At 64.1% G+C, this 55,043-nt stretch carries 60 protein-coding genes, 3 tRNA genes and 1 pseudogene (2 of these 64 only partly in view); 25 read left to right on the top strand and 39 right to left on the bottom strand.

Annotation, left to right across the window (positions count from 1 at the left end; all coding sequences use genetic code 11):
* Positions 1-25: the 3' end of a 50S ribosomal protein L7/L12 gene (gene rplL / locus G391_RS0109875; RefSeq protein WP_029087375.1), read on the top strand. 365 nt of this gene lie to the left of the window's left edge; only the last 25 of its 390 coding nucleotides appear in the window; its start codon lies beyond the left edge, outside the window; it ends in the stop codon at positions 23-25.
* Between the two features lie 81 nt (positions 26-106).
* On the opposite strand, the gene G391_RS0109880 is transcribed toward rplL, so the two are convergent.
* Complete coding sequence (locus tag G391_RS0109880; RefSeq protein WP_029087603.1) at positions 107-970, bottom strand: sulfite exporter TauE/SafE family protein; 864 nt, start codon at positions 968-970, stop codon at positions 107-109.
* 69 nt (positions 971-1,039) lie between these two features.
* On the opposite strand from G391_RS0109880, the gene G391_RS0109885 reads away from it, so the two are divergent.
* From G391_RS0109885 to queF, 3 genes are read left to right on the top strand one after another with little or no spacing between them, the layout of a single operon-like run.
* The gene (locus tag G391_RS0109885; RefSeq protein WP_035304242.1) at positions 1,040-2,194 is read left to right on the top strand and encodes a M24 family metallopeptidase; all 1,155 of its coding nucleotides are present in this window, start codon (positions 1,040-1,042) and stop codon (positions 2,192-2,194) included.
* A gap of 16 nt (positions 2,195-2,210) precedes the next feature.
* A complete protein-coding gene (tpiA, locus tag G391_RS0109890; protein ID WP_035304244.1) occupies positions 2,211-2,957 on the top strand; it encodes a triose-phosphate isomerase in 747 nt (248 codons plus the stop codon).
* A gap of 22 nt (positions 2,958-2,979) precedes the next feature.
* Positions 2,980-3,420 carry a preQ(1) synthase gene (gene queF / locus G391_RS0109895; RefSeq protein ID WP_211226499.1) on the top strand — a complete coding sequence of 147 codons (441 nt, stop codon included), beginning with the start codon at positions 2,980-2,982 and terminating at the stop codon, positions 3,418-3,420.
* 148 nt (positions 3,421-3,568) lie between these two features.
* On the opposite strand, the gene G391_RS0109900 is transcribed toward queF, so the two are convergent.
* Positions 3,569-4,165, bottom strand: coding sequence for a nitroreductase family protein (locus G391_RS0109900; RefSeq protein WP_051257285.1), 597 nt, complete (start codon positions 4,163-4,165; stop codon positions 3,569-3,571).
* Complete coding sequence (locus tag G391_RS0109905; protein ID WP_029087380.1) at positions 4,162-4,746, bottom strand: hypothetical protein; 585 nt, start codon at positions 4,744-4,746, stop codon at positions 4,162-4,164. Before G391_RS0109905 ends, G391_RS0109900 begins: the two co-directional genes overlap by 4 nt.
* 129 nt (positions 4,747-4,875) lie before the next feature.
* Here G391_RS0109905 and cysE point away from each other — a divergent pair, with 129 nt between their 5' ends.
* Together cysE and G391_RS0109915 are read left to right on the top strand one after the other, a co-directional pair.
* A complete protein-coding gene (gene cysE, locus G391_RS0109910; protein ID WP_029087381.1) occupies positions 4,876-5,700 on the top strand; it encodes a serine O-acetyltransferase in 825 nt (274 codons plus the stop codon).
* A 66-nt stretch (positions 5,701-5,766) separates the two neighbouring features.
* Positions 5,767-5,970: a DUF3126 family protein gene (locus G391_RS0109915; RefSeq protein WP_029087382.1), complete on the top strand. Its 204-nt coding sequence runs from the start codon at positions 5,767-5,769 to the stop codon at positions 5,968-5,970.
* Between the two features lie 67 nt (positions 5,971-6,037).
* On the opposite strand, the gene G391_RS14520 is transcribed toward G391_RS0109915, so the two are convergent.
* A complete protein-coding gene (locus G391_RS14520; protein WP_051257286.1) occupies positions 6,038-6,505 on the bottom strand; it encodes a hypothetical protein in 468 nt (155 codons plus the stop codon).
* An 87-nt stretch (positions 6,506-6,592) separates the two neighbouring features.
* Here G391_RS14520 and G391_RS0109925 point away from each other — a divergent pair, with 87 nt between their 5' ends.
* From G391_RS0109925 to G391_RS14525, 3 genes are all read left to right on the top strand, one after another.
* Positions 6,593-7,462 carry a 50S ribosomal protein L11 methyltransferase gene (locus G391_RS0109925; protein WP_029087383.1) on the top strand — a complete coding sequence of 290 codons (870 nt, stop codon included), beginning with the start codon at positions 6,593-6,595 and terminating at the stop codon, positions 7,460-7,462.
* Positions 7,463-7,549: 87 nt separating this feature from the next.
* On the top strand, positions 7,550-8,404 hold the full coding sequence (locus tag G391_RS0109930; protein WP_245572078.1) for a D-alanyl-D-alanine carboxypeptidase family protein: 855 nt from the start codon (positions 7,550-7,552) through the stop codon (positions 8,402-8,404).
* 20 nt (positions 8,405-8,424) lie between these two features.
* Entirely contained in the window at positions 8,425-8,934 is a 510-nt protein-coding gene (locus G391_RS14525; RefSeq protein ID WP_051257328.1) for a hypothetical protein, read from the top strand.
* Positions 8,935-9,067: 133 nt separating this feature from the next.
* On the opposite strand, the gene G391_RS0109940 is transcribed toward G391_RS14525, so the two are convergent.
* The 5 genes from G391_RS0109940 to G391_RS0109960 are packed head-to-tail and all read right to left on the bottom strand — an operon-like array spanning position 9,068 to position 13,117.
* Positions 9,068-9,862: an MBL fold metallo-hydrolase gene (locus G391_RS0109940; RefSeq protein WP_029087385.1), complete on the bottom strand. Its 795-nt coding sequence runs from the start codon at positions 9,860-9,862 to the stop codon at positions 9,068-9,070.
* Positions 9,859-10,638, bottom strand: coding sequence for a TatD family hydrolase (locus G391_RS0109945; RefSeq protein WP_029087386.1), 780 nt, complete (start codon positions 10,636-10,638; stop codon positions 9,859-9,861). The genes G391_RS0109940 and G391_RS0109945 overlap by 4 nt, the downstream gene beginning before the upstream one ends.
* Complete coding sequence (locus G391_RS0109950; protein WP_029087387.1) at positions 10,638-11,612, bottom strand: DNA polymerase III subunit delta'; 975 nt, start codon at positions 11,610-11,612, stop codon at positions 10,638-10,640. Before G391_RS0109950 ends, G391_RS0109945 begins: the two co-directional genes overlap by 1 nt.
* Positions 11,609-12,244: a dTMP kinase gene (gene tmk / locus G391_RS0109955; protein WP_029087388.1), complete on the bottom strand. Its 636-nt coding sequence runs from the start codon at positions 12,242-12,244 to the stop codon at positions 11,609-11,611. The genes G391_RS0109950 and tmk overlap by 4 nt, the downstream gene beginning before the upstream one ends.
* Positions 12,245-12,295: 51 nt before the next feature.
* Positions 12,296-13,117 (bottom strand): septal ring lytic transglycosylase RlpA family protein, encoded by an 822-nt coding sequence (locus G391_RS0109960; protein ID WP_156893920.1) that lies wholly within the window; start codon positions 13,115-13,117, stop codon positions 12,296-12,298.
* A 93-nt stretch (positions 13,118-13,210) separates the two neighbouring features.
* On the opposite strand from G391_RS0109960, the gene G391_RS0109965 reads away from it, so the two are divergent.
* Positions 13,211-13,300 (top strand) — tRNA-Ser (locus G391_RS0109965).
* A 243-nt stretch (positions 13,301-13,543) separates the two neighbouring features.
* Here G391_RS0109965 and G391_RS15630 read toward each other — a convergent pair.
* Positions 13,544-13,924, bottom strand: a complete 381-nt coding sequence (locus G391_RS15630; protein WP_156893921.1) for a hypothetical protein — start codon at positions 13,922-13,924, stop codon at positions 13,544-13,546.
* 63 nt (positions 13,925-13,987) lie between these two features.
* Positions 13,988-15,217: an NAD(P)/FAD-dependent oxidoreductase gene (locus tag G391_RS0109970; RefSeq protein ID WP_035304252.1), complete on the bottom strand. Its 1,230-nt coding sequence runs from the start codon at positions 15,215-15,217 to the stop codon at positions 13,988-13,990.
* Between the two features lie 60 nt (positions 15,218-15,277).
* On the opposite strand from G391_RS0109970, the gene G391_RS0109975 reads away from it, so the two are divergent.
* Genes G391_RS0109975 through G391_RS0109990 form a run of 4 tightly spaced genes read left to right on the top strand, consistent with a single transcriptional unit; the run spans position 15,278 to position 19,903 of the window.
* Positions 15,278-16,189 carry a dihydrodipicolinate synthase family protein gene (locus G391_RS0109975; RefSeq protein ID WP_029087391.1) on the top strand — a complete coding sequence of 304 codons (912 nt, stop codon included), beginning with the start codon at positions 15,278-15,280 and terminating at the stop codon, positions 16,187-16,189.
* 8 nt (positions 16,190-16,197) lie between these two features.
* Positions 16,198-17,196 carry a 4-hydroxyproline epimerase gene (locus G391_RS0109980; RefSeq protein WP_029087392.1) on the top strand — a complete coding sequence of 333 codons (999 nt, stop codon included), beginning with the start codon at positions 16,198-16,200 and terminating at the stop codon, positions 17,194-17,196.
* The gene (gene ligA / locus G391_RS0109985; RefSeq protein WP_035304254.1) at positions 17,196-19,511 is read left to right on the top strand and encodes an NAD-dependent DNA ligase LigA; all 2,316 of its coding nucleotides are present in this window, start codon (positions 17,196-17,198) and stop codon (positions 19,509-19,511) included. The genes G391_RS0109980 and ligA overlap by 1 nt, the downstream gene beginning before the upstream one ends.
* A 17-nt stretch (positions 19,512-19,528) precedes the next feature.
* Complete coding sequence (locus G391_RS0109990; protein WP_029087394.1) at positions 19,529-19,903, top strand: VOC family protein; 375 nt, start codon at positions 19,529-19,531, stop codon at positions 19,901-19,903.
* On the opposite strand, the gene G391_RS15230 is transcribed toward G391_RS0109990, so the two are convergent.
* Positions 19,892-20,890, bottom strand: a complete 999-nt coding sequence (locus G391_RS15230; protein ID WP_051257288.1) for a DUF2272 domain-containing protein — start codon at positions 20,888-20,890, stop codon at positions 19,892-19,894. The genes G391_RS0109990 and G391_RS15230 overlap by 12 nt on opposite strands.
* Complete coding sequence (locus G391_RS0110000) at positions 20,875-22,686, bottom strand: aminopeptidase P family protein (protein WP_029087395.1); 1,812 nt, start codon at positions 22,684-22,686, stop codon at positions 20,875-20,877. Before G391_RS0110000 ends, G391_RS15230 begins: the two co-directional genes overlap by 16 nt.
* Positions 22,687-22,811: 125 nt before the next feature.
* Between G391_RS0110000 and G391_RS0110005 the strand changes: the two genes are divergently transcribed.
* On the top strand, positions 22,812-22,994 hold the full coding sequence (locus G391_RS0110005) for a hypothetical protein (protein WP_029087396.1): 183 nt from the start codon (positions 22,812-22,814) through the stop codon (positions 22,992-22,994).
* A 17-nt stretch (positions 22,995-23,011) separates the two neighbouring features.
* Here G391_RS0110005 and G391_RS0110010 read toward each other — a convergent pair.
* Positions 23,012-23,085: transfer RNA gene (locus G391_RS0110010), tRNA-Gln, on the bottom strand.
* A gap of 154 nt (positions 23,086-23,239) precedes the next feature.
* Between G391_RS0110010 and G391_RS0110015 the strand changes: the two genes are divergently transcribed.
* From G391_RS0110015 to G391_RS0110025, 3 genes are all read left to right on the top strand, one after another.
* A tRNA-Pro gene (locus tag G391_RS0110015) sits at positions 23,240-23,316 on the top strand.
* Positions 23,317-23,361: 45 nt separating this feature from the next.
* Positions 23,362-23,973 carry a TIGR02466 family protein gene (locus tag G391_RS0110020; RefSeq protein WP_029087397.1) on the top strand — a complete coding sequence of 204 codons (612 nt, stop codon included), beginning with the start codon at positions 23,362-23,364 and terminating at the stop codon, positions 23,971-23,973.
* 70 nt (positions 23,974-24,043) lie between these two features.
* Positions 24,044-25,003: a DUF4349 domain-containing protein gene (locus G391_RS0110025; RefSeq protein WP_169719105.1), complete on the top strand. Its 960-nt coding sequence runs from the start codon at positions 24,044-24,046 to the stop codon at positions 25,001-25,003.
* A gap of 35 nt (positions 25,004-25,038) precedes the next feature.
* Here the strand turns inward: G391_RS0110025 and G391_RS0110030 are convergent, their stop codons facing one another.
* Positions 25,039-25,917, bottom strand: coding sequence for a branched-chain amino acid aminotransferase (locus G391_RS0110030; protein WP_029087399.1), 879 nt, complete (start codon positions 25,915-25,917; stop codon positions 25,039-25,041).
* A gap of 88 nt (positions 25,918-26,005) precedes the next feature.
* Between G391_RS0110030 and G391_RS0110035 the strand changes: the two genes are divergently transcribed.
* Together G391_RS0110035 and G391_RS0110040 are read left to right on the top strand one after the other, a co-directional pair.
* On the top strand, positions 26,006-26,710 hold the full coding sequence (locus G391_RS0110035) for a response regulator (RefSeq protein ID WP_029087400.1): 705 nt from the start codon (positions 26,006-26,008) through the stop codon (positions 26,708-26,710).
* 26 nt (positions 26,711-26,736) lie between these two features.
* A complete protein-coding gene (locus G391_RS0110040; RefSeq protein ID WP_029087401.1) occupies positions 26,737-28,086 on the top strand; it encodes an ATP-binding protein in 1,350 nt (449 codons plus the stop codon).
* Between the two features lie 243 nt (positions 28,087-28,329).
* On the opposite strand, the gene G391_RS0110045 is transcribed toward G391_RS0110040, so the two are convergent.
* From G391_RS0110045 to yajC, 13 genes are all read right to left on the bottom strand, one after another.
* Positions 28,330-29,118, bottom strand: coding sequence for a pyrroline-5-carboxylate reductase family protein (locus G391_RS0110045; RefSeq protein ID WP_029087402.1), 789 nt, complete (start codon positions 29,116-29,118; stop codon positions 28,330-28,332).
* Between the two features lie 4 nt (positions 29,119-29,122).
* Positions 29,123-29,626: a type III secretion system chaperone family protein gene (locus G391_RS0110050; protein ID WP_029087403.1), complete on the bottom strand. Its 504-nt coding sequence runs from the start codon at positions 29,624-29,626 to the stop codon at positions 29,123-29,125.
* Positions 29,627-29,689: 63 nt separating this feature from the next.
* On the bottom strand, positions 29,690-29,959 hold the full coding sequence (locus G391_RS0110055; protein WP_029087404.1) for an accessory factor UbiK family protein: 270 nt from the start codon (positions 29,957-29,959) through the stop codon (positions 29,690-29,692).
* A gap of 99 nt (positions 29,960-30,058) precedes the next feature.
* Positions 30,059-32,638, bottom strand: a complete 2,580-nt coding sequence (topA, locus tag G391_RS0110060) for a type I DNA topoisomerase (RefSeq protein WP_029087405.1) — start codon at positions 32,636-32,638, stop codon at positions 30,059-30,061.
* 333 nt (positions 32,639-32,971) lie between these two features.
* Positions 32,972-34,063, bottom strand: coding sequence for a DNA-processing protein DprA (gene dprA, locus G391_RS0110070; RefSeq protein WP_029087406.1), 1,092 nt, complete (start codon positions 34,061-34,063; stop codon positions 32,972-32,974).
* A complete protein-coding gene (plsY, locus tag G391_RS0110075; protein WP_029087407.1) occupies positions 34,060-34,677 on the bottom strand; it encodes a glycerol-3-phosphate 1-O-acyltransferase PlsY in 618 nt (205 codons plus the stop codon). Before plsY ends, dprA begins: the two co-directional genes overlap by 4 nt.
* A 93-nt stretch (positions 34,678-34,770) precedes the next feature.
* Positions 34,771-36,072 carry a dihydroorotase gene (gene pyrC, locus G391_RS0110080; RefSeq protein ID WP_029087408.1) on the bottom strand — a complete coding sequence of 434 codons (1,302 nt, stop codon included), beginning with the start codon at positions 36,070-36,072 and terminating at the stop codon, positions 34,771-34,773.
* Positions 36,069-37,052 (bottom strand): aspartate carbamoyltransferase catalytic subunit, encoded by a 984-nt coding sequence (locus tag G391_RS0110085; protein WP_029087409.1) that lies wholly within the window; start codon positions 37,050-37,052, stop codon positions 36,069-36,071. The genes pyrC and G391_RS0110085 overlap by 4 nt, the downstream gene beginning before the upstream one ends.
* 42 nt (positions 37,053-37,094) lie before the next feature.
* Positions 37,095-37,469: a hypothetical protein gene (locus G391_RS14535; RefSeq protein ID WP_051257289.1), complete on the bottom strand. Its 375-nt coding sequence runs from the start codon at positions 37,467-37,469 to the stop codon at positions 37,095-37,097.
* 71 nt (positions 37,470-37,540) lie between these two features.
* Positions 37,541-38,161 carry a squalene/phytoene synthase family protein gene (locus G391_RS0110095; protein WP_035304257.1) on the bottom strand — a complete coding sequence of 207 codons (621 nt, stop codon included), beginning with the start codon at positions 38,159-38,161 and terminating at the stop codon, positions 37,541-37,543.
* Between the two features lie 18 nt (positions 38,162-38,179).
* A complete protein-coding gene (secF, locus tag G391_RS0110100) occupies positions 38,180-39,190 on the bottom strand; it encodes a protein translocase subunit SecF (protein WP_029087411.1) in 1,011 nt (336 codons plus the stop codon).
* Positions 39,191-39,197: 7 nt separating this feature from the next.
* Positions 39,198-40,793 carry a protein translocase subunit SecD gene (secD, locus tag G391_RS0110105; RefSeq protein ID WP_029087412.1) on the bottom strand — a complete coding sequence of 532 codons (1,596 nt, stop codon included), beginning with the start codon at positions 40,791-40,793 and terminating at the stop codon, positions 39,198-39,200.
* Between the two features lie 28 nt (positions 40,794-40,821).
* On the bottom strand, positions 40,822-41,157 hold the full coding sequence (gene yajC, locus G391_RS0110110; protein ID WP_051257290.1) for a preprotein translocase subunit YajC: 336 nt from the start codon (positions 41,155-41,157) through the stop codon (positions 40,822-40,824).
* Between the two features lie 178 nt (positions 41,158-41,335).
* On the opposite strand from yajC, the gene G391_RS0110115 reads away from it, so the two are divergent.
* The 3 genes from G391_RS0110115 to G391_RS0110125 all read left to right on the top strand — a co-directional run bounded on the left by G391_RS0110115 (position 41,336) and on the right by G391_RS0110125 (position 43,304).
* Positions 41,336-41,794, top strand: a complete 459-nt coding sequence (locus G391_RS0110115; protein ID WP_029087414.1) for a RidA family protein — start codon at positions 41,336-41,338, stop codon at positions 41,792-41,794.
* On the top strand, positions 41,791-42,933 hold the full coding sequence (locus G391_RS0110120) for a GNAT family N-acetyltransferase (protein WP_029087415.1): 1,143 nt from the start codon (positions 41,791-41,793) through the stop codon (positions 42,931-42,933). Before G391_RS0110115 ends, G391_RS0110120 begins: the two co-directional genes overlap by 4 nt.
* Before the next feature lie 62 nt (positions 42,934-42,995).
* Entirely contained in the window at positions 42,996-43,304 is a 309-nt protein-coding gene (locus tag G391_RS0110125; protein ID WP_029087416.1) for a CsbD family protein, read from the top strand.
* On the opposite strand, the gene G391_RS0110130 is transcribed toward G391_RS0110125, so the two are convergent.
* A complete protein-coding gene (locus G391_RS0110130; RefSeq protein WP_029087417.1) occupies positions 43,301-45,277 on the bottom strand; it encodes an acetyl-CoA carboxylase biotin carboxylase subunit in 1,977 nt (658 codons plus the stop codon). The two genes, G391_RS0110125 and G391_RS0110130, sit on opposite strands and share 4 nt — an antisense overlap.
* A 128-nt stretch (positions 45,278-45,405) precedes the next feature.
* On the opposite strand from G391_RS0110130, the gene G391_RS0110135 reads away from it, so the two are divergent.
* On the top strand, positions 45,406-46,920 hold the full coding sequence (locus G391_RS0110135; RefSeq protein ID WP_029087418.1) for a hypothetical protein: 1,515 nt from the start codon (positions 45,406-45,408) through the stop codon (positions 46,918-46,920).
* A 41-nt stretch (positions 46,921-46,961) separates the two neighbouring features.
* Positions 46,962-47,453 carry a peptide-methionine (R)-S-oxide reductase MsrB gene (gene msrB / locus G391_RS0110140; protein WP_245572079.1) on the top strand — a complete coding sequence of 164 codons (492 nt, stop codon included), beginning with the start codon at positions 46,962-46,964 and terminating at the stop codon, positions 47,451-47,453.
* Positions 47,454-47,522: 69 nt separating this feature from the next.
* On the opposite strand, the gene G391_RS0110145 is transcribed toward msrB, so the two are convergent.
* The 10 genes and pseudogenes from G391_RS0110145 to glyA form a co-directional block, all read right to left on the bottom strand.
* Entirely contained in the window at positions 47,523-49,679 is a 2,157-nt protein-coding gene (locus tag G391_RS0110145; protein ID WP_029087420.1) for a sodium-translocating pyrophosphatase, read from the bottom strand.
* A 191-nt stretch (positions 49,680-49,870) separates the two neighbouring features.
* A complete protein-coding gene (locus G391_RS0110150) occupies positions 49,871-50,284 on the bottom strand; it encodes a hypothetical protein (protein ID WP_029087421.1) in 414 nt (137 codons plus the stop codon).
* Positions 50,285-50,319: 35 nt separating this feature from the next.
* Positions 50,320-51,309, bottom strand: a complete 990-nt coding sequence (thiL, locus tag G391_RS0110155) for a thiamine-phosphate kinase (protein ID WP_029087422.1) — start codon at positions 51,307-51,309, stop codon at positions 50,320-50,322.
* Positions 51,310-51,312: 3 nt separating this feature from the next.
* Entirely contained in the window at positions 51,313-51,852 is a 540-nt protein-coding gene (nusB, locus tag G391_RS0110160) for a transcription antitermination factor NusB (protein ID WP_035304259.1), read from the bottom strand.
* On the bottom strand, positions 51,849-52,313 hold the full coding sequence (locus G391_RS0110165; RefSeq protein WP_029087424.1) for a 6,7-dimethyl-8-ribityllumazine synthase: 465 nt from the start codon (positions 52,311-52,313) through the stop codon (positions 51,849-51,851). The genes nusB and G391_RS0110165 overlap by 4 nt, the downstream gene beginning before the upstream one ends.
* Before the next feature lie 8 nt (positions 52,314-52,321).
* A pseudogene (gene ribB, locus G391_RS14540) lies at positions 52,322-52,957 on the bottom strand (3,4-dihydroxy-2-butanone-4-phosphate synthase); the annotation flags it as partial.
* The gene (locus G391_RS0110175) at positions 52,954-53,544 is read right to left on the bottom strand and encodes a riboflavin synthase (protein WP_029087425.1); all 591 of its coding nucleotides are present in this window, start codon (positions 53,542-53,544) and stop codon (positions 52,954-52,956) included. The pseudogene ribB and the gene G391_RS0110175, both read right to left, overlap by 4 nt.
* The gene (locus G391_RS0110180) at positions 53,545-54,180 is read right to left on the bottom strand and encodes a RibD family protein (protein WP_029087426.1); all 636 of its coding nucleotides are present in this window, start codon (positions 54,178-54,180) and stop codon (positions 53,545-53,547) included. It lies immediately after the preceding gene.
* Positions 54,180-54,638 carry a transcriptional regulator NrdR gene (gene nrdR / locus G391_RS0110185; protein ID WP_029087427.1) on the bottom strand — a complete coding sequence of 153 codons (459 nt, stop codon included), beginning with the start codon at positions 54,636-54,638 and terminating at the stop codon, positions 54,180-54,182. The genes G391_RS0110180 and nrdR overlap by 1 nt, the downstream gene beginning before the upstream one ends.
* A gap of 6 nt (positions 54,639-54,644) precedes the next feature.
* On the bottom strand, positions 54,645-55,043 hold the end of the coding sequence (glyA, locus tag G391_RS0110190) for a serine hydroxymethyltransferase (RefSeq protein ID WP_029087428.1). Its footprint extends 897 nt past the window's final position; the window shows 399 of its 1,296 coding nt (coding positions 898-1,296); its start codon lies beyond the right edge, outside the window; the stop codon is at positions 54,645-54,647.

Genomic DNA, 55,043 nt, shown 5'->3' on the forward strand with positions numbered 1-55,043 from the left:
CGGCGCCAAGGTCACCATCAAATAAGATGGACCTGGCCGGCAGGGCCTCTCGCCCTGCGGCATGAAATCGGAAAGGCCCGGCGAGCGATCGCCGGGCCTTTCTCGTTCACGCGTCAGCTTGGGCGCGCGGACGGGCGGCGCTCCACAACAGGACGGCCGCGGCGTAGAGAACGACGACGACCACGCCCCAGCGCAAGGCCTCCATCGGTAGGGACTTCACAACGAGGGCGGCGAGAAGCACCGCCGGAATGCCGCCGAGGGCCAGGCCCAGGACGACGCGCAGGTCGATCCGTTCGGAGCGAATGAAGCTCATGCCGGCGACCGGCATGAGGAAACCACAGGCCCCCATCATGATCGGAAAGGCGGCGATGGGGTTGAGGCCCAGCAAACTCAGCAGGATGAGCGAGGGCGCGTAGAGGCCGATCCCGAACGTCATCAGGGCCCCAAGCACGAGATGGGCAAGGACGGCAATCCAGAACGCCGGTCCCGATAGGCCCAAGCCCTCACCGCCGCCTGGCATCATGCCAAGGTTGGTCATGGCGTAGAGGGTCGCAGCGATCAGCAGCGCGATTCCGACGATGCCCTGGACCGCGCGCACGGGTAGGCGTTGCACCACCGGTGCCCCAAGTACAGCCCCGATGATGGCGGCACCGATGCACCCGACCAGAAGCCAGGCATCGACCTGGACCAGATTGATGAAGATCAGCGCCTGGGTCACGGTCGGTAGACAATGGCCCGCATTGAGGGTCGCGGGGATGAAGCTGTCTGGGACCAGCCCACGCAGTTTGATCCAGGCTGTCGTCGGGGCGAAGGAGCCTATTCCAAGGGTGTCGAAGAAATTTGTGACCGCCCCAAGCGCAACCGCTTCGACACGAGGCCGAAGCTGATGGCGCGCGGCAGCCTGGCGCAACAGCGCCACCGCATAGACGACCGCCAACGCGGACAGCGCGACGAGAATGCCAGCGACCATATTTCCTCCCTCACCTTTGCAGGTGCCCGACGCGAGCCTATTGCAGAAATCCGCCTTTGGGAGCCCCGCATGAATCCGTTGCCGATCACCGTTGAGGAACGCCGCTTCCGTCTGGCCTTGCTGGAAGCCGCGATGGAGGCGCAGGGGATCGCCGCCTGCGTGATCGATGCCACGTCGTCGCTGCGATATTTCACCGGCTTGAGCTGGCATCCGTCGGAGCGTTTGACCGGGGCGGTGGTGAGGCCGGGCGAGCCGCTGGCCTATGTCACGCCACGATTTGAGCTGGACAAGGTGGGGTCCATCGTCGGCGTGCCCGGCGAGATTCTGACCTGGGAGGAGCATGAAAGCCCGTTCAAACTGGTGGCGGATCTGGTCGGGCCGACGGGGCGGGTGGCGGTGGACGCTCAGGCGCGCGTATTCATCTGGCTGGGCTTGGCCGAGGCGCTCGGCGCGGACCGTTTGATTGGGGCTGATCCGTTGATCGTGCCGTTGCGGGCGCGCAAGTCGGAGGCTGAAATCGCCCTGATGACGCGAGCCAAGGCGCTGACCCTGGAGGCGCACCGGCGCGCACATGAAAGCCTGAGAGCCGGCGTGCGGGCGTCAGAGGTTGTGAGCTTCATTGACGAGCAGCATCGGGCGCTGGGCGCGGATGGTGGCAACACCTTCTGCATCGTCTCGTTCGGAACCGACACCAGTCTGCCGCACGGCGGGGAGGGGGACCCACAACTGCACGACGGCGATGTGGTGTTGATCGACACCGGCTGTGCGCTGGACGGCTACAATGCCGATATCACCCGCACCTATGTCTTCGGCGAGCCGACAGATGAAGTGCGTCGCATCTGGGATCTCGAACACGAGGCCCAGGCGCGGGCGTTTAAGGCGGCGCAGCTTGGCGCGCCTTGTGAAGCTGTCGACGCAGGGGCCCGCGGCTTCCTGGCAAGCCAGGGACTGGGCCCGGACTATCAGCTTCCCGGACTGCCCCACCGAACGGGCCATGGCATCGGCCTGGACATCCATGAGGCACCCAATCTGGTGCGGGGCGACATGACGGCGCTGGAAGTCGGGATGTGTTTCTCGAATGAGCCGATGATTGTGGTGCCGGGCCGGTTCGGCATCCGGCTGGAGGACCACTTCCACATGACGGCGGACGGACCAAAGTGGTTCACCTCGCCACAGCCGAGCCTGGATGATCCGTTCGCGGGCGTTGAGCCGTTGCGCGCTTGAGGCTAGGAACGCGGTCATGAGCACGAACAGACTGATCGCCGGAAACTGGAAGATGAATGGCCTGGCCGCCGATTTGGCCGAGGCCAAGGCGCTGGCTGAGGCGCTGGCGGGGGAGGCGGCGACGACGCGCGTGGCCCTGTGTCCGCCCGCAACCCTGATCGCCCAGATGAACTGGCAGTTGAGGGACAGTACCGTCGAGATCGGAGGTCAGGATTGCAGCGACAAGGCGTCGGGTGCCTACACCGGCGACATCTCGGCCGCGATGCTGAAGGATGCCGGGGCCAATCTGGTGATCCTGGGCCACTCGGAGCGTCGCGCCGGCCACGGCGAGACGGACGCCGATGTCGCCGCCAGGGTCGAGGCGGCGCTGGCCGCTGGCCTGGAACCAATCATTTGTGTCGGTGAAACGCTGGCGGAGCGCGAGGCGGGTCGTGCGGTCGAGGTCGTGTCGAGCCAGGTGATGGCGTCGCTGCCGGAGAGCCTGTCGGGTAGGGCCTTTGCGGTCGCCTATGAGCCGGTCTGGGCCATCGGTACCGGCCTGACGCCGACGCTGGAGCAGATCGAGGAGGTCCACGCCGCCGTGCGTGCCGCAATGGTGGCGCGGCTCAGCGAGGGCGGTCGCACGGCACCGATCCTGTACGGCGGCTCGGTCAAGCCGAACAATGCGGCGGAGATCCTGGCCGTTCTCGAAGTCGGCGGCGCCCTGGTCGGCGGCGCCTCGCTGAAGGCGACCGACTTCCTTGGCATCATCCGGGCGGCCTGACGTGAGCACCGACACCACCGGTCTGTCTCAACTGGGACGCCAGACCGAAGCCCCGGCCAGTCCAGAGACGGCCCAGCTCGAACGGGTGCCGAACCCGCACCTGGACACACTCTATGTCGCCCGCTTCACGGCACCGGAGTTCACCAGCCTGTGCCCGGTGACAGGCCAGCCGGACTTTGCGCATCTGGTGATCGACTATGCGCCGGGCGACTGGCTGGTCGAATCCAAGAGTTTGAAATTGTATCTGACCAGCTTCCGCAACCACGGTGCCTTCCACGAGGATTGCACCGTGGCGATCGGCAAGCGGCTTGCCGGGTTGCTGGAACCGAGATGGCTGCGCATCGGCGGCTATTGGTATCCGCGCGGCGGAATCCCCATCGATGTCTTCTGGCAGACCGGCCCGGTGCCTGAAGGCCTGTGGCTACCCGATCAGGGCGTACCGCCGTATCGCGGGCGGGGATGACGATGGGTCGCCCTGGTCGTGCAGTTGAACCGCTGCGGCTGACGGCGCACCCGGCTTGGTGTCAGCCCGGCGTTTTCACGCCCGTCAATTCCTCCGCTACCGCGCAGAGCCGCGCAGCTTCGCCCGGCAGAACCGACTTCGGCAGCCGCTAGAGCTGCCGGCTGACGATCGCGGCCATACTCGGACGCGGCCGCTCCGCGGGGCCTTCGGCTAGGGTGCCGATGTGGATGAAGCCGGCGACCTGCTCGCCGTCCTTCAGGCCAAGCAGGGGGCGCGTGGCGGGATCGTAGGCGTACCAGTCCGTGATCCAGCTGGCGGAGAAGCCCATGGCGTCTGCCGCGTGTTCGAGGTTCATGCAGACGGCACCGGCAGACAACTGCTGTTCCCAGACCGGCACCTTGTGATCCGGCACCGGCGATGAGACGACCATCACGGTCACGGGAGGATTGGCCAGCTTGGCCAGCACCGTGGCCGCCTTGACCGGTTCCGACTGGTCTTCGGCCAGCGGCTTCAAGGCATGAACCAGCGCCGACTTGGCCGGACCTTCGATGATGACAAAGCGCCACGGGAAGAGCTTGCCGTGATCCGGTGTTCGCGCCGCCGTGGCCAACATAACCTCAAGCTGATCGGGGCTCGGCCCCGGAAAGGTCAGGGCCTGGGCCGGGGCGGACCGACGCCGTTGCAGGCGCGCCAGCGCCTCGTCACTGGCGGTCGGCAGGGGCAGGGGGTGTCCAAGGTCACTCACAGGTCGATGAATTCCTGTTCGGGCGTTTCGCCGATCTGGGGCCGGAGCAGAAAACCGCTATCGACCGTACCGAGGCGATAGGTCGATTCGAAATCGTAGAGGCGGACATCATCGGCCGTGACGATCTCGCCCATTGCCTCGGGATCCCCACTGGTGAAGAACTGCTGGCAGATGATGCTGTTTTCGTACTCGGCCATGCTTTGCGCCAGCAATGAGCGGACCATGGCTGTGACCTCTTGCGATGCGACGCCGGCCAGACGGGCCTGAATTGTCAGCTCGCTTGTCGCGCCGGAACTGCAGATCCGGCCCTGCTCGAGCGTGACGATATCCGCGAGGGTGACCTCGATCAGGGGGCGGTCTGTGAGGACGAACATTCCGGCCAGGATCAGGCGCCCGTCGGCTTCACGGCGAAGGGTATAAAGGCTTTCACAGTCGCGCGTCGCCTCGCTCCAGTTCTCGCACCAAATGGCCTGACGATCGGCCAGAGCCAGGACTTCAGCGTCGCCCATGGCGCGCTCCTGGGCGCAGACCGGAAAGGCCAGGCCGAGAGCCGTCAGGAACAGGGCAGCACGCTTGATCATCGTGCCAGCTTAGGGGGGCGGCGAAGACTGCGCCACATGCAATCGACGGACTTGGCTTTGTGTTTTGTGCAAGTGGATTGCCCTGCCGGGACGAAGTCCCCATTCTTGGGGCTAGACGAGGAGATCGCCATGTCCGCCGCGCTCAGGCCTGTTCAGGCCGCTGAATCGATCTGGCAGCGGCTGCGTGCCGAGGCGGCACAGGCCGCCGAAGCCGAGCCGGCGTTGGGCAGCCTGCTTCATGCGGTGATCCTATCCCATGACGATCTGGCCGGGGCACTCAGCTTCCAGCTCGCCCGCAAACTGGGCGACAATGAAGTTGGCCCGATGGCCTGGCGAGAGGTCTGTGAAAGAGCCTATGCGGCGGACCCGTCAATCGTGGCGGCCGCCGAGGCGGATCTCGTGGCGGTACTGGAGCGAGATCCCGCCGCCAAGCAGGCGTTGCAGCCCTTTCTGTTCTTCAAGGGTTTTCAGTCGCTCCAGGCCTATCGCGTCGGGCATTTCCTATGGAAAGGCGGGCGAGACACCCTGGCTTTCCACCTTCAGAGCCGTGTGTCGGAACTGTTCCAGGTCGACGTCCATCCGGCCGCGCGCATCGGCAAGGGGGTGTTCTTCGACCACGGCACCGGGATCGTCGTGGGCGAGACGGCGACCGTCGGGGACGATGTGTCAATGCTGCACGCCGTCACCCTGGGCGGAACAGGGGCGGATCGCGGTGATCGTCATCCCAAGATCGGCAAGGGTGTCCTTCTGGGCGCGGGGGCCAAGGTGCTGGGCAACATCACGGTCGGTGACTACGCCAAGGTGGCATCCGGGTCGGTGGTGCTGAAGCCGGTTCCCGCCGGCTGTACGGCAGCTGGTGTTCCCGCGCGGATCGTCAACTGTCCGTCCTGCGAGGACCCGGCGCGGACGATGGACCACACCCTGGCTGACATCGTCTACGACTTTTCGATCTGACGCCCTTGGCCTGACGCAGACGGACGACTAGGTTCCGCGCCGACATTCATTCTCAAGGAACGCCCCGTGCAGGAACCCGATATCAAGCGCATCGAGATGTATCTGAAGAAGGCCTTCACCAATGGGGCCATCAACGTCAAGGCGCGCAAACAGGCTGACTCCGCCGAGGTCTACATCGGTGATGAGTTCATTGGGGTGGTCTATGAGGACGAGGACGACGACGGATCCTACACCTTCAACATGGCGATCCTCGGCGAAGATCTGCCCTGATCGTCCAGGCATGAAAAAGCCCGCGCCACCGATGAGGTGACGCGGGCTCTTTCAATTTCGGGTGGTCCTAGCGGGTGCCGAAAATGCTGTCGACCAGCTTGGCGAAGAAGCCCTTCTCCTCACGGCTGTAGCTGGGAGCCGCCGATGCGGCCGGCTGAGCGGCCGCCGGAGCGGCTTGCGGCGCGGTCTTGGCGGCTGCCGGTTTGGTCGTCGCCTTGGCGGCGGGCTTGGTGGCGCGGGCCGTGGTCTTGGGGGCCGCAGCCTTGGCCGGTGCCGCCTTGGCAGCAGGCTTGGCGGCGACCTTCGCCGTTGTCTTGGCCGCGGGCTTTGCGGCCGTCTTGGCAACTGTTTTCGCAGCCGGCTTGGCCGCTGACTTTGCGGCCGGTGTGGCAGCCGTCTTAGGGGCGGCAGCCTTGGCGGGTGTGGCCTTTGCCGCGGTCGCCTTGGCAGCGGCAGGCTTGGTGGATTTTGCCGTCGAAGCCTTCGACTTGGCGGCAGGTTTGGATGTTGTGGACTTTGCCGGGCTCTTGGCCATTTGTCGCAGACCTCTGGGAGTTGTAGTTGCGGATCCTGAACCGGCGCACCTGCGCCGATGAATCGCCAGCATAACGGTTCTTTTGAAATGTCCGAGTCCGCCGTACAGATTATCTCGCGTGGCACGCGTAAAAATGCAGAGGCCGCCGCCCAGGCCATTGATGAAACCATCGCGCTAGAGGGCGCGACCTATTCGATCCTTGAAGAGGACGAGGATCGGGGCATTTGGCGAATCGATGCTTATCCGACGACCCGGGAGGAGGCCGACGGAATCGTGGCGGCGCTGGCCAGCTTTGATTTGGAAACGACCGTCGAAGATTTGATGGACGCCGATTGGATCGCCATGAGCCTTTCGGGGCTGCCGCCGGTGCGGGCAGGGCGCTTCTTCGTCTATGGAGCCCATGACAAGGGCAAGGTCCCCGAGGATACGATCAACCTGCGGATCGAGGCCGGGGCCGCATTCGGGACGGGCCACCACGGAACGACCGTGGGGTGTCTGGAAGCCTTTGATGCCCTTCTTTCACAGGAAGGTCCGCCTGAGCGGGTGCTCGACGTCGGCACCGGCACAGGCGTTCTGGCCATTGCTGCAGCGCGGACCGGGTCGCCGACCGTGGTTGGCACAGACATCGATGAACCGTCGGTCCGAATCTCCGCCGAGAACGCGGACATCAATGGGGCACACGCTGCCTTCGTCGAAGATGGCGACCTTAGCCATCACGAGGTGAGGGGGCCCGCGCCCTATGATCTGGTGTTCGCCAATATCCTCGCCCGCCCGCTGATTGAGCTGGCCGGCCCGATCAACGGCCTGTTGCGTCCCGGTGGTACCGCTATCCTGTCGGGGCTATTGCGTACCCAGGAAGAGGAGGTCCTGGCCGCGTGGATGCCCCTCGGGTTCGGCGTCGAGCAGATCATCCACCACGATGCCTGGTGTGCGCTCAGGCTGCGCAAGGCCAGTTAGCGTGTTCGTCAGGAACAGCCTCTTGCTGGATGCCGCATCGCATGGCTTTCTGCGGTCATGCGCCGACTTGGACTAACGCTGTTCGTATTGACCCTTTGGACCGGCTTTGGCTTGTTGCCGGCGCGCGCGCGCGCGCAATCGTTCGATGTCCTCAACGAGGTGGCCCTTTGCTACAACGCCGCCGCCACCTGGTACGAGGCAGCGGCAGGAAACGGGCGGACGCTCCAGTCGCTGGAATGGCAGCCGTTCGGGCGCGAGTACGGCTGGGAAACCTATCTGCCGATGACTCAGCAGGAAATCGGGACGCGCTGTGGTGCCGCAACCCCGGCCTTTGCTGCGGCCCTGGCCGCGTTTCAGGCGCGATACGGACTGCAGGCAGATGGACGCTTCGGGCCGGCGACGTTCGAGGTGCTCAAGGGTATCTGGCAGGAGCGCCGCCCCTTCGTCATGGCCCGGGTGAGGGGGGAATGCCCGGCCTATCCCGAACGGCAGTCCCTGGAAGAGTTCGACTGGCGCGAGGAGACGATCCAGCGACCTGGCCGCATGGGTCAGCCCGTCGCCATCGCTGCCTATCGTCGAATGGTCCGTGATGCCCGCGCCGAGGTGCCGGAGCTGGCGGCTAATCCGAATCTGCTGACCGTCTATTCGACCTACCGGCACCCCGACATCGATGGCGTCAGGTGTGAGGACGAGGCGAACTGCGATGGGCTGCGTCGGGCCAGTTGTTCGGCGCACCGAACGGGGTGGGCCTTCGACATCAATGTGGGGGAGGCCCCTGGCTACGGCATAGCTTCGACGAATGCCTACAATCGTCTGGTCCAGTCCCGGGGTCCGGCTTATCGCTGGCTGGTGCGCAATGCAGCCCGGTACGGCTTTGTGAACTACATCTATGAGCCGTGGCACTGGGAATACGTGGGCCCTGAGGCGAGTTACGCCCCGTGAGCCGAGAGCGCGATATCTCCGTGGCCAAACCCGGAAACGTCAGAGGTTGGCGCAAGCGTCGACTTACGGATGCCGAAAAGTCTTTAGCAGTCAAAGTATTTGGAAATCATCTTGAGCTAGACTCTGTACGCTTTGTCGGCTCGCCAAAGCCGTTTGATCGCGCCTTCGTGGCCGGTCGCTGGTTTGGGCGCGACTGGATCGTCTGGCCGAATTCAACACTCGCAGACGACTATACGACCCAGAAGTTGTCGCGGCGGGCAACGTTCATCCATGAGCTTGTCCATGTCTGGCAGGCTCAGCAGGGCGTGAATCTCGCTGTCGCAAAGATCCGTGCCGGGGATGGCGAGCGCGCGTACGCCTATCAGGCAGACGAGACGTGTGTTTGGGCCGGTTTGAATATCGAACAGCAGGCCATGGTGGTCGAGCACGCCTATAAACTCAGCCAGGGTGGGACTGCGCCGGCCGCGAAGGCGTTCTATCGGTTGATCGCGCCGTTTCCGTGCGGCCTGGATGAGGGGCCAGCCGCTTGAAGATCGTCGCCCATTTTGGCGGATCCAAAATACGCCTAAGATATATTATGCGAAATAAATGGACGATGCGACTATTGGGATTGGCCCCGCAGGACGGTGCGACCATTGGGATTGGCCCCGCAGTCTGCCCGGCCTACGGCCTGAACGTTGTCCAGCCGTCGTAGGCCACATCGACGTTGGCCGGCATCAAGCTGCTGAGTGTCTGGTAGTCGAGATCAATGTGCAGATTGGTCAGAAGCGCCCTCTGAACACCGCTGGCAGCAATCCAGGCCAAGGCCTGATCGACATGGGCATGGGTTGGATGGCGGGTCCAGCGTAGCGCATCGACGATCCAGAGCCCGGCCCCCTGGATGGCCTCAAGTGCCGCGTCATCAAGCGCCGAAACATCGCTGGAATAGACGATCGGCCCGAACCTGTACCCCAAGGACGAAATGGGGCCGTGCGCCTGGTTGAAGGTCGATACATCGATGGGCCCGCCGGCTCCCTCGACGGTCACAGCCTGGCCGGCCCGGATGACCTGGGCATCACAGATGGGCGGATAACCGTGCTCACCCCTGAAGATATATCCGAAACGGCGATCCAGCGTGGTGTGTGTCTCGGCATCGAGCCACACAGGAACCCTGCGGCGTCCCATATAGGCAAAGGTCCGCAGATCATCGATGCCATGCGTCTGATCTGCATGATCGTGTGTCAATAGAACGCCGTCTATATGACGGATATTATTCGCTAATGTCTGGGTTCGCAAATCGGGAGAGGTGTCGACAACGACGGTGGTGATTCCGTCAGCTCCCCGGCGCTGGACGGCCAGCGAGCACCGGCTGCGTCGATTGAGAGGGTCGGTCTGATCGCACCGGCCCCAGTCGCCATTTGCGCGGGGCACGCCACCGGATGAGCCGCAACCCAACACCGTGACCGACAGTCCCGTCATGGCCGCTCAATCCTGTGGAACAGATTGAAGAATGCCTCACTCGTCAAAGTTTTTGCAGTATCTTTGTCCCATCCGCGGATCGCCGCGAGCTTGTCCAGAACGAGTCCGACATAGGCCGGCTCATTTCTACGACCGCGATACGGAACGGGGGCCAGGTAAGGGCAATCCGTTTCGACGATGATCCGGTCAGGCGGCATGTCCCGGACAACCGCCCTCACCCCTTCAGCCGCCTTGAAGGTGGCGATGCCCGATACCGAGAACCAGGCTCCGAGCTCGGCAGCTGTGCGAGCAAGCGCCGCCCCGGACGTGTAGCAATGCATAAGCAATTTGAACGGGCTGGCGGCGTACTCCTCACGCAAGATATCAGACATTACGTCGTCGGCTTCTCGGGTGTGAACCACCAGGGGCAGGCCTGTCCGGCGCGCCGCCTCGATGTGGATTCGGAAGACCTGGGCCTGGGTGTCCCGGGGCGACAAGTCGTAGTGGAAATCCAGGCCACATTCCCCGATTCCAACCACGCGAGGACGCTCGGCAAGCTCGACCAGGGTGTCGACCGTCAGGTCCGCATAATCGCGCGCCTCATGCGGATGCACGCCGACGGTGCACCAGATATCCGGGTTGGCCATGGCGAGGCCGTGGGTCGCTTCAAAGGTCGAGAGTTTGTCGGAGATCTCGATCATCAATCCAACGCCGGCCTCGCGCGCACGCTGAATGACGGCGTCGCGATCCTCATCGAACTGGGGCGCATGCAGGTTCACATGGCTGTCGATGAGCATCAGGCCCTCGCCTTGCGGATTTCCGCCAGGGTCGAGAACAACACATCCGCGCGATCCAGATTGAGGCTGGCCGCTTCGGCTGGGGTGCGCTCGATGAGATCCCAGACGCGTCCCCACGCCTCAGGACGTTCCACTTCGGCGCGCTCGCGCACGGCCTGGGCCAGGCGGGAGAACAGGAGCTCGAGGCGGACCTGCCCCTCCCCGCCTTTCATGCTGTCGGCAAATCTGAGCATTTCTGCCTCGTCGGGTGCATCCCCAAGCACCAGCGCACGGGCCGTCGCGTCGATTTCCAGCGCGCCCTGATCCGCCAGTTGCAGCGCCCGCCCGGGTGATCCCCCGGCCATCAAGGCGAGCGAGCGAGCATCGCCGGGCGGTATCCCCAGTCGTGTCTCGAGCAAGGCAGAGACAGTCTCAGCCGACCACGGTTTGAACGGGAGACGGCGGCAACGCGAACGGATCGTCACAAGCAGTCGGGCCGGAGAATGCGTAACCAGGAACAGCACGCCGCGCTCAGGCGGCTCCTCCAGAGTCTTCAACAAGGCATTGGCTGAGTTGACATTCAAGTCATCCGCAGCGTCGATGATGGCGACGCGCCACTCGGCCATGGATGGAGATTTGGAAAAGAACTCCGGCAACCCCCGCGCATCTTCAACGGAGATCGATTTTCGCAACTTGCCGCCTTCCGAGCGGCGCTCGAGGACGAGCAAATCCGGGTGGGCATCCTGCTCGATCAGACGGCTGACGCGGTCTGTGCGGTCCGAACCGAGCAAGCCAAGGCTCCGGTCAGCGCGAGCCCCCAGCAGTCTTCGTGCGGCGCGGTAGGCAAAGGTCGCCTTGCCCAGACCTTCCGGCCCCGTCAGCATCCAGGCATGATGGAGGCGACCGCGCTCCAGGGCGTCCAGGAAGGCGTGTTCAGGGCGCTCATCCTTCAGGGCGTGGTATTGGCCGCGCGGTCCCTCGACAACGTCGTTCATGGCTCCAGGTCCAGCCGCTCCGCGACCGTGCTCCAGACCTGTGCTGCGACCTCATCCAGAGTGCCGCTGGCGTCGATCAGGGCGCACCGGCCTGGCTCATCCCGGGCAATCGCGAGGAATGCGTCCCGCAGGCGCTGGTGGAAGGCCAGTCCCTTGGATTCGAAACGCGCCTCGAACATGTCGCGGCCAAATGCGCGTTCGAGGCCGATCTCGACGGGCATATCAAACACCAGGGTCAGGTCCGGCTTGTCCGAGCCGACCACTTCGTCTTCGATCGCTTCGATGAAGGCTGGGCTGACCCCGCCACCGGCACCTTGATAGGCGCGGGTGGAATCTGAAAACCGGTCACAAACGATCCAGGTTCCGGCCTCAAGCGCCGGACGAATCAGCCGCGTCAGGTGATCTGAACGCCCCGCGTACATCAGCAAGGTCTCAGCCGTCGGTGTCCAGCGATCCGCGTCGCCAATCACCAGCAGGCTGCGCAGAGCCTCAGCCCCCTCCGAACCGCCGGGTTCACGGGTCAGCACAACCGAAATCCCGAGCGCCTGCAATCGCTCGACCAGCAGCCGGGCCTGGGTGGACTTGCCGGCCCCCTCTCCACCCTCGAATGTAATAAATCGTCCGCGCGTCACGCCGGGCACAATGGCGATTCACCGGCTCAAGGCAAAGGCCGGACGGTCGAATTATTGTGCACGAACTAGGATTGCGTCGAGCAGCCCCTGCCCGGCCAGTGTTGAACGTTGGCGCTCGGCCTCATGGCGGCCTGTCCAGGGGCCGATGAGCACCCGATACATCCGACGGCCCCCGACCATCGTTTCCTCGACGCGGGCGCGCGCCCCATCGAATCGACGCCGGAAGGTTTCGGCATTGCTTCGGCTGGCAAAGGTCCCGGCCTGAACAAACCAGGGGTCGGTGTCACCGAAGTCATTCTCCGTATCGGGCCTGGGGCCTGTCTGCCGGGCCGGACTGGCCGGTTGGCCTGTTCCGCCGCCCTGGGGAGCCTGTCCGATGTATCGAACCCTGACCTGCGCCAGACCCTGGTTGCGAATGCCTAGGGCGTCTGCGGCCCCGCGAGACAGGTCGATAATCCGGTCGCCGACGAAAGGACCGCGATCATTCAGTCGTACGACGATGCTCTGGCCGGTTTCCAGATTGGTCACCTCGGCCAGAGAGGGCAGCGGCAGGGTCCTGTGAGCGGCGCTTATGCCGTTCATGTCGTAGATTTCGCCCGTCGCGGTGGGGCGACCGTGAAAGGCATCGCCGTACCAGCTGGCCGTCCCCGTCTGGTCATAGCTCTCGTCGATGACCGGCGTGTAGGTGCGGCCCCGGATGACATAGGGCCGCAAAGTGCCCCGAACGAAGGGGGCCGGATCGGCGATGGCCGTATGGGATCCGCTTGCCCGATCTGGCACCCGGACTGGTGACGGCGCGTCGGCGCGTCCACCACACGCCACCAGTCCGCTCGACAGAACGGCCAGCACGAACATGGGAAGACGGCGTGACATGACCGGACCTTTCGCAACCTGATTCACGGAAATCATGCGCAGGTTATTTTCTGCTTTGGTTAATGCGCCCCTGCCCTGCTAAGGACGCCGCGAGGACAGGTGGCCGAGTGGTTTAAGGCAGCGGTCTTGAAAACCGCCGTAGGTGGAAGCCTACCGTGGGTTCGAATCCCACCCTGTCCGCCAGCCCCGCGGCCTGAACTAACGAGCCCACATTGACGCAAGACTCGCGCGGCATGCCGCGCGTGCGGATCGAAGTCTGCCCGTCCGCCACCAGGCATCCCTCGTGTTGACGACCCTCGTTCGGCGATAGGGGCACGCGGCGCAATAAGGTGCGCCATCGCAGTTGGGAGGCGGTGATCGAATCCCGGTACGCTTGAAGCCCGCATTCGTCGAGCATCGCCCTGAGACGAGAGCTGATTAAGGTCGCTAGGTTCCTGCCGGCGCAGGGTCAGCCGGCATCTGGTGTCCTGCGTGCGGGTCGACCGGAGGCGTCGCCGCCACTGGCTCGGGCGGAGGGGCCACAGGTGTCGGATCAACGGCAGGCGCGCGCCCGGCTACCGTCGGCTGGCTGGATGTGGCGGCATCATTCTCAGTCGCTTCTGGTTCCTGCGTCGTCGCCGGTGTCGGCCGGGCCGGTGGCGTGGCCGCCGGGGCTTGAGTCGGAGCGGCAGGCTCAGCAGCCTCTCCCACCGGAACCGCCTCGGGTACGTCGTCATCCTGCCAGCCACCCGATCCAAAGGTTGGATTGGCATCGCCGCAAGCGACCAACGGAACCGCCAAGGTCAGGACTATGATGATCGCGCGCATGGGAATCTCAAACTCGGCTGGAAGGGCGCCAAATTAGCGCCCGATGGGGAGGTCTGCCAAGGCTCAGGTTGAGAAACGGTCGATGTTCAACCCATCCTCGATGCCGAGGCCGTCGGTCAGGGCCAGGACTCGCTCGGCGGTGATCGCCGACAAGGTGACGCCCAGATGCTGATGCCCGAAGGCGTAGAGGATCGAACTGTTCGGCACCGCGCCGATCGCCGGCACATAATCCGGCAGCGTTGGCCGGCTCCCCATCCATCGCTGGTGATTGTCCGGTACATCCAGTCCTGCGGCTCTGAGGCGCGCGACCAGACGATCCCATTTGCGCGGATCGGGCGGACTGTCAGGGCGTGCGAACTCGACATAGCTGGTGGCCCGAAGGCCTTCGGCTTGCGGGGCCAGGACGATCGATTGTCCGTCCAACACCGCCGTTGGCAGGGATTGCGGCCAAGCCGGGGCCGAGAATTGAACCGAATAGCCGCGCTCGGCAATCAGAGGCACGACAGCCCCCACCATCCTCATCAGGGCCGTCGATCTCACGCCCGCCGAAATCAAAACCCGGTTGGAGGACAGCCGAGTACCGTCAGCGAGCTCAACCTCCCCATCGGCAGACAGGCCAATCACCTCGCCGCACAGGCGCTGGCCTCCGTTGGCCTGAAAGGCCGACAGGAGAGCTGTCCGAACCGCCTGGGGCGACGTCAACCGCGCCGTCCCCCTCACCCGTAAACCGGCGACGGGCGGACGATGAAGAAGGACTCGCCCGTAGGCCTCAAGATCGCGTACCGACAGAGGCTCAAGCGTACAGTTGCCTGTGTCGGTCCTCATCCACTTCGACTGACCGCTCCGGGCTTCCTTGTCGTTGGACCAAAGGACGGCGTGACCGTCCTCGATCAGCATCTCAGCAGCACCCGCCGCATCTAGGAGGTGACGCCACGCCAGGACGGCAGGAGCCATCAGCCGGTGCAGGACACCCCGTCCGCGGGCAAACGTCCGGGGACTACAGGCCCCGATGTACCGCGCTGCCCATGGCATCCACGCGGCTGAGTCAGCGAGCCGGAAATCGAGGGGACCACCCGCCCCAAACAGCATCGAGGGCGCGTTTCGAACCGTCTCCCACGAGGCCAGGGGCTCGACCTGCTCGACCGCGATATGGCCTGCATTGCCGAAACTGGCGGCACGATCATCAGGTCCGGGATCAACCAGGGTAACGACGAAACCGGCCGTCTGCAGCCGAAACGCACAAGCGGCCCCGACCATGCCGGCTCCGACAATGATAACGGTGCGGCTTGCCACCTAGGAATCCCCTCCAACCCCATCGTATAGGGAGAGAAACGTCGGCTTGGGAGGCCTGTCTTGAAACTGTTGGAACGAAACGCCTGGAAAGGCGTGTATCCGGCCGCAACGACCCAGTTCGCCGAAGACCTGTCGGTTGACATCGGCGCGACGCGGCATGTGCTCGACAATCTCATCCGGGATGGGGTGCATGGCCTAATTTCGCTCGGCACTTGCGGTGAGAACAACTCACTTGAAGCTGATGAAAAGAGAGCGGTTCTGACGGCCGCGGTTGAGGTGTCAGCCGGTCGCGTCCCGGTCATTTCCGGCGTTTCGGAAATGACGACGGCGCGTGCGGTTCGATTTGCGCAGGATGCCGAGGCATTGGGCGTTGACGGCCTCATGGTCCTGCCGGCGATGGTCTATGTGCCGACCCTGGACGAACTGGTGGCCCACTTCACGGCGGTGGCGCAGGCAACCCGTTTGCCCATCATGATCTACAACAATCCCACCGCGTACCGGGTTTCGGTCGGCATGGATGCGCTGGAGCGGCTGGCCGAACTGCCGAACATTGTGGCGGTCAAGGAATCGGCTCCCGACACGCGCCGTTTCACGGACCTGATCAATGCCTTCGGCGACCGCTTTGTTCTGATGGCGGGCCTGGATGACGTCGCCCTCGAGGGCCTCATCCTTGGGGCAGAGGGCTGGATTTCAGGCCTGACCTCGGCATTTCCGGCAGAGTCGGTCGCCCTTTACGATGCCTTCGTCGCGGGCGACCTGCCGAGGGCACTGGAGATCTATCGCTGGTTCATGCCGCTGCTGCATCTCGATGCCGAACATGATCTGGTCCAGTCCATCAAGCTGAGCGAGCAGATCATGGGGCGTGGCTCCGAGCGGGTCCGGCCCCCTCGCCTGCCCCTGAGTGGCGCGCGCCGCGCCGAGGTCGAGGCCATGGTTCGCGACGCCGCCGCTCGCCGTCCGGTCGGAGCGTAGAACCGCTGATGCGCCACGTCTTCTCCTGTCTGGACGGGCACACGGCCGGCAATCCGGTCCGACTGGTGATCGGCGGTGCACCAATTCTGACAGGAAGGTCGATGAGCGAACGCCGCCAGGATTTTCAGGCGCGGTTCGACTGGATTCGCACGGGTCTGATGTTCGAGCCACGCGGCCACGACATGATGTCGGGTGGATTTCTCTATCCACCGTGCGATCCCCAGGCCGACATCGGCATCCTGTTCATGGAAACCTCCGGCGTTCTGCCGATGTGCGGACACGGCACGATCGGCATGGTCACCTTTGGGCTGGAGCAGGGCTTGATCCAGCCTCGCACGCCCGGTCGCTTCAAGGCCGAGGTTCCGGCTGGCCTGATCGAGCTGGAATATCAAATGGTCGCGGAACGTGTCCTGTGGGTGCGGATCACCAATGTCCCGGCCTATCTGGCAGCCGAGGGCATCACCATCGAGGTGCCGGACTTCGGCCCGCTGACGGTGGACATCGCCTACGGTGGAAACTTCTACGCCATCGTCGAGCCCCAGGGCCCCTACACCGGACTGGACGCTCTGGGGGCGGCGCGGATCATCGACCTGTCACGCAGCATCCGTCGCGTCCTGCGCGAGACAATCGAGCCGGTTCACCCCTTGAACGCAACCATCCGTGGCGTCAGTCATGTTCTTTGGGCCGATGCGCCCAAGGGTGAAGGCGCAGATGGTCGCAACGCCGTCTTCTATGGCGAGCGTGCGATAGATCGCAGCCCGTGTGGAACCGGAACCTCGGCCAGGCTGGCCCACCTGCACGCCAAGGGTCGCCTCAAGGTCGGGCAGACCTTCGTGCATGAGAGCTATATCGGCAGCCGGTTTATCGGGCGGGTTGAGGCCGAAACCCTGGTGGGCGAGCGGAGCGGCATCGTACCTTCCATTCAGGGGTCCGCGGTCATGACCGGGTTGAGCACGATCTGGATCGACGAAGATGACCCCTTTCATGCCGGCTTCACGGTGACCTGATGCGGCCAGTCCGGGACCTGACCGAGGCTGAGGCCCGCGAGGAACTAGCGACGCTGGCGAGCACGCTCTCGCGTCACGATCTGGCTTATTATCAATCTGATGAGCCCGATATCTCAGATGCGGAATATGACAGCCTGAAGCGACGCGCCCTTGAGATCGAGGCCGCCTTCCCGGCCCTGACGAGCGCGGACAGTCCCTCTCAGATCGTTGGTGCCGCCGCCTCGAACCAGTTCGCAGAAGTCCGCCACGGCGTGCCCATGCTGTCGCTCGACAATGCGTTCGCCACCGAAGATGTCGCCGACTTCGAAGCTCGCATTCGCCGGTTCCTGAACCTGCCTGCGGCCGATGTCATCGCCATTGCCGCCGAGCCCAAGATTGACGGCCTGTCGGCGTCGCTTCGCTATGAGGACGGTGTTCTGGTTCGCGGTGCGACGCGGGGCGACGGCAAGACGGGCGAGGATGTGACCGTCAACCTGCGCACCATCGCGGACATCCCGGAACGTCTGTCGGGATCCGGCTGGCCGGAGGTGATCGAAATCCGCGGCGAGGTCTATGCGCCTAACGATGCTTTCGACGCCTTCAACCGCGCTGCCGAGGCCGCCGGCCAGCGGACCTATGCCAACCCGCGCAACTTTGCCGCCGGATCGCTGCGCCAGAAGGACCCCGGCATCACGGCTCAGCGGCCCCTCAGATTCTTCGCCTATGCCTGGGGCGAGACGTCCGAATCCTTCGCCGCGACGCAGTCCGAGGCGCTGGCGGCCTTCGCCTCCTGGGGCCTGCCGGTCAATCCGCGCTCCGAGCGCGTTGAAGGCGCGGCGGGCCTGCTGGACTATTACGCCCGGCTCCAGGCAGATCGCGCCGGGCTCGGCTACGATATCGACGGCGTCGTCTACAAGGTCGACCGGCTCGACTGGCAGTCCCGGCTCGGCTTCGTCGCGCGCAGTCCGCGCTGGGCCATCGCGCACAAGTTTCCCGCTGAACAGGCGCAGACGGTGCTGGAAGGCATCGACATCCAGGTCGGACGCACCGGCTCCCTTACCCCCGTAGCCCGCCTGCACCCCGTCACGGTCGGCGGCGTGGTCGTGCGCAACGCCACCCTGCACAACGAGGACGAGATCGCCCGCAAGGATGTTCGCATTGGCGACACCGTCATCCTCCAGCGCGCCGGCGACGTGATCCCGCAGATTGTCTCGGTGGTGCCCGATAAGCGCCCGGCGAACGCCGAGGCCTACGTCTTTCCGACCCATTGCCCGGTCTGCGGCTCCGAGGCCGTCCGCGAAGAGGGCGAAGCCCGCCGTCGCTGTACCGGCGGTCTGATCTGTGATGCTCAGATCGTCGAGCGCCTGAGGCACTTTGTCAGCCGGCGTGCCTTTGACATTGAAGGGCTTGGTGAAAAGCAGATCACCGCCTTCCATGGGCGTGGCTGGTTCAGGGAGCCCGCCGACATCTTCCGCCTGGCGCGCGACGCTGAACGGTTGGATCAGCTCAGAGCCGAGGACGGCTACGGTGACACCAGTGTCGGCAATCTGGTGGCCGGGATCGACGCCCGGCGCACCATCGCCCTGGACCGGCTGATCTTCGGCCTCGGCATCCGAGAGATCGGCGAGCAGACCTCGCTGTTGCTGGCCCGTCATTTTGGCAGCTGGGCCGCCTTTGCCGAGGCCGGTCTGACCGCCAGCGAAGGCGTGCCGTCGCCGGACTGGCAGCGCCTGTCCGACGGCCACCGCGTCTCCGCCCGCGTGCTGTCGGCCCTGGCCGGGGCGAACTTGGCTGAGGCCGATCCATGGCCCGATGCGCCCATCGACCAGAAGCTCAGCCTCGCCTTCCCCGGCCTCGCCGCACCGGCGCGCCGCGCGCTGGCCTTGCTTGCCGACGACTGGATCGGCATTCGGCGTCTTGCCCAGATCGCCCGCGATGAAGGCCCGTCCGAGACGCTTGGCGAGATCGCAGGCATCTCCGGCGTCGGCCCGGTAGCCGCCCGCGCCGTGGCCGAGTTTTTCCACGAGCCGCACAACCAGGCCGTGGTCCAGGCCCTAGTCGATGAACTGACGACCATCGAAGACGCCGAACGCCCCCAGGCCGACAGCCCCGTCAGCGGCAAGATCGTCGTCTTCACCGGCAGCCTAGAACGTTTCACCCGCGACGAGGCCAAGGCCCGCGCCGAAAGCCTGGGGGCCAAGGTGTCAGGATCGGTTTCGAAAAAGACTGACTATGTCGTGGCCGGGCCCGGTGCTGGCTCCAAGCTGGCCGAGGCGCAAAAGCATGGCGTGACGGTCTTGACCGAAGACGAGTGGCTGGCCCTCATTGGCGGCTGAGACAAGGAGAGACGATCATGGCGGTGACCGGCATTGGCGGCCTGTTCTTTCGGTGCAAAGACCCAAAGGCCCAGGCCGAATGGTATCTGACCCACCTCGGCGTCGGGGCACCCGAAGGCGTCTGGATCTGGAACCAGCAGGCCGGCCCGACGGTATTCCAGCCCTTCAAGGCCGACAGCGACTATTTCCCCGCCGAACAGCAGGCGATGCTGAACCTGCGGGTCGACGACCTCGACGGCCTGATCGCCAGTCTGCGCGCCGCCGGCATCGAGGTGATCACCAAGGAAGAGTGGGACGCCCACCCCGAGATCGGCCGCTTCGCCCGCATCCACGACCCGGAGGGCAACGCCATCGAGCTGTGGAAGCCTGGGACGCCGCCGTCACAGGCCTGACAGGGCGCGGATCGTCGGGCTGTTGTCCAGCGCGAGCGGCTCGACCGGGTCGGCCTGGAGGCTGAGGTGCGCGAAGAACACCCGTGCCCCAGCCCGGTCGTCAGGTCCCATCGGTCGCAGATGCCCGCCCTCGCTGTCCGTCAAGGGCAGGACGGTCAGACTGACCCCGTTGACGACGTTGCCGCCGATGACCGCCGCGGTCCTGGCCTCGATGTCGACCCGAACGACGATGTCGCAATGTAGCGGGGCCTGGGTGCCCTGGTCTTGTCGTCGATCCGCCAGCGTCCGATAGGTCCGGCCCCCGCGCGGATTGCACAGCAGGTCGCCGGGATGCAGCGCCACCTCACCGACATCGTAGGCCATGTATGCGGCATCCGCGTTCTGGCCGTCGCGGGCCTCGATGGCCTGATCGACATAGCGCCAATGGGCGATGTCACGACGGAACTGATCCATGTCGCCCAGGCCCGCCTCGCACATGACCCAGCTCACAAAGGCCGCCGACCAGGGCTCGACCCACATGATGTCGCCGTCACCTTCGCGCCATTGACGATTCTGACGCTCGACAATGCGGGGGCCGTCCTCGGTGGCCGACCAGTAGCCGGCGATGGTCTGGTCCATCCGGCGTTCACTCTCCCAGGCCCCGAAGCGCAGGTTGTGCCGCGCAGACCTTGGAGCTTCGAGGACCGGGTTGGCGGTATCAGCCACGACGCCCTCTGGAAGCCGACGTGTCTCGACCGGGCGAAGGTCAAACGTCTGAAACCCGAACGCCCCCCACTCCTGGGCGGCAATATCGACGATACGCCGCCGGGCCCAGGACGTCGGGCCGACGCGACAGCCGCGCTGAATGACCTCAATCGACCCGCGCTGCCCGGTCACGCGGTCTGACGGCGGAATCACATCGAACGCTTCGCGGGGCAGGCGAGGCAGACTCTGAGCCTGCGCCGCACCGGCTCCAAGAGCCACCAGAAGGGCTAGAGCGGTGCGCACGCGGTTTCCAGCCAGGCCCGCGCCTCGCCGTCCATCAGCGGCCCGACCTTGGCCAGAACCTCGGCGTGATAGGCGTCCATCCACGCCCGCTCGGCGTCGCTCAGCAGCCCAACCTCGATCAGCCTGCGATCAATCGGAGCCATGGTCAGGGTTTCGAACCCGAGCATGGGGCGCTCTCCCCCCTCGATGGGAGCCGCTGCAGTCACGACCTGGAGGTTCTCGATGCGGATGCCCCAGTGCCCTTCCTTGTAATAGCCGGGCTCGTTGGACAGAATCATGCCCGGCAGCAGCGGCTGGGTGTTGGCCGCCTTGGCAATGCGCTGCGGCCCTTCGTGGACGCCGAGATAGCTGCCGACCCCGTGGCCGGTTCCGTGGTCATAGTCGAGCCCGGCCATCCAGAGCGGCAAGCGCGCCAACACGTCCAGTTGTGTCCCGGTGGTGCCGGGAGGGAAACGCACGACCGACAGGGCGATGTGTCCCTTGAGCACGCGGGTGAAGCGGTTCTTCTGCTCATCCGTGGGGGTGCCGATGGCCATGGTGCGGGTCACATCGGTCGTTCCGTCCAGATACTGGCCACCGCCGTCGACCAGCAGAAGTGAGCCCTCCTCTACCCGTCGGATGGTGCGCCTTACGGGGCGGTAGTGCGGCAAGGCTCCGTTCGGGCCAGCCCCGGCGATGGTGTCGAAGCTGAGATCCTTGAGGGTCCCGGTCGCCTCGCGGAATCCTTCGAGCACGGTGACGACCTCGTCTTCGGTCGGCAGGTCGTCCTGGGCGGTCGTGGCCACCCAGTGCAGGAAGTTGGAGAGCGCCGCGCCGTCACGAATGTGCGCCTGGCGCGATCCTTCGATTTCGACCTCGTTCTTGGCAGACCGCGGGAGAATGCAGGGATCGGCCCCACGGACGACCTGGGCTCCTGCACGCTCCAGTTCGTCGAAATACCAAGCTGACGACTGTGCGGGGTCAATCAGGACCGCCTGCCCCTTCAGCGCCTGAAGGGCCGCCGGCAGGGCTGAGGGCACCTGCAAGGCCACCTCGTTCCCCAACCATGTGGCCAGACCATCCGTGACCTTGGCTGGATCGAGGAAAAGCCGCGCGTGCCCATCCTTGTCGACAATGGCCTGGCCGAGCGGAAGTGGGGTACGAATCACATCGCCGCCACGGACATTGAACAGCCAGGCCAGTGATGACGGTGCCGTCAGAACGGCGGCGTCGGCCCCTGCATCCGCGATCATCCGACCGATCCGGTGCCTTTTGGACTCGCTGCTTTCGCCGGACAGGTCGTCGGGGTGCGGCACGACGGGGGCCTGGGGCTGGGCCGGTCGATCAGTAGCCCAGGCGAGGTCGATCGGATTGGCCTCGACAGCCTTCAAGGTCGCGCCGGCCTTCTGCGCTGCCCGTGTCAGGTGAGCCAGGGCGGTAGGGCTATGCAGACGGGGATCATAGCCGATGACCGCGCCCTTGGCCTGACCTTCGATGAAGGCCGGCGGCCCGCCCTCCACCAGGTCGAGATACTCGAAGAAGGCGGGATCGACCTGATCGCGAACCTGAACCGTATAGCGGCCGTCGGTAAAGATCGCTGCGCGGTCCTTCATCACCACGGCGGCACCGGCCGAGCCGGTAAAGCCCGACACCCAGGCCAGACGCTCATTGGCCTCTGGCAGGTATTCGTTCTGATGCTCGTCCTCGTGCGGCACAATCAAACCATCCAGGCCCTGCTTGTCCAGCTCAGCCCGCAGGCGCGGCAGATGCCGGGATGCGAAAGAACGGTCGGCGGCTTCTTCGAAGGACTGTCTCATGCTGCCGACTTAATGCGCCAAACCGTCGAAAGCAAAAGGGGGCGCGACACCCTGTCCTCTCCAATTTGGCGAACCATTCGCGTTGTGATGGATTATTGATCGGCAGACGACAGGGAGATCGCCCAATGACAGCCCCCATCACTCCGCTTGAAGCCCTTGAAGGCCTGGTCGGTCGTCTGGCTGGATCAGGGTTCACCGACGGCAGGGGCCGTCCGCTTGAGCGCACGGATGCATTCCGTACGGCCATGGCTGTTCTGGATGATCGAATGCCGGTTCACGATCCGAAGCGTCGATCCGAGGCACACTAGTTGTCGAAGAAGGTCGGTGGCTGGGGAACTAGGACTCGAACCTAGAATGACGGTACCAAAAACCGCTGTGTTACCATTACACCATTCCCCAGCAGGTCCGGCGCGTCCCGGCAATGCCGGGGAGCGGGCGAGATAGCCGAACCTCACACAGCTTGCAACACGCCAAATGAGGCGCTTGCCCAGGATAAGGTGCCCCGCTATAAGCCCGCTTCCCCGCGCGGTGCCCATCTCCGCCCGGGTCAAGTCGGAGTGTGGCTCAGTCTGGTAGAGCACTGCGTTCGGGACGCAGGGGTCGGAGGTTCGAATCCTCTCACTCCGACCATTTTCTTTCCCGCCAATTGAAACGTCGGATGCTATGGCTCAGGCCATGACGACGCGCGCCCTGTTCCCGACCCTGATCTACGAATCGCCGCTGGCCGATGGCCCTCGCGCCGATGTCTTGTGTGACGAATTGGAAGCCGCCTGCCTCGATCTGGCGGAACAGGACGGTGCCGGCCTGGAGTGGAGCGAAACGCATGGCTACGCCGGCTACACCTCCTATGCGTCGCTGGATGATCTGCCGTTACGGCATCCTGCTTTCGGGGACCTCAAGCGCCGCCTTGACCATCATGCCGCTGCCTTTGCCCGGGATCTCGATTTCGACCTGGATCGCAAACCGCGCCTAGACAGTTTGTGGGTCAACATCCTAGAGCCCGGTGGAGCCCACTCCGGTCATATCCACCCGCACAGCATCATATCGGGTACCGTCTATCTGGCCGTGCCGGATGGAGCGGCGGCGCTCAAGATCGAGGACCCTCGCCTGGCTTCGATGATGGCGCGGCCGACGCTGTTGCCTGGAGCCTCCGAAGATCGCCGACCGTTCGTCTATCTGACGCCGACGCCCGGCAAGGTGATCATGTGGGAGAGCTGGCTTCGTCACGAAGTGCCGGTCAACCGCGCCGATGATGTCCGCATTTCGGTCAGCTTCAACTATCGCTGACGAAACCTGACGGGCCGTATTGATGCCCCATTGGCCCGCCAGATCACGGAAACGTGAACAGGAGGGTATGATGCTTAGAGCCGGAATGATCACCTTTGCGGCTGCTGCTGCGTTGCTCGCCGCGTGCGACAACGGATCGGTCTCTGACCAGGCTCAGGGGCGGTCCGTCGATGCCACCAGTCAGGCTGAAGTGGCGGCAACTGAAGTCGCCGCCGTGCCACCGGACATGGCTTCCGCGTCTCCCAACGCCGAGGCAACGCCCCCCGGAGACGTGCCTGACGCGGTCCTGCCCCAGTTGGCCTATGCCTACGGCGTCACGATTGAAGCACCCGCCGATGAAGTCGCCGGTCTGGCCGCGCGCCACGAACAGGCCTGTATCCAGGCCGGCCCCCAGGTCTGCCAGGTCATCGGCTCATCAACCCAGTCCTTTGGGCAGGATGAACGCCACGCGACACTTGAGCTTCGTGCCGAACCCGGTTGGCTGAGAACCTTCCGCAACGGGTTGGCCCAGGACGCAGAGGCGGCCGGCGGTCGGATCGCGGACAGCAGCACGACATCCGAAGATCTGACCCGCGCCCTCATCGACACCGAGGCTCACCTCAGGGCCAAAACGACCCTGCGGGACCGCTTGCAGACCATGTTGGCAACCCGCGACGGGAACCTGCAGACAGTACTGGAGGTCGAGCGTGAGCTGGCACGGGTCCAGGCCGAGATCGATTCAGCTAACTCTACGCTGGAGATGATGCGCGCACGCGTGTCGATGTCCCGCCTTACCCTCACCTATCAGTCGCGTGGCGTCATGGCTCCCGACAGTGCGACTGCTCCGCTGGCTTCGGCCCTGAACAATGCCCTGGGCATCTTCATGACCGGCCTGGCAGCCATCGTGACCATCCTGGCCTTTGGCCTGCCCTTCCTGATCATTGTCGGCCCTGTCGTGTGGTTGAGCCTTCGCGCGGCCAAACGTCGGCGCGAACGCCGAGCCGCCGAGAGACGGCGCGCGAATGAAGCCGCCCTCTCCGATCAGACGTGAGGTGATCGCCGAGGCGAGGTTGCGTTGGAGACTTGTCAGAGCTGACGACGGACCAGCCGACCGTAGTCTTCCATCAGGCCCAGGGAGAGGTCACCCGGCGTGAAGCGGTATTCGCCAATCTCCGATACGGGCGTTACCTCGGCGGCAGTTCCAGTAACGAAACACTCCGAGAAGCCAGCCAGCTCCTCAGGGCGAATATCGCGAACCTGGACTTCGATGCCTTTGGCGCGGGCCAGCTCGATGACGGTCTGGCGCGTGATTCCATCCAGGATGGCGTCAATCCGTGGGGTGTGCAGAACGCCGTCCTGGACGAAGAACACATTGGCTCCGGTCGCCTCGGCAATGTAGCCGCGCCAGTCGAGCATCATGGCGTCGGAATAGCCCCGCTTTTCAGCCGCCATCTTGGCCATGGTACAGATCATGTACAGACCCGCGGCCTTGGCTGTTGACGGTGCGGTCTGGGGGTCAGGGCGACGCCACTTGGCCCATTCGATCCGAATGCCCTTCCTCTTGGTTTCAGGATCGAAATAGCTTGGCCATTCCCAAACCGCGATGGCGATGCGGGTCTTGTTGTGGAAAGCCGAGACGCTCACCTGCTCAGGCCCCCTGAAGGCCACGGGACGGACGTAGCAGTCGTCGAGTCCCATGCGTTCGCACGTCTCCTTGCAGGCGGCGTCGATCTCCGCCACGCTGAAGGGGATTTCAAACTCAAGGAGGTTGGCGGAGCGGTGCAGGCGTTCAGTGTGTTCGGTCAGCTTGAAGATTTCTCCGGCATACATCCGTTCGCCTTCGAAAACCGAGGAGCCGTAGTGAAGCGCATGCGTCAGCACATGGGTTTTCGCTTCGCGCCAAGGCACAAAGGCACCATCCATCCAGATCCAGCCATCCCGGTCATCAAAGGGAACGAAGGCCATTGATCTTGATCTCCTGTCGGCGGATTGAGGCTCTGTACGGCGCGGTTAGACGCTGTGCAGCCCCACGGGTCAAGTTGAGGATAGCCCCATGAGCCAGGCGGGTTCTGGAGCCGCGCAACGCCATCTTTTGGTGGTGGATGACGACGACCGGATTCGTGACCTGCTGAAGCAGTTCCTGTCGCGCGCGGGTTTCCGCGTGACGGGTGCCTCGGATGGGGCGGCTGCCAGGCGACTGGTCAGCCTGATGGATTTTGACCTGCTGGTACTCGATGTGATGATGCCGGGTGAAGACGGCTTTTCGCTGGTCAAATGGCTTCGAGGTCAGCCCGGCCTCGGTGGGGTGCCTGTGCTCATGTTGACCGCGCGCGGGTTACCGGCGGACCGGATCGAAGGCCTATCGCTCGGGGCGGATGATTATCTGGCCAAGCCCTTTGAGCCGAAGGAACTCCTGCTCAGGATCGAGGCGATCCTTCGCCGCGCGGGTCCGCCCGCGGGGGTCCAAAAGCAGATCAGACTGGGGGCCTGTGTCTTCGATATGGAACGCTCCGAACTTTCTCGGGACGGCCTGCCGGTACGGCTAACCGAGGCGGAGGCCCAACTGCTCAAGACGCTGGCGCTGAGCGCCAACGCGCCCGTCGAACGTCACAAGCTGGCCTCGACCGAGGCCGATGCGGCCGGACGCGCCGTTGATGTTCAGGTCACCCGGCTTCGACGCAAGATCGAGGTTGATCCGAGAACACCGCGATACCTTCAAACAGTTCGTGGCATTGGCTACATGCTGGCCCCGGACTGAGTGGACACGTGAACGCCTCTTCCCCCATGCGCCTGTGGGCCCGTCTTCTGCGACGGCGACTGCCGACCTCGCTGTGGGGGCGAGCGTTGCTCATCATCGTGCTGCCGATCGCCCTGATGCAGGTGGCGGTGACCTGGGCCTTCTTTGAGGCACATTGGGAAACGGTAACGGCGCGCCTCTCGGAAGGCCTGGCGGGGGATGTCGCCTGGGCCGTCGACAGCTATCTGGACGATCCCTCCCCGGCCCATCTGGCGGAGATTACCGAGCAGGCTCAGATCATGCAGCTTTCGGTGGCCCTGCGTGAAGGCAGCACCTTGCCGACACGCGATCGGCCCGCCTTCTTCGTGGCCCTGGACAGATCCCTTGACCGCGCCTTGTCGGTACGACTGGATCCGCAGCCGTTTTGGTTCGATACGACCCGTTACCCGAACCACGTCGAGATTCAGGTTCAGGTCGACGCGGGTGTCCTGAGGTTCATTGCCCCGCGCGAGCGGGCCTTTGCGACCCGTGGCCACATCTTCATTCTGTGGCTAGGTGGGGCGACTGTCCTGCTGACGGCCATTGCCATCCTTTTCATCCGCAATCAGGTCCGTGCAATCGAGCGCCTGGCGGATGCGGCCGAGGCGTTCGGGCGGGGGGAAGACGACGTGGCCTTCAAGCCGCATGGAGCCCGCGAGGTCCGGCAGGCTGCCCTGGCCTTCCTGGATATGCGCGAACGCATCCAGCGCCACATAGACCAGCGCACCGCCCTGCTCGCTTCGGTCAGCCATGATCTTCGAACACCGCTGACCCGTCTCAAACTCGAGCTGGCCCTGGCTGACCCCTCGTCATCGATACAGGCCATGTCCAACGACCTGTCCGAGATGGAGCACATGATCGACGAATATCTCGCCTTCGCCCAGGGCGAGGCCGGCGAGGTGGCGGAGGCTATTAGGGTTGAAGACCTGTGCGAGGCCGTCGCGCTCAACGCTCAGCGTGCCGGTGCCGAGGTCACCCTTGATCTTGAACCCGGCCTGACAATCACCGGGCGCGCCAACGGTCTGCGGCGCGCTCTGGCAAACCTGGTGGACAACGCAGCCAGCCACGGCCGGACCGTACAGATCAGCTCCCGTACCGTGTCGGACGCTGTCCTCGAGATCGTCGTCGAGGATGACGGGCCCGGCCTCTCGCCAGATCTGTATGAGGAGGCGTTCAAGCCGTTCTCGCGACTCGATGAGGCCCGAAACCAGAATCGGAAGGGCGTTGGCCTCGGCCTGGCCATCGCGCGTGATATCGCCCGCGCCCACGGTGGTGATGTCGAGTTGAGCGGCTCAGACCTCGGGGGGCTTAGAGCAGCCCTATGTCTGCCTCGACAGCGGCGCGTGGATCAACCATAGAGGCCCGATGGGGCTATCCAATCTTGTTGCCGGAGCGTTTCGCGGGGCCGCGGTCGCCTTCGAGCCGTTTAGCCACCCCTCTGTCGAACTGGTCAGGAACCTGAATGCGAACAGCGTCCGGGATCAGACGGCGTGTCGCCCTTTCGGACGCAACAGCGATCAGGGACATCGCCAAGCCACTTGAAAAAGCCGGCCTGTTCGAAGCCTCAATTCCTGAGCCAAGTTCAGGTCGCAACCGGCTGTTTAACCGCCGAGACTAAGCTCCTCCACACGCTCAAGGCTGGCGGCAACCGTTCGGTCCAGGAGCTGCGTCAAACTTGGCTCCAGCACGCGTAAACCAGCCTCGGTCGTGCCTCCGGGTGACGCCACCTCCGCGACAAGTCCATCGGGGTTAGGCTGCATCTCGAGCTTGCCGACGGCTCCGGCGACGGTCGCCAACGCCAGATCAAGCGCCTGTTTGTCCGTGAGTCCGCGCGCAATCCCGGCTCGGGCGAGCGCACGCACAAAGGCGTAGGCGAAGGCTGCTCCTGAGCCAGACATGGCCGTCGCCACATCAATCTCGGCCTCGCGCTCGACCGGCACGAGTTTGGCCAAGGGGCCGAACAACCGCTCGATGGCGTCCCTGGCCTGCGAGGTCGAACCCCAGGTCGCTGCTACGCCCCTGGCCTGAGAGACGGCGGTGGTCGGCATGACCCGGGCTATCGGTCGATGCCCCCACACCTCGGCCATGGCATCGGCACGAACGGCAGCCATGACCGAAATCAGTGTGGCACCAACTGGAACCTGCGAGGCCAGGTCTTCGGACACCGCCCGCCATTTCGCCGGCTTGACCGCCAAGACAACCGTTTCGACGGACGACATGTCACGGGGGCTTAGGTCTGCCCCGTCCGCGGCGGCCGCGTCGGCAACGGCCTTGCGCGAAGGCGTCAAAATCCCGATTTCGGCCATGGGAACCGACCCGGTCAGCTTCCAGCCCGACAGGATAGCGCCGCCAAGCCGGCCACAGCCGACAAGAAGCGTGCGAACAGACACGACCTCAGGCCGTGCCGACAGTCTCGAACATGCAGGCGTCGAGCGCCTGCACCGGGCTCTTGGCTCCGCGCAGGAGGAAATCGAACGCCGGATGGAAGCGATCCGCGGTTTCCACCGCGGCGTCAATCATGGCCGCCGCCTGCGCCAGCGTCGGGCGCTCGCCGCCGGGCAGCGACAGGGCATGTCGGAACACGATCTCTCCATCTTCAGTCCATATCTCGAAATGGCCCAGCCAAACCCGCTGGTTGATCAGGGCCACAAGCTCATGCAGGGCGGCGCGCTTGGCCTTGGTCGCGCGCAAATCGATCGAACAACAAATCTGGAGGCAGTCGCCTTCGGGCCGCCAGGCGAACCAAAGCTCGTAGTCTTTCCAAGATCCCGCGATCGAAAACGCCAGATCTCCGTCGCCTATCCGGTCGAAAGGCAGATTTTCGGCGACCAACACATGCTCGACAATATCCAGGGGATCGTGCGGAGCCTCAAATTCTTCAGCCGTGGGCGCGTCCATACTCGATCCTCTCAGGCGACTCAGTCGCCGCAACGAAACAGTAGAGGGAATGCGAGATTCGGCTCAACCGGCTGCGTCCTTCGGGCGAGCAGCCTTGCGTGCCGTTCCCGTCTTCGGGGTTTCCTTGATGGCGTTGAGTTCAGCGCGCAGGGCCGAAATTTCAGCTTTCAGGGCCTCGAGCTCGTCCTTGCGGACCAGATCCATTTCGACCGCAATCTTGTCGGCCTGGGCCCGCATTGCGGCCTTGGCCTCGTCACCGGCAGCCTGGGCAAGGCCCATGGCACCGGTGGTGAGCCTGGCAAATTCGTCGAACAGGGGGCTCTTGGTATGCAACGGACTCACGCCTCCGACATAGGAACGGTGAGCCTGATATGGTAAATCAGACGTAAATCGGAAAGCGCCCAGACGGAATCGCCCACAGGTCTTTCCAGATCAGCCGGTGGCCTTCTTGGCCTTTGACCCCGATTTTGGCTTCGCAGCTTTTGGCTTGGCCGCCTTGGCTGCTCGAGCCGGCTTCTTGGTGGGGCCTTTGGCAGCCTTGGCTGCGATCAACTGCACCGCCTGTCCCAAGGTCACCTCTGCGGGATCTACCCCCTTCGGCAGGGTGGCATTGACCTTGCCGGACTTGACGTAGGGGCCAAACCGGCCCGGCATGACCTGAACCTGTTCACCCGTTTCGGGATGGGGCCCGAGATCCTTCAGGGCCGTTGTGGAACCGCCCCCGCGACGTCCCGCCCGCTTCTCGGCCAGCAAGGCCACGGCCCGGTTCAGGCCGATATCAAAGACCTCCTGGATATCCCCCAGATTTGCATAGGTGCCGGCATGGGCCACGAACGGGCCGTAGCGGCCCAGACCTGCGGTAATCGGCTTGCCGTCCTCGGGATGAGCGCCAACCTCCCGCGGCAGGCTAAGCAGGCGCAGCGCCTGCTCAAGGTCCAATGAGGTTGGGGACCAGCCCTTGGGCAGAGACGAGCGTTTTGGCTTATCGCCCTCCGACGGGGTTTCAACATACCAGCCAAAACGACCGTTCTTGAGCGTGATCGGTTGTCCGGTTGCCGGATCGGTGCCCAGTTCGCGATCGCCGCTGTCCTGTCCCTCTGCGCCCTCGGCATCGGCCGGCTGTCCAATGGGTCGGGTGTACTTGCACTCCGGATAGTTCGAACAGCCGATGAAGGCCCCAAAGCGGCTGGTCTTCAGGCTCAGCTGACCTTCGCCACACCTCGGGCAAAGCCTGGGGTCAGACCCGTCGGCCTTCTCGGGAAATATATGTGGACCTAGGGCTTCGTTCAGGTGATCCAGAATCACCGATGTCCGCAGCTCGCCTGCCGCCTGGGTGGCCGCGTGGAAATCGGTCCAGAAGCGACGCAGCAGGACCTTCCAGTCGAGGTCACCCGAGGATACTTCATCCAGCTGGGTTTCGAGTGCAGCGGTGAAATCGTATTCCACCCAACGCGCGAAGAACTGCTCAAGGAAGGCCGTCACCAGCCTGCCCTTGTCCTCCGGCACGAAGCGTTGGCGTTCCATGCGCACATACTCGCGGTCGCGCAGCGTCGTGAGCGTGGAAGCGTAGGTTGACGGTCGGCCGATCCCCAGCTCTTCCATCTTCTTGACCAGGCTGGCTTCCGAATAGCGCGGTGGCGGTTCGGTGAAGTGCTGATCGGCCCGGGCGGCCTCTATCTTGGCCGAGGCCCCTTCGCGAACAGCCGGCAGACGACCGCCCTCCTCGTCATCGGCGTCGTCCTTGCCCTCTTCATACACCGCCAGATAGCCGTCGAAGGTCACCACCTGGCCTGTCGCCCTCAGCCCAGTGAGTGCATCGGCTGTCTCAAGCTCGATCGTGGTGCGCTCGACCCGCGCGGCTTCCATCTGAGACGCCGCCATGCGTCGCCAGATCAGATCGTAAAGGCGCCGCAGGTCATCATCCAGGCGAAGGCTTTCTGGGCGGCGGGCCAGGCTGGTGGGGCGAATGGCCTCGTGCGCCTCCTGGGCGTTCTTCTGTTTGGACTTGTAGCGACGTGCTTCTTCGGGGAGGTAGGCGGCCCCATAATGGGACTTGATGACGTCACGCGCCTCGGCGAGCCCTTCGGGGGACACATCGACCCCGTCGGTCCGCATATAGGTGATCAGCCCCCCCTCACCATCGATACCTTCGTACAGCTTCTGCGCCGTCTGCATGGTGCGTTGAGCGGAGAAGCCGAGCTTGCGAGCCGCCTCCTGCTGTAGGGTTGAGGTCGTAAAGGGCGGCGGGGGCGAGCGCCGTGCCGGCTTTTTCTCAACTGAGCGAATCGTGAAGGTTCCGGCCTCCACCGCCGCTTTCGCGACAAGGGCCGAGGCCTCGTTGTTCAGGTCGAACTTGGTAAGCTTCTTTCCGCCGTGGGTGACCAGCCGTGCGAGGAAGGGCGGGCCTTCCGCCGTAATGTCCGCCTCGACGGTCCAGTATTCCTGGGCGCGAAATTTCTCGATCTCGATCTCACGATCAACAATCAGCCTGAGCGCCACCGATTGAACACGACCGGCCGAGCGGGCACCCGGCAGCTTGCGCCATAGCACCGGTGACAGGTTGAAACCCACCAGATAGTCGAGGGCTCGCCGCGCCAGGTAGGCGTCAACCAGCTCCATATCGATGGCCCGTGGATTGGCCATCGCCTCGGTCACAGCAGAACGGGTGATGGCGTTAAAGGTCACCCGCTCAACCGTCTTGTCCTTCAGGGCCCGTTTTTTGTTCAGGGCCTCAAGAATATGCCAACTGATCGCCTCCCCTTCACGGTCCGGGTCGGTGGCGAGGATCAGCCGGTCGGCATCCTTCACGGCGGCGGCGATGTCGGACAGCCGCTTCGAGGCCTTGGCGTCGACCTCCCATTCCATGGCGAAGTCGTCGTCGGGCCGGACCGAACCATCCTTGGGAGGCAGATCGCGGACGTGACCATAGGAAGCCAGGACAGTGTAATCCGGCCCCAGATACTTGTTGATCGTTTTGGCTTTCGCCGGGCTCTCGACGACGACGACGTTCATGCGGGGAAGCTGCGCCCTTCAAAAAGGAGCGGGAAAGTGGGGGCGACCACATGGCTTGTCAACAAAGCCCCCGATTTCGATGTGCGGGCGGGAAATCTGACGCTTGCGAATGCGGGTAAGGCGGGTTAGATCGTGATACAACCTTAGAGCGAGATCACTGATGCTGATGCCGACGGATCCTCTAAACCACATCGCAAGCTCTGCCACACACGACTACATCGCCGCGCTTACAGGGGAACTTGCTGACCTTGCTCGTTCGGCCGGCGATGACCGCCTTGCGCAGGTTCTGGACCTCGCCACCCAGTTTGCACAGCACCAGCCCGAGGCCCCAATCTAGTCTGACCTCGACACCGCCCCGTCGTGTCCCACCACGATCCGCCCAGCCAGGCTTAGCTCGAGCAGAATCCCAAGAACGGCTCCCGCAGATCCTCGGCTAAGCCGGATGAGGTCATCGCGGGCAATCGGCGTCGGGCCAACCAAGCCCAAGACCCTGTCAATCAGGGCCTGATCCGACGTCTCCACGTCAGCGACGTCGTAGACAGGCGCGGGCTCGAACAGGCCGCGGGGCCGCTCTATCGCGCGTAGAACATCATCGAGCCCCGCGCAAAGAGACGCGCCTTGCCGAATAAGGTCATTGGTCCCCGCGCACCGAGGATCGAGCGGCGATCCGGGTACAGCCAGCACCTCTCGCCCCTGCTCGGCGGCCAGCCGGGCCGTAATCAGGGAGCCCGACCGAAGCTCAGCCTCAACCACGACCACGGCGCGCACCAGACCGGAAATGATACGATTGCGCCGTGGGAAGTCGCGCGCCTGAGCACGATGACCTATCGGACTTTCGGACAGGACACAGCCTTCCTGGATCAATCGCTGATACAGGCCCGCATTGTCGGCTGGATAGACGTCATCTACGCCGCCGCCGAGGACCGCCACGGTACCGGTCCGCAGGCTTCCGAGATGAGCAGCGGCATCAACGCCTCGCGCCATGCCGGATACGACGACCAGACCGGCCCCGCCGATTTCAACGGCCAGACCCTGAGCGAACCGCTGACCCGCAGCCGACGCGATGCGGGCACCGACAAGGGCGATGCTGTCGCGCTGCAGCAGGTCGAGATGCCCGCGCGCCCATAGGACACTAGGGCCTCCCTCTAAGGTCGCCAGACTTGCCGGATAGGCGTCGTCGCCCTGGACGATCAGATGAGCCCCCAGGGCCTCGCCGGCGTCGATCTCTCGTGCGATCTGGTCTGGCGAGGGTGTTTTCGGTTTCTGCCCTCCTGCGCGGCGCGCTAACTCAGGCAACCGTTCCAGTGCAGCCTGAGCACTTCCCTCACGTCGCAGCAGTTGCTGGAACGTAACTGGCCCAACCCGCTCCGTTCGCGCCAGAGTCAGGCGCGCGATGCGTTCCTCAGGGGTGAGCCTATCGGTCACCTACTCGTGCCGAAGCGGGGCTCCTGCCCCCGGATCAGGCGCCCGATATTCTCCTGATGCCGAAAGAATATCAGCGTTGCCATGGCCGCGATCAGAATGATGCTCGGGCCAGGGAGCCCCAGCGCCAAGCCAACGAACGGGGCTGTTGCCGCCGCTACAAGGGCGGAAAGGGAAGAGATGCGCGACAGCGCAAAGACGCCGATCCAGACCCCCGCCACGATCAGCCCTGTTGGCCAGGCCAGAGCAAGAAGGACGCCGAAAAAGGTCGCGACGCCCTTGCCGCCCTTGAAGGCGAGCCAGACTGGAAACAGGTGACCGAAGAAGGCCGCACCGCCGGCAATAGCCGTCACGGCTTCATTGTCGAAAAGACAGCGGGCCAGAAGCACGGCGGCGGCGCCCTTGCCGGCATCCAGAACCAGTGTTGCCAAGGCCAGTTCCTTGCGACCAGTCCTCAGCACATTGGTTGCGCCGATATTGCCGGAGCCAATCGAACGTACATCCCCTGCCCCGCCCAGACGGGTCACGATCAGGCCGAAGGGAATGGAGCCCAGGAGATAGGCTCCCACGACCACCAGCAGTAACGTCCACACGGCCACGCCCGCCAGATCAGCCATCATCCCTCCGCACTGTGACCCAGGTTTGCGAATAGCACTTTGACGGGAGTCCAGCCAACAGCCATGCCGGCCGGCACACCGTGCAGCCGGATATCAGGCCTGGCCGTCCCGCCATACGACCTGACCGCCGGCGACCGTCATCAGGATGCGTCCCTGAAGTCGCCGCCCGTCGAAGCAGGTATTCTTCGAGCGGGAAATCAGTCGGTCCGCGTCAACAACGATGGGGGCATCCACATCAAAGAGCACCAGATCCGCCGGTGCCCCGACGCTCACACGCCCAGCTTCCAGGCCGATCAGATCCGCCGGACCCACCGTCAGCGGACGCAAGACATCCAGGAGATCGATCCCGGCCTCATGGTGCAGGGTCAGCGCGCCGGCCAACAGCGTTTCAAGACCTATCGAGCCAGGCTCCGCTTCGGCGAAGGGCAATCGCTTGCCCTCTGCCGGGACCGGCGTGTGAGCCGAGACGATGGCATCGATGAGCCCGTCGCGGACCGCCTCAACCATGGCCAGGCGATCCCTCTCCGGCCTGAGCGGCGGGTTCAACCGCATGAAGGTGCGATAGTCCCCGATGTCGACCTCATTGAAGCAGAGGTGATTGATCGAGACAGTCGCCGCGACCTCCACGCCTCGGCTGCGTGCGCGCGCCAGAACATCGAGGGCTTCGGACGTAGTGATCTGATCGACCAGAAACCGCACGCCCGTGCTCTCAGCCAGGGCCAGATCGCGCTCAAGCCCCATGCGTTCGGCGATGGCCGGCGCACTCGGCAAGCCCATCCGTGAGGCCAGTTCGCCACTTGTGGCTGATGCGCCTTGCGTCAGAAAAGGGTCGGCGGGCCGGTGGGCGATCAAGGCGTCGAAGGCCCCGGCATAGGCCATCACCCGGCGCAACACCCGGCTATCTGCGATGACCTGATCGGCGTCGGTGAAATAGGCGGCCCCCGCCTCGGCCATAAGACCGATCTCGGCCAGGGCTTGCCCCTTGAGGCCCTGGGTCAGAGCGCCGGCCGCCAGGACTCGAACCGATTTGAGATCGCGCCCGCGACGCATGAGAAAGTCGACGAGCGCCGGCTCATCGACGGCCGGATTCGTGTCCGGCTGCAGAACGATGGTCGTCACACCGCCGGCCGCGGCAGCGTCTGCCGCCGAACGAAGCGTCTCTCTCGTCTCAGTCCCCGGCTCGCCGGTCCTGACTCTCAGGTCAATGAGGCCTGGCGAGAGCGCAGCCCCCTCGCAATCGATCACACGGGCGTCTGTGACACGCTCTACAAAAGAGGGTTGGCGTTCGACCGCCTCAATCAGACCGTCGCGGGCCAAGACACAGCCAGGCCCGTCATAGCCGCTGGCCGGGTCGACGAGACGGGCGTTTATGAACGCGATGCCGCGACCGCTCACTGCCCTGCCTCCATTCTTTCCGCCAAAGAGGCCAGCACGGCCATGCGCAGGGCTACGCCCGCCTCGACCTGATCCGAAATCAGGGACACGGCAGGATCATCGGCCACGCCGGAATCGATCTCGACCCCCCGATTCATCGGGCCGGGATGCATGACTTTGACGCCGGGTGCCGCGTGGGCCAGCTTGTCGGCATCCAGCCCCCAGAAGCGGAAATACTCGCGCGTGGAGGGGACGTAGGCCCCGCTCATCCGTTCGCGCTGGAGCCGAAGCATCATCACGACATCGACCCCTGAGATGCCCTGGATCATATCGGTGAACACCTGGCCACCCCAACGGTCAACTTCGGACGGCAGCAAGGTCGGCGGAGCGACCAAACGCACCTCGCAACCCATGGCCTGCAGCAGGGCGACGTTCGATCGCGCGACCCGGCTGTGCTGAATGTCGCCACAGATCGCCACGGACAGCGACCCAACATCCGCTCCAAAGGCCCGTCGCAACGTCAGCAGATCAAGCAATGCCTGGGTGGGATGTTCGTGTTGGCCATCACCGGCGTTGATCACCGAGCACCCGACTTTACGCGAGAGCAGCTCTGCCGCCCCCGATCCCCAGTGCCGGACCACCAGAAGGTCAGGCCGCATGGCAGCAAGGGTGGACGCCGTGTCGATCAACGTCTCGCCCTTGGCGACCGACGAGGCCCCGACAGCCATGTTGATGACATCTGCCCCCAACCGCTTTCCGGCGATCTCGAACGACCCCTGTGTGCGCGTCGAGTTCTCGAAAAACAGATTGATCAGGGTTCGCCCGCGCAACAGGTCCAGGCTCTTTGCGGACTGCCGCCCGAATTCGAGAAAGGCGTCTGCAAGATCAAGAAGAGCGTCGACGTCTGGCCGCTCCAGATCAACGGCGGACAGGAGATGAGCGCGCGGAAACGGAAACAGCCGGGCGCGGATCGTGTCGGAAACGTCTGCGGGCTGGGTCATCGAGACGCGGCTATAGGGTGCGAAATGCCTCTCGGCTAGGCCCTATTCGATCCTGACATTCAGACTGTAGGTCGCATTCCCGCGCGTTGAGCCTACGACGATCAGATATTGACCGGCACTGGCCAGACGACGCGACCAGGCCGTGGTGTCAGCTTCGGTACCGCGCACTGGCCGCGCGTGAAACGTCCAGATGTCCAATTCGTCCTGGGAATAATGGGTGCCCGGCGGATAGATCTGGAACGCCACATTGTCTTCGAGACCGGACACGCTCACCGTCATCGTCTGGCCGGCGGAAGCGTTGATTGGATAGATGTCACGGTCCCCGCGCACCACCGCGCCTTCGAGGGTCGCGTCGATCGCACCCCGCGTGAACTGGATGGGAGATCGCTCATCCGCGGCGCTCGCGCCCGCTGACAAGCAGACTATAGCCAGCGCGACAAACGCTAGTCCTCGTATCGGCATCGCTAGTCCCTCCCAGGAGCCAGGCCCTATACACGCCCCACGAATGCGGCCCCGGCAAGGCGCAAACGCTTGATCGCCTCGGGGGCCGCGGGATCGCGTAAGGCCGCATGGGCCACCGCGGGAAAGGCACGAACCGGCAGCCCTCGCAGTCCCCGGTTGGCCTCCGGTCGCAGACGAGCGGCCTCATCGAACCGCCCCGTCTGGGTCAGCCCCCAGACCTCCCCGGCCTTCTCCGTGGAGGCGGTGTCGCCCGGGCCTCCAAGAATCCGGACCGCCTCGCGCATCGGCCCTACGAAGAAGGCACCAAGATTGTGCGGCTGGTCCTGTATCCGACCGACATGGGCCTCGATGAGCGCGTCCAACACCGCGCGTTGCACGCCGTGGGCTCGCACGACGCTCGATAGTCGCTCCAGAACAGGATGGCCTTTCCGCGGCTCGCCGGCGAATACGCCATCCAGCTGATCCGACCACCATGTGTAGCGCATCTGTGCCAGCAAGGGCTGGCTGACCTTGGCCGGGATGGCCATCAGTTCAGCCTCGAAGGCGTAGAGGGTGATCAGATCGCGACGCAGACGCTCATCGGCGACCAGTCGACTGGAGGCCCAGCGGTCGAAGTCCGATGCCCGAACCTGGGCGTCCAAATCCATTCGTCGGATAACCTGCGGTCAGGGCCGGGAGGCCATCCCTAGCTTGACCGGCTCGGGCTCATCGTCGTCTGCCGCTGCGCCGCGCTTGACACCCCACAACAGGATGATCGGCACCCCGACGTAGATCGACGAATAGGTTCCGAAAATGATCCCGAAGATCAGCGCCACCGAGAAGCCGAAGAGGGTTTCGCCACCCAGCAAGGCCAACGCCGTCAAGGCCATCAAGGCGGTCACCCCTGTGATGATGGTCCGGCTCAGGGTCTCATTGATCGACAGATCGATGACGTCGCGCAGAGGCATCCTCTTGTATTTGCGTAGATTTTCACGAAGGCGGTCGAAGACGACGACGGTGTCGTTCATCGAATAGCCTATGACCGTCAGAACGGCGGCCACCGCCGTCAGGGTGAACTCCATCTTGGTGACGGCAAACAGTCCGAACACCAGAATGACGTCGTGGAACAGGCCCACCACGGCGCCCAGACCGAACTGCCATTCAAATCGGAACCAGATGTAGAGCATCATCAGCCCGATCGCGACGAGCAGGGCGACGATGCCGCCAACAAAGAGTTCGCCCGAGACCTTGGGACCGACCACTTCCTGACGGGTGAACTGGATATTCTCGCCCAGGGCCGCCTGCAGCGCAGCCTCGGCCTGATCGACAGCCACAGGCCCCGCCACGCCCTGAGGCGGCTGGAAACGAACCATGGCGTGATAGCGACCCGATGGGTCTGACGAGGTGCCGTAGTTCTGAACCTGGACATCCTGGCGTCCCTGGGTGTCCGATAGGGCTTCGCGCGCCGCCGCCAGGTCCACGGGTGTCTGGCCCGTATCGACCTCAATCAGAACGCCGCCCGTAAAGTCCACGCCACAGTTCAAGCCGCCACACGGGGGCGAGAACGGCGTCAACGCGAGATAGAGCGATCCGATCACGGCGATGATCGACAATACCGCCATGGGCTTGGCGTATTTGACGAACTTAAAGTTCGTCTGGATCGGGACGATCTTGATGAGGGGCCACCAGTTGCTCATGTCCGCCTCATACAATCGGCAGGGTCTTGGGTCGCGCCACGCGCACCCAGATACCAAGAAGGATTTGGGAGATCATCACGGCTGTGAAGACCGAGGTGATGACACCGATCGACAGGGTCCAGGCAAAGCCCTGAACTGGTCCTGATCCGAAGAAGAACATGATCCAGGCGGCGATTAGGGTGGTCAGGTTGGCGTCGACGATGGTGACCCAGGCGCGCGCAAAGCCAGCATCCATGGCCAGGACCGCCGACTTGCCTGCCCTCGCTTCATCACGCATGCGCTCATAGATGATGACGTTGGCGTCAACGGCCATGGCGAGGGTCAAAATCAGACCCGCGATCCCCGGCAAGGACAGGCTGGCCTGGATCATCGACATGGCGGCGATGATCAGCACGCCATTGACCAGAAGCGCGACCACCGAAATCCCGCCGAACAGGAAGCCATAGGTCACGATCATAAAGGCGAGAACCAGCACGAAGGCGACGGCGGTGGCGATCGCACCCCCACGAACGGCGTCAGCCCCGAGCTCGGCACCGACCACGCGGCGCTCCTCAACGGTCAGCTCGACCGGCAAGGCCCCGGCGTTCAGCAGGGTCACCATTTCCGTCGCACGATCAATGCCGCCAACGCCTGAGATCTGTCCGTTGCCGCCGGGAATGGGCTCACGAATGTTGGCCAGGGAGACGATCTCTCCGTCTAGCAGAATGGCAAAAGACCGCCCGACGTTGCGGGTGGTGTAGTCGCCGAAGATCCGGGCCCCCTCCCCGTTGAACTGAAGACCAACGGCAGGTTGATTGTTCTGATCATAGGCGACCGATGAGTTGGTCAGCATGTCGCCAGTCAGAAGCGGACGCTCACGCAGCAAACGCGGCTGGCCGTCCTGGTCGGTGACAACCATCCAGCCGTAAGGCGGGCGACCGGACTGAAGAGCTTCGACGATCCGGTCGCTATCGTCGACCTCATGGAAGGTCAGACGAGCTGTCTGACCGATCAGACGCTCCATTTCCGCAGGATCGCTGACGCCCGGGGCGGTCACGACGATCCGGTCCGCACCTTGGCGCACAGGGTTGATCTCGTTGGTGCCGGTGGCATCGAGACGCCGACGGACCACCTCGAGTGAACGGGCCACAGCGTCCGAGGCCTCACGCGCGAACTGGGCTTCGGTGAAGCCGAGACTGACGACGCCGCCGTCCTGGGCGCGAACGGTGAAATTGGTCTGGCCGGGATTGTTCGGATCAGGGCGAACCAAGCCGCGCAGTTCGGTCAAGGCGCGATCATACTGGCTTGGGTTGGTGATCCGAACCGTAACGCCCATGGCCCCACGGACCGGACGATCATGGGCCACATCGATCCGGTTCAAGGTCGTCTCGACGTCCTCGGCCAGATTGGCGATGCGCTGAACCTTGAGCGCATCAACATCGGCTTCCAGCAGCAGATAGGAGCCGCCGCGCAGGTCAAGGCCAAGGTTCAGGGCATTGTGCGGGAGCCAGCCGGGCAGCGCATCGCGCTGTTCGCGGGTCAACAGGTTCGGCATGGCGAACAGAAGACCCAGCACCGCCGCCAGAATGACGACCACAAATTTCCATCGAGCTAGCTGCAGCATGGCGAGCGCCCGGCTCCGTTTCTAGGGATCAGGACTTGTCGTTGGCGGCAGCGATTTCGCCCTTGCCGCGGACTTCGGCGACCATGTTCTTGAGAACGCGGACATTCACGCCTTGGGAAATCTCGACCATGGCCTCCTGGTCTTCGACGCGAGTGACCTTGCCAATCATGCCGTTGGACAGGACGACCGTGTCGCCGCGCTTGATCGCCGATACCGATTCCGCATGCGCCTTGGCCCGACGCTGCTGCGGGCGGATCAGCAGGAAGTAGAACAGGATGAAGACGACGATGAACGGCGCGAAGTTGACGAGAATCGCGAGCAGGCCACCTTCAGGGGCGGCACCAGAAGCCGGGTTCGCGGACATGAAGTCTCCGAGAAAGATCAGATAAGCGCCGGCCCCCGCCCGCGCTGGAATAAGGGAGGCCGGAAACTAGGGGGCGTTGTCCGGATTTGCAACGCGGAGGCCATGTAGAATTCGCGGCACCCTTTCGCGACCGGCTTTGGCGGGCTAAACCGCCGCCGCAAATCACGAGGAGCTGACCATGTCTGTTGCGGATCGCCTGAAGGAACTGGGTATTGACCTGCCGCCGCCGGCCGCCGCCGTCGCCAACTACGTCCCCTTCATGCGTTCGGGCAACCTTCTGCACATCGCCGGTCAGCTCTCGAACGACGCATCGGGCGGCGTAAAGGGCACCGTCGGGGTCGACGTGGACATCGACCAGGCTGTCCACGCGGCCAAGCTGTCGGGGATCAATCTTCTGGCACAGATGAATGCGGCCCTTGAAGGCGACCTCGACCGGGTGACGCGGATCGTCAAGCTCGGCGGGTTTGTTCAGGCCGGACCGGATTTCATTGAGATCCCCAAAGTCATCAACGGCTGCTCGGACCTTATGGTCGAGGTCTTCGGCGAAGTCGGGCGCCATGCCCGCTCAGCCGTTGGTGTGTACAAGCTCCCGTTGGGCTTCGCCGTCGAGGTTGATGCGATCGTCGAGGTGCGGTGAGCCTGAACGCCCGTATTCACGGTTCAATCGCTGACATCGGGCGAGCCGACTGGGATCGGCTGGCCGCGCCGACCGGCGATCCCTTCGTCAGCTTTGATTTCCTGGACGCCTGCGAGGCGTCGGGCTGTGCCCAGCCGTCGAACGGTTGGGCCGCCCGTCACATTTCCCTGGTCGAGGCGGACGCCGTGGTCGGCGTCATGCCGCTCTATCTCAAGGGGCATAGCCAGGGCGAATACGTCTTTGACCACAGTTGGGCTGACGCCTTTGAGCGCGCCGGGGGCCAGTATTATCCCAAGCTGCTTGGGGGTGTGCCCTTTACGCCGGTTACCGGGCCTCGACTGATTGCCGAAAAGTGGGAGCAGAAGCGGGCCCTGCTCGGAGCTGCCGTGTCGCTGGTACAGCGGGACGGCCTGTCTTCACTCCATATCAATTTTGCTGACGACGCGGACCAAGGCCTACTGGTCGAGGCGGGGCTTCTGGCGCGTCAGGATCGTCAATTTATCTGGGAGAACAAAGGTTACGACAGCTTTGATGCCTATCTAAGCCACCTATCTTCAAGCCACCGCAAGACCATCCGGCGAGAGCGACGCGAGGCGACGCAGGACCTGGAGATTCGCATCCTGCGCGGGGACGCTTTGACCGAGGCGGTCTGGGATGCGTTCTACGCCTTCTATCTCGACACCGGCTCGCGCAAGTGGGGTCGCCCCTATCTCAATCGCGAGTTCTTTTCGCGGATTGGTGAACGAATGTCAGACCGGATCGCGCTGGTTCTTGCCTGTGATGCGGGACGACCGATCGCCGGGGCTTTGAATTTCATTGGGCGCGATGCCCTGTACGGACGACAGTGGGGCACCATCAGTCCCCGCCCCTTCCTGCATTTTGAGCTCTGCTACTATCAAGCCATCGAGCTCGCGATCGACTTAGGCCTGCCACGGGTCGAGGCGGGCGCTCAGGGAGATCACAAGCTCGCGCGCGGGTATCTGCCCCGAACGGTTCACTCGGCCCACTACATCGCTCACCCCGGCCTACGCAGGGCCGTGGCCGACTATCTTGAGCACGAGGGCCGGGCTGTCGCCGAAGAGGCTGTCGTCATGATCGAAAACTTTTCACCGTTTCGCAGACGCGGTACGACGCCCTGACGGAACGCTTCGCCTTTCGGCGCGCTTTCCGTTGGTGACAACGCCCTTGGAAAGGAAAGACCATGGACGCGAAGACTTCTGGGGCGATGACGAAGGCCCGCGGGACCGTTGAACGGGTGGCCGGTGAATCGCTCGGTGACGTCGGTCTGGAGCTGCGAGGCCGGGTGGACGAGATCAGGGGCAAGGCCGTGGAAGGCTACGGCTGGGCGGTCGATCAGGCCGAACGCCTGTCCCAGGACCTCCCGGACGAGTTCCGTGACGTGGCCGACAAGAGTGTCGATTTTGCGCGCCGCAAACCCTTGGTAACGACAGGCATCATCGCCGGCGTCCTGGCCCTGTTGTTCGGGGCTGCGGCCAGCCGTCGTCGTTAGGCGAACTCGATCAACACATCATCAGCGGCGACGCTGTCGCCGGCCTTGACCAGAACCGATTTCACCGTGGCATCACGCTCGGCACGAAGGATGTTCTGCATCTTCATGGCCTCGATGACGGCCACAGCCTGGCCGGCTTTGATGTCCTGGCCGGGCTCTACATCGACGGACACCATGAGCCCCGGCATCGGCGACAGGATCAACTTGGCGGTGTCGGGGGCCTTCCGTTCGGGTAGGCCGGCGTAGAAGCCGGCGACTTGCGGGCTGAGAACCCGAACCCGCTTGCGGGCGGCGCGATGGCGGATGTCATAGCCGTCGGCGCGTCGTTTGATCTCCACGGTAAAAGGCCGGCCATCCAGCGTGGCGGTGAGCTGCGGGAGGCCCGGTCGCCAGTCGGCATCCGCCATCAACACGACGCGGCCGTCATCATAGCGAATACCGAGGCCCTCCCCGGTCAGATCCAGGTGAACATCGTGGGTCGTCCCGTCGATCAATACGGTCCAGTCGAAGCGGTCCGGCGCATCCGTTCGAGCGCGTTCGAACGCATGCATCATGGCCGCAGACGCCACCATCACATCCAACTGGAACGGGTCAGGTTCAATGCCGTGGAAGCCGTCCGGAAACTCGTCCGCGATATAGCTGGTGGCCAACTCGCCTGACTGGAACCGAGTCTGATCCATCACCGCTGACAGGAAGGGCAAATTCTGGCCCACACCTTCGAGATGTGTCTCTTCCAGAGCGACCGCCATGCCCGCGATCGCGGTCGCGCGATCCGGTCCCCAAACACAGAGCTTGGCGATCATAGGGTCATAGAACATCGAGATTTCGTCGCCCTCCCGGACGCCGGAATCATTTCGCACCACAGTGCCATCGGCGCGTTCGCCCTCATCCGGCTTGCGATAGCGGCTCAGCCGCCCGATGGACGGCAGGAAGCCGCGATAGGGGTCTTCCGCATAGATCCGGCTTTCGATGGCCCAACCATGGATCGACAAATCGTCCTGCTTGAAGGCCAGTGGCTCGCCGGCGGCCGATCGGATCATCTGCTCAATCAGATCGACACCCGTGATCAGCTCGGTGACCGGATGTTCCACCTGAATTCGGGTGTTCATTTCGAGGAAATAGAAGGACCTGTCCTGGCCGGCGACAAACTCCACGGTCCCGGCCGAGTCATAGTTGACAGCCTTGGCCAGAGCGACGGCCTGCGCGCCCATGGCCATCCGAGTGGCCTCATCAAGTAGGGGGCTGGGGGCCTCCTCGATGACCTTCTGGTTTCGACGCTGAATCGAACACTCTCGCTCAAACAGGTGAACGACATGGCCGTGTTTGTCGCCCAGCACCTGGATCTCGATGTGGCGCGGGCTGACAATGAATTTCTCGAGAAAAACACGGTCGTCGCCGAAAGCGTTGCGGGCCTCAGCCTTCACCGCCGCAAAGCCCTCCGCCATGTCGGCGTCGGAATGGGCAACCCGGATACCTTTGCCGCCGCCACCCGCAGAGGCCTTGATCATGACCGGATAGCCGATCTCCGCCGCGATCCTGACGGCCTCCTCCGGCGTTTCGATCAGGCCCATGTGGCCCGGTACAGTGCTGACACCGGCGTCAGCGGCGAACTTTTTCGACGTAATCTTGTCGCCCATCGCCTCGATGGCTTCGGGGTTCGGACCGATGAAGGCGATGCCCTCGTCGCGTAGCCGACGCGCAAATTCGGCGTTTTCGGACAGGAAGCCAAAGCCGGGATGCACAGCCTCGGCACCCGTTTCTCGGACGGCCGCGATGATCTTGTCAGCCACAAGGTAGCTTTCAGCCGCAGGGGCCGGCCCGATGAAGACCGATTCGTTCGCTATCTCGACCGCCAGGCTGTCGGCGTCGGCTTCGGAATAGACCTGAACGGTGGAAATCCCCATCCGACGACAGGTCTTGATAATCCTGACCGCGATTTCGCCGCGATTGGCGATTAAGATCTTGCTGAACATAAAAACCCTTCGCGCGTTCGGCGAAAGGGCACGCCTAGCCCGATGGAACGTGCTTGGCAAACAGGCGCTCAATGAGGTTTAACCCGGGCCATTGCCCAAGACGTTCGTCCCGAAAGGACCCTACGCCTATGAAGACCCTTGCCCTTGCAGCCTCCGTGAGCCTCCTGGCTGTCACTGCAGCGAATGCTCAGGACTGGCGCGCCGCCGCTCAACAGGATGTCGAAGCCCTCCACCAGGAGATTCAGCAAAACCACCCGGCTCTCGTGACGGGCGGTGACGAAGCAGGCTTCGCCCAGCGACTCGCTTCAGGTTACGCTGAAGCGCGTGATCGCGCCGGGCGCGTACGCGATGCCGATGACTACGCCTTCACCATGCGTGGCTTTGCCCGCAGCCTGGAGGACACCAACATTACCTTCGACCCAAACTGGCAGACCCCGCCCCTCTGGGATGGCCAGCTTTGGAGCCAGATGACCACGGCCTGGCGCGATGGCCAGTATGTCGTGACCTGGGTTGATCCGTCCGCGCGCAACATGCCCAGCGTCGGAGCCACGCTGATTTCGTGCGGCGATCTGTCTGCTGAAGAGTTTGCACGCCAGCGGCTGGACCACTGGGAAGGCAATCTGGATCAGCCTGGCGACCGGGAACAGACCGCCCCCTATCTGTTCTGGGACCGCGGCAACCCGTTCATCGGGGGCCTTCCCGGCAGTTGCCGCTTTGCCAACAATGGGCGCGGTCGCGGTCGGGACTACACTCTGATCGGCACCTTCGCTCCCGAGCCTTCGCGCCGGGCCGCTTGGGCCTCAGCCGTTTACACCCCGCAGGTGCCCCTGGGCGTTGAGTCCTTCAATGGCGGCACCTGGATCCATCTGCATGACCTGACCCAAGGCAGTGCTTCTCAGGCCTTCCTGGCCCAGATCGACCAGCAGTTGGCGACCATCCAGGGCGGCAATGTGGTCATTGACCTGCGCGGCGCGCGTGCCGGTTCGGCAGCTCTGGGCTATTCCCTGGCGAACCGTCTGTGGGGCGTCGACTATCGTGTCTCGCAACAGCGGATCGAAGGTCAGATCGTCTATCGTGTCTCACCTGATAACCGGCAGTATTTCGTGGATACCCTGGGCCGTATGCAGGGCGATCCGGTCTTTGCGGCCAACTACCCCGGCGCCGTTCGTCAGATGCAGGATCTGATTGCCCAGTTTGATGCTGCCGCGGCGTCAGGCGCACAGACCTTCACCCAGCAGATCACCCCCCCCATCCCGGCTATCGAGGCTGCGGCTGTGGAAGGTGAAGAGGCAGCCGCGCCGGCTGAAGTCGCAACCCCAACCAGCGCCATGCGCGGCAATGTCGTCGTGCTGGTTGACGGCGGGTGCCGCAATGCCTGTCTGGATGTGGTCGACATGCTGGCCACCCTGCCAAATGTCAGGATCGCCGGGTCGCCGACGGGGGCCGACTCGATCCACTTCGAGCAAACCCGCGTCGCTCTTCCGTCCGGCCATGGCTATCTGAACTACGGCCACAAGACCTGGTTCGGACGTACCCGTGCATCCAATGTCGGCCATACGCCGGCGGGCGGGCTCGCCTATACGGGCAATCCGACGGACGAAGCTGCCGTGCGGGCGTGGGTTGGATCGCTCTTCGGCGGCTGATTCACACAGACTTGAACCTTGAAGGGGCGCTCGCCATTTTCATGGCCATGAGCGCCCCTTCTCAATTCGACCTGACCCCACCGACAGACGCTGAACGTCAGAGGCTCGAAAGCGGCCTTGACGATGAGGAGCGACGCGTCCTCCTCAATCACGGGACCGAAGCGCCCTTCTGTGGGGGGCTGTTGGCCGAGAAGCGACCGGGCCTCTACGCCTGCCGTCTGTGCGGCCTGCCGCTGTTCCGGGCCCAGGCCAAGTTCGAAAGCGGGACGGGTTGGCCCTCTTTCACCGCACCCTATCGACCCGAGAATGTGCTCGGCGTGCGCGATAGCTCCTACGGTATGGTTCGGGTGGAAACGCGCTGCGCGCGCTGTGACAGTCACCAAGGCCACGTTTTTCCCGACGGTCCGCCGCCCTCAGGTACCCGCTATTGCATAAACTCGGTGTCGTTGGCCTTTGTGGGTGACGACGAGCCCCTCCCCGATCCCCTGGGCCGTGGGGACGAGATCGTTCGACGCTCAACGGACCAGGCCTAGGCATCGGGCAAAAAAGAACGCCCCGGAGAGTGATCTCCGGGGCGCTTTCACATCAGGCTGGCTGAGTGATCAGCCGGCGGACCAGGCCGCCAGGACCGCCAACAGCAGTAGAGCCACGATGTTGGTGATCTTGATCATCGGGTTCACAGCGGGGCCCGCTGTGTCCTTGTAGGGATCGCCGACGGTGTCGCCGGTCACGGCCGCCTTGTGGGCATCAGAGCCCTTGCCGTGGGTGACACCATTCTTGTCGGTGAAGCCTTCTTCGATGATCTTCTTGGCGTTGTCCCATGCCCCGCCGCCAGACGTCATGGAGACGGCGACGAACAGGCCGGTGACGATGACGCCCATGAGCATCGCGCCCAGGGCGGCAAAGGCGTCCGCCTTGGTCGTCTGCGGCAACCACAGAACCACGAAGAACAGCACGACCGGGGCCAGCACCGGCAGCAGAGACGGCACGATCATCTCGCGGATCGCCGAGCGCGTCAGGATGTCGACCGCGCGGCCATACTCGGGTTTGACCTCGCCGGTCATGATGCCAGGGTTTTCACGGAACTGACGACGAACCTCGGCCACGACCGATTCCGCCGCCTTGCCCACCGCCGTCATCGACATGCCGCCGAACAGGAACGGCAGCGCGCCCCCAAACAGCAGGCCGACCACAACATAGGGGTTGGACAGATCGAAGGCGACCTCGCCCAGCCCAAAGAAGAACGAGCCCACCTCTGCGGTCTCGGTGAAGTGCTTGAGGTCGGCATTGAAGGCCGCGAACAGGACCAGGGCACCCAGACCCGCCGAACCAATCGCATAACCCTTGGTAACGGCCTTGGTGGTGTTGCCGACCGCGTCCAGAGCATCGGTCGAGACGCGGACTTCCGGCGGAAGACCCGCCATCTCGGCAATGCCGCCGGCGTTGTCAGTCACCGGGCCGAAGGCGTCCAGGGCCACAATCATACCCGCCACGCCCAGCATGGTCGTGGTGGCGATGGCGATGCCGAACAGACCCGCCAGCTGGAACGAGGCGATGATGCCGACGATGATGATCAGGGCCGGAAGCGCGGTCGATTCCAACGACACGGCCAGACCCTGAATGACGTTCGTGCCATGACCGGACACCGAGGCATTGGCCACCGACTTGACCGGACGGAAGCCCGTACCGGTGTAGTATTCGGTCACCATGACGATGGCGGCAGTGACGCCCAGGCCGACGACGCCACACCAGAACAGGCTCATCGGGGCGATCGTCAGGCCGTCTGCGGTCTGGACAGGTCCACCGACGACCTGGTTGATGATCCAGTAAACCGCCAGGGCCGACAGAAGGCCCGTGGCGATCAGCCCCTTGTAGAGGGCACCCATGATGTTCTGGCTCTTGCCCATACGGACAAAAAAGGTGCCGATGATCGAGGTGATCACGCACACGCCGCAGATGGCCAGCGGCAGCAGCATCATCGCGTCCACGAACGGCGTATCACGGAAGAAGATGGCGGCCAGAACCATGGTCGCCACGGTCGTCACGGCATAGGTTTCGAACAGGTCAGCGGCCATACCGGCGCAGTCACCGACGTTGTCACCGACGTTGTCAGCGATGGTGGCGGCGTTGCGGGGATCATCCTCAGGGATGTTGGCCTCCACCTTGCCGACCATGTCGCCGCCGACGTCAGCACCCTTGGTGAAGATGCCGCCGCCCAGACGCGCAAAGATCGAGATCAGCGACGCCCCGAAGCCCAGAGCCACCAGACCATCAACGACTTCGCGGCTGGTGTTTTCAAGACCGAGGCCCTGCGTCAGCAGCCAGTAGTAGCCGGCCACACCGACCAGCGCACCGCCGGCCACGAACAGGCCCGTCACCGCGCCCGAACGGAAGGCGATCGACAGGCCCTTGGCCAGGCTCTCGGACGCCGCTTGCGCCGTACGCACATTGGCGCGCACCGAAATCAGCATCCCGGCATAGCCGGCCAGGCCCGACAGGACCGCGCCCACCAGGAAGCCGATGGCGGCCCACTGGCCGATCAGCAGCCAGGCGGCGATCAGGATGACCACGCCAACCATGGCGATGGTGGTGTATTGGCGACGGAGATAGGCCGAGGCCCCCTCCTGAATGGCGGCGGCGATCTCTTGCATTCGCGCGTTGCCGGCGTTGGCCTTCATCAGGGCAGCGGTCTGAAGCGCCCCGTAAAGCACCCCCACCGCGCCGGCCAGAATGACCAGCGGCAGGATGTAGTCTTGCATGGCTGTCTAAGTCCTCGTCGTTCTCAAAAGCGCGACGGACCCTTGGCGCGGCGCATTCGTCCGCCTTCCGGTCCCCCCGTGCGCAACGGACGCCTGATCGCGCCCCCGCGGGAAATCGGCGGGACCGTGCCAAAATCCTGCCCAAATCGCAACGGGGCGACCGATGGAATCTCGAACGAATTAACGATGTGTCAGGCGACCAAGCGTTGCGGCTGCTGCTCAGTGACTTCAACCCGGGTGATGACGCCGCGTCCACACACGCGAATGGCTGTCGCCATGACGTGGCCGGCCATGGCCGCAGCATTGAGCCGGTTCATCTCTCCGGCCACCGTAAAGGGGCGCCGATGGGCCATTCTCACGAGGGAATCGCGAATGTGCGGGTCCTTCTCGCGAAGGGACATCGGCTCAGTTCCGGCAGCGACATGCAGTTTGAGCCGCACATAGATGTAGTTGCGGATGCGGTCATCGACGACGACCGGCAGCCCTACAACGGTAAGATCATAGGAGCCCGGGCCGCTCGATTCCGCCTCTTCAGCAGCCTTGGCTGGGGCGGCGGAAGCTGTGGCGGCGACAAGGCCCACAGTCAGGAAAGCGCGTCTGTCCATCTCCGGATGTTGCCACGGCGACGATGAAGACCGCGTTAGCGATGCCGCCAACCCGGCATGTCGATCTCCAGACGCCGCAAGCCGAGGCTTGTGGTGACACCCTCACCTTCCATCATCTGTCCAATGACGGTGACCGGACACCCCAGGGCGTTGGCCGCGATACGGACGGCCTCGACACGTTCCGGCGCGAGCGTAAAGGCAATCTCGTAGTCGTCGCCAGAGGTCGCTAGCCGCACAAGAGCGTCTGACCGGTTGTCCTGAGCGGTCACCCAGCGGTGGGCTGCCGTCGAAATGGGCATCAGGCCAAGGTCGATCTCTGCGGCAAGGCCGGAGGCCTGGGCGATATGGCCAACGTCCGCAACCAGGCCGTCAGAAATATCGGCGCTTGCCGTTGCCTCAGCCGCAATCAAGTCAGCCAACTCGCAACGTGGCTGTGGCAGGCGATAGCGATCCGCGAGCCACTCGGCATCGCCGGGTTCGAACGATGGCGGGTTCAACCCTGTCGCCATCAATCCAAGTCCGCCGTCGCCGATCGTGCCGGTTACCAACAGGGCATCCCCGACCTGTGCCGTCGAACGGCGGGGTGTTCGGCCGGGCAAGCCCCATCCAATCAGGGTCGCGCCAAGTGTGAGCGGGCCAGGCGTCGAGACTGTATCGCCCCCCAGAAGGGCGAGGCCGTAGGTCGTCTGGTCCTGGGCCAGACCGCGGCCAAACGCTGCTCGCCATGCCCAGTCGCAGCTCTTGGGCCAGGCACAGCTCATCAGATAGCCGAACGGTTGAGCCCCCTTGGCGGCGAGATCAGACAGATTCACCCGCAGCAGCTTGCGCGCGATAAGTTCAGGCGGATCGTCCGGCCGGAAATGAACGCCGGCAACCAAGGTGTCATGGGTCAGCACCAGCGTCCTGCCGGGCGGCGGCTCCAGAACAGCTACATCATCCAATAGGCCTCGTGCGGCCGGGTGCCCCGCAAGCGGCATCAACAGCCGTCGAATCGTATCGAACTCGTCGGGACGATCCGTCCCCACGGCCTAGCCCCGCACGTCCCGAGCGACACCATCCAAGGCTGCATTGACGAAGCCGGCATCACGGTCATCAAAGAACGCCTTGGCCAGTTCGACATATTCGTCCAGCACGACCTCACGAGGGGTGTCAGGCCGAGAGATCAGTTCCCAGGTGCCAGACCTCAAAAGCGCCCGCAGGGTGGAATCCAGCCGGGTCAGTTTCCATCCCTCGGCCAGTCGGCGGATCACGGCCTCATCGACCCGAGCCTGATCCGAAACAACGCCACGAACGATCTCGGCAAAATAGGCCTCGTCGGCCTCAGCCATCAATTCGTCTCCGAGACGATCATCAAAGCGATGGTCCGAAAACTCACGGATCACGGTCTCAACCCCGGCCCCGGCCAACTCCATCTGATAGAGCGCCTGAACCGCTGCCAACCGGGCGACGGTGCGGGCCCGCCGCTCGCGGGCTGACAGGGGCGTTTCGGTGATCGGACGCTCGGCCTCGGCGGCCGCGAGTTGCTCCATCACCGCCTTCATCGCGCGCGGATCGGTGGGGTCGGTCATGCAGAGGCTCCGCGCAGACTGCGCTTAAGGGCAATGAGGTCCAGGCAGGCCCGCGCCGCCGCGCCGCCCTTGTCGGATTGGTTGGGATCGGCTCGCCAATGGGCCTGATCCTCATCGTCGGTTGTCAGAATGCCATTGCCGATGGCCAGCCGGTGATTGATGCCCAACTCGGTCAGGCCCCGCGCCGATTCATTGGCAACCACCTCAAAATGATAAGTGTCGCCGCGGATCACGCATCCTAGGGCGACATAGCCGTCATAGCGGACGCCAATGGGAAATCTCCCGGATTCTTCGGCAATGGCCACAGCGGTCGGGATTTCCAGTGCGCCCGGCACCTGAATGACATTGTATTCAGCACCGGCGGCCTCGAGCGCCCGCCGGGCCCCCGCCAGCAAGAGGTCGGATAGATCGTTATAATAGCGAGCTTCGACAATGAGCACGCGAACCGGTTCCTCGATCATTCGCCGCTCTCCTGGTCCTGCCGATAGGCGATCAGATCCGCGATGGTGCCGATTTTCAGTCCATGGCGGCGGGCAAAGACAATCAGGTCCGGCAGCCTCGCCATGGTCCCATCGTCATTGATGATCTCGCAGATGACCCCCGATGGGTCACGTCCGGCCATGCGCGCGATCTCGACCGAAGCCTCCGTGTGGCCTGCCCGCTCAAGGACGCCGCCCGGTCGGGCCACGATGGGAAAGACATGGCCTGGGCTAACCAGATCGTCAGCCTGGGCCGTGGGCGACACGGCCGCCATGATGGTCCGGGTCCGGTCCGCCGCTGAGATGCCGGTCGTCACGCCCGTCGCCGCCTCGATCGACACGGTGAAGGCCGTGCCCATGCCCGAACGATTGGTTTCGACCATAGGGGCCAGTCGCAAGTGCTCGGCTCGCTCTGGCGCGATCGTCAGACAGATCAGACCTCGCGCCTCACGCGCCATGAAGGCGATCATGTCCGGCGTGACGGCATCGGCCGGGATCACAACGTCGCCTTCGTTCTCGCGGTCCTCGGCATCCACCAGGATATACGGGCGACCGGAAGCGGCCTCCGCCAGAATGGCTTCGATCGGGCTGATGGACGCCTCAGGTATGGGCGCGGAATAGGTCATGCCGTCTCCTGCCACCTTGCGAGGTATCTGGCCAGCATATCAATCTCGAGATTGACCGGATCGCCCGGCTGGAGGCCCGACAGAGTCGTCACCTCAAGGGTATGAGGAATGACATTGACGCTGAAGATCTGACCGCCGACCGTATTCACCGTCAGCGATACGCCATCGACCGTGATCGAACCTTTTTCAGCGATGAAGCGGTGCAAAGGCTCGGGTGCGGAAATCTCGATCCGCCTCGACCCACCTTCAAGTCTGACGGAAACGATCTGCCCGACGCCGTCAATGTGGCCCGAGACGATATGCCCCCCCATCTCGTCGCCAAGTCGAGCGGCCCGCTCCAGATTGACCGGCGTGCCTTCCATCCATTGGCCTAGCGTCGTCTTCGTCAAGGTTTCCCCCGATACCTCCACGGCAAACCAGCCCGGGCCGGTCTCGGTGACCGTCAGGCAGCAACCCGCATGGCTGATGGAGGCTCCCAGGGCGAGGGTCGAGGTGTCCCAGCGCGTCTCGACCTCATAGCGTCGATCACGCGCCGTCTGGCGCACGACGCGCACACGCCCGATGTCTGTGACAATGCCGGTAAACACTCAGCGAACCCTTTGATAGCGTTCCCACAGATCGGGTCCGAGTGCCACAACCGCAACCCTTTCAAGGCGGGGGGCATCGCTCAGATGGGCAAGCTCCAACGCGCCGACACAAGGACGGCCTTCCGATCCCAGGAGGATTGCGGATCGGAACCACTCGATCTGATCCACAAGGCCCGCCTTCAGGAACGACGCCGCGACCTGCCCGCCCCCCTCGATCAGCACCGAGCGGACGTGTCGTTTCCCAAGCGCCGCCAGCACCGCCTCGACAGTCGGGCGCCCATCCTCGCCAACGTCAACACGTTCGATTTGAGCGCGCCGGATCGGGCGCGGATCCTCGCCGGTGAGGATCAGGCTACCCAACTTGGCCGCCTCGGCCAGCGAAGGCGTACGCAGGCGAGAATCCAGAATGACCCGCAGGGGCTGTTTCTCCGTCTCTACCCCATCGATCCTCACGGTCAGGGACGGATCGTCGGCAAGGATCGTCTCGACCCCGACCAGAATGGCGTCGTGGTCAGCGCGCAGGCGATGGCCCTGGGCGCGTGCAGCGTCGCCGGTGATCCATTGGGATTCGCCCGATGCCATGGCGATGCGACCGTCCAGCGACGTCGCCAGCTTGAGCGTGACGGAAGGGCGCATCAGCCCTCGTCCAGCCCCTCGTCCCCAAGGAATCGAGCGAAATCCGAGGTGTGGCGAAAATCCTTATAGACCGAGGCATAGCGAACATAGGCGACCTCATCGACGCCCTTCAGCGCCTTCATGATGAAGTCCCCGACCACACTCGACTGGATTTCCGTTTCGCCCAGGCTTTCAAGCTGGCGGGTGATGCGGCTGGTCAGTTGGTCGATCTGCTCAGGCTGGATCGGCCGTTTCCTGAGCGCGATCCGCAGCGACCGTTCCAGCTTGTCCCGGTCAAAGGGGGTGCGTCGACCGTTCCGCTTGAGGATCACCAGTTCGCGCAGCTGCACGCGTTCAAAGGTCGTAAAGCGCCCCTCGCACTTGCCGCACAGCCGGCGGCGGCGGATGGCCGCGCCGTCGTCGGACGGGCGGCTGTCCTTGACCTGGGTGTCGGGGTTTCCGCAGAAGGGGCACTTCATGGTGTTCTACCCGTCGATCCCGCCATAGATCGGGAAGCGATTGGTCAGGGCGCGGACATCCGCCCCGACCTTGGCGATGACCGCCGGGTCTGCCTCGTCTCCACCCGCCATGGAATCAATGACATCGGCGATCCAGTGGCCAATCTGCTGGAACTCGCCCTCGCCGAAACCGCGTGTGGTGCCCGCCGGCGTTCCCAGCCGTACGCCGGAGGTGATGGTGAAGGGGGCCTCATCGAACGGCACGCCATTCTTGTTACAGGTCATCAGCGCCTTCTCCAGCTCGCGCTCGGTGGCCTTGCCGGTCACGGACTTGGGCCGCAGGTCGACCAGCATCAGGTGGCTGTCGGTGCCGCCGGACACGATGGCCAGACCCCGATCGACCAGCACGCCGGCCAGCACCTGCGC

It is taken from the genome of Brevundimonas aveniformis DSM 17977 (genome assembly GCF_000428765.1).
Lineage (GTDB): Bacteria > Pseudomonadota > Alphaproteobacteria > Caulobacterales > Caulobacteraceae > Brevundimonas > Brevundimonas aveniformis.

Excerpts from the sequence above, each read along its gene's own strand:
- ligA (WP_035304254.1), top strand. The coding sequence starts at position 17,196 with ATGCGGCCAGTCCGGGACCTGACCGAGGCTGAGGCCCGCGAGGAACTA.
- G391_RS0110005 (WP_029087396.1), top strand. The coding sequence starts at position 22,812 with ATGACAGCCCCCATCACTCCGCTTGAAGCCCTTGAAGGCCTGGTCGGT.
- tpiA (WP_035304244.1), top strand. The coding sequence starts at position 2,211 with ATGAGCACGAACAGACTGATCGCCGGAAACTGGAAGATGAATGGCCTG.
- G391_RS0110095 (WP_035304257.1), bottom strand. The coding sequence starts at position 38,161 with ATGGATTTGGACGCCCAGGTTCGGGCATCGGACTTCGACCGCTGGGCC.
- yajC (WP_051257290.1), bottom strand. The coding sequence starts at position 41,157 with ATGTCCGCGAACCCGGCTTCTGGTGCCGCCCCTGAAGGTGGCCTGCTC.
- G391_RS15630 (WP_156893921.1), bottom strand. The coding sequence starts at position 13,924 with ATGCGCGCGATCATCATAGTCCTGACCTTGGCGGTTCCGTTGGTCGCT.
- G391_RS0110180 (WP_029087426.1), bottom strand. The coding sequence starts at position 54,180 with ATGCGCCCTTCCGTCACGCTCAAGCTGGCGACGTCGCTGGACGGTCGC.
- G391_RS0109990 (WP_029087394.1), top strand. The coding sequence starts at position 19,529 with ATGGCGGTGACCGGCATTGGCGGCCTGTTCTTTCGGTGCAAAGACCCA.
- G391_RS0110025 (WP_169719105.1), top strand. The coding sequence starts at position 24,044 with ATGCTTAGAGCCGGAATGATCACCTTTGCGGCTGCTGCTGCGTTGCTC.
- G391_RS0110050 (WP_029087403.1), bottom strand. The coding sequence starts at position 29,626 with ATGGACGCGCCCACGGCTGAAGAATTTGAGGCTCCGCACGATCCCCTG.
- G391_RS0109945 (WP_029087386.1), bottom strand. The coding sequence starts at position 10,638 with ATGCTCATCGACAGCCATGTGAACCTGCATGCGCCCCAGTTCGATGAG.
- nrdR (WP_029087427.1), bottom strand. The coding sequence starts at position 54,638 with ATGAAGTGCCCCTTCTGCGGAAACCCCGACACCCAGGTCAAGGACAGC.
- G391_RS0109940 (WP_029087385.1), bottom strand. The coding sequence starts at position 9,862 with ATGACGGGACTGTCGGTCACGGTGTTGGGTTGCGGCTCATCCGGTGGC.
- G391_RS0109950 (WP_029087387.1), bottom strand. The coding sequence starts at position 11,612 with ATGAACGACGTTGTCGAGGGACCGCGCGGCCAATACCACGCCCTGAAG.
- cysE (WP_029087381.1), top strand. The coding sequence starts at position 4,876 with ATGTCCGCCGCGCTCAGGCCTGTTCAGGCCGCTGAATCGATCTGGCAG.
- G391_RS0109925 (WP_029087383.1), top strand. The coding sequence starts at position 6,593 with ATGTCCGAGTCCGCCGTACAGATTATCTCGCGTGGCACGCGTAAAAAT.
- msrB (WP_245572079.1), top strand. The coding sequence starts at position 46,962 with ATGGCCATGAGCGCCCCTTCTCAATTCGACCTGACCCCACCGACAGAC.
- topA (WP_029087405.1), bottom strand. The coding sequence starts at position 32,638 with ATGAACGTCGTCGTCGTCGAGAGCCCGGCGAAAGCCAAAACGATCAAC.
- G391_RS0109905 (WP_029087380.1), bottom strand. The coding sequence starts at position 4,746 with ATGATCAAGCGTGCTGCCCTGTTCCTGACGGCTCTCGGCCTGGCCTTT.
- nusB (WP_035304259.1), bottom strand. The coding sequence starts at position 51,852 with ATGACCGACCCCACCGATCCGCGCGCGATGAAGGCGGTGATGGAGCAA.
- secF (WP_029087411.1), bottom strand. The coding sequence starts at position 39,190 with ATGAGCAACTGGTGGCCCCTCATCAAGATCGTCCCGATCCAGACGAAC.
- G391_RS0110000 (WP_029087395.1), bottom strand. The coding sequence starts at position 22,686 with ATGAGACAGTCCTTCGAAGAAGCCGCCGACCGTTCTTTCGCATCCCGG.
- G391_RS0110165 (WP_029087424.1), bottom strand. The coding sequence starts at position 52,313 with ATGATCGAGGAACCGGTTCGCGTGCTCATTGTCGAAGCTCGCTATTAT.
- G391_RS0110150 (WP_029087421.1), bottom strand. The coding sequence starts at position 50,284 with ATGGACAGACGCGCTTTCCTGACTGTGGGCCTTGTCGCCGCCACAGCT.
- G391_RS0110145 (WP_029087420.1), bottom strand. The coding sequence starts at position 49,679 with ATGCAAGACTACATCCTGCCGCTGGTCATTCTGGCCGGCGCGGTGGGG.
- G391_RS0110030 (WP_029087399.1), bottom strand. The coding sequence starts at position 25,917 with ATGGCCTTCGTTCCCTTTGATGACCGGGATGGCTGGATCTGGATGGAT.
- G391_RS0110035 (WP_029087400.1), top strand. The coding sequence starts at position 26,006 with ATGAGCCAGGCGGGTTCTGGAGCCGCGCAACGCCATCTTTTGGTGGTG.
- G391_RS0110130 (WP_029087417.1), bottom strand. The coding sequence starts at position 45,277 with ATGTTCAGCAAGATCTTAATCGCCAATCGCGGCGAAATCGCGGTCAGG.
- G391_RS0109980 (WP_029087392.1), top strand. The coding sequence starts at position 16,198 with ATGCGCCACGTCTTCTCCTGTCTGGACGGGCACACGGCCGGCAATCCG.
- G391_RS0110085 (WP_029087409.1), bottom strand. The coding sequence starts at position 37,052 with ATGACCCAGCCCGCAGACGTTTCCGACACGATCCGCGCCCGGCTGTTT.
- G391_RS0110020 (WP_029087397.1), top strand. The coding sequence starts at position 23,362 with ATGACGACGCGCGCCCTGTTCCCGACCCTGATCTACGAATCGCCGCTG.
- plsY (WP_029087407.1), bottom strand. The coding sequence starts at position 34,677 with ATGGCTGATCTGGCGGGCGTGGCCGTGTGGACGTTACTGCTGGTGGTC.
- G391_RS0110040 (WP_029087401.1), top strand. The coding sequence starts at position 26,737 with ATGCGCCTGTGGGCCCGTCTTCTGCGACGGCGACTGCCGACCTCGCTG.
- G391_RS0109885 (WP_035304242.1), top strand. The coding sequence starts at position 1,040 with ATGAATCCGTTGCCGATCACCGTTGAGGAACGCCGCTTCCGTCTGGCC.
- G391_RS0110115 (WP_029087414.1), top strand. The coding sequence starts at position 41,336 with ATGTCTGTTGCGGATCGCCTGAAGGAACTGGGTATTGACCTGCCGCCG.
- G391_RS0109880 (WP_029087603.1), bottom strand. The coding sequence starts at position 970 with ATGGTCGCTGGCATTCTCGTCGCGCTGTCCGCGTTGGCGGTCGTCTAT.
- secD (WP_029087412.1), bottom strand. The coding sequence starts at position 40,793 with ATGCTGCAGCTAGCTCGATGGAAATTTGTGGTCGTCATTCTGGCGGCG.
- G391_RS0110125 (WP_029087416.1), top strand. The coding sequence starts at position 42,996 with ATGGACGCGAAGACTTCTGGGGCGATGACGAAGGCCCGCGGGACCGTT.
- G391_RS14520 (WP_051257286.1), bottom strand. The coding sequence starts at position 6,505 with ATGGCCAAGAGCCCGGCAAAGTCCACAACATCCAAACCTGCCGCCAAG.
- G391_RS0109960 (WP_156893920.1), bottom strand. The coding sequence starts at position 13,117 with ATGTCACGCCGTCTTCCCATGTTCGTGCTGGCCGTTCTGTCGAGCGGA.
- G391_RS0110135 (WP_029087418.1), top strand. The coding sequence starts at position 45,406 with ATGAAGACCCTTGCCCTTGCAGCCTCCGTGAGCCTCCTGGCTGTCACT.